Annotated in this window: 50 protein-coding genes and 4 tRNA genes; 30 read left to right on the forward strand and 24 right to left on the reverse strand. The window is 69.8% G+C overall.

The annotated features are described in order from the left end of the window. Positions 1-253: 253 nt before the first annotated feature. Positions 254-1,186, reverse strand: coding sequence for a tyrosine-type recombinase/integrase (locus ABZT49_RS29115; RefSeq protein ID WP_355291358.1), 933 nt, complete (start codon positions 1,184-1,186; stop codon positions 254-256). 293 nt (positions 1,187-1,479) lie between these two features. On the opposite strand from ABZT49_RS29115, the gene ABZT49_RS29120 reads away from it, so the two are divergent. From ABZT49_RS29120 to ABZT49_RS29150, 7 genes are all read left to right on the forward strand, one after another. Further along, entirely contained in the window at positions 1,480-2,193 is a 714-nt protein-coding gene (locus tag ABZT49_RS29120; RefSeq protein ID WP_355291360.1) for a GntR family transcriptional regulator, read from the forward strand. Between the two features lie 55 nt (positions 2,194-2,248). Next, on the forward strand, positions 2,249-3,085 hold the full coding sequence (locus ABZT49_RS29125) for a transporter substrate-binding domain-containing protein (RefSeq protein ID WP_355291361.1): 837 nt from the start codon (positions 2,249-2,251) through the stop codon (positions 3,083-3,085). Positions 3,086-3,110: 25 nt separating this feature from the next. Next, positions 3,111-3,776 carry an amino acid ABC transporter permease gene (locus tag ABZT49_RS29130; protein ID WP_355291363.1) on the forward strand — a complete coding sequence of 222 codons (666 nt, stop codon included), beginning with the start codon at positions 3,111-3,113 and terminating at the stop codon, positions 3,774-3,776. Between the two features lie 11 nt (positions 3,777-3,787). Beyond that, positions 3,788-4,453 (forward strand): amino acid ABC transporter permease, encoded by a 666-nt coding sequence (locus tag ABZT49_RS29135; protein ID WP_355291365.1) that lies wholly within the window; start codon positions 3,788-3,790, stop codon positions 4,451-4,453. Positions 4,454-4,469: 16 nt separating this feature from the next. Next, on the forward strand, positions 4,470-5,243 hold the full coding sequence (locus ABZT49_RS29140; RefSeq protein ID WP_355291367.1) for an amino acid ABC transporter ATP-binding protein: 774 nt from the start codon (positions 4,470-4,472) through the stop codon (positions 5,241-5,243). Between the two features lie 35 nt (positions 5,244-5,278). Further along, a complete protein-coding gene (locus tag ABZT49_RS29145; RefSeq protein WP_355291369.1) occupies positions 5,279-6,202 on the forward strand; it encodes an aminotransferase class IV in 924 nt (307 codons plus the stop codon). 1,109 nt (positions 6,203-7,311) lie between these two features. Continuing rightward, positions 7,312-10,023, forward strand: a complete 2,712-nt coding sequence (locus tag ABZT49_RS29150) for an AbfB domain-containing protein (protein ID WP_355291371.1) — start codon at positions 7,312-7,314, stop codon at positions 10,021-10,023. Positions 10,024-10,241: 218 nt separating this feature from the next. On the opposite strand, the gene panE is transcribed toward ABZT49_RS29150, so the two are convergent. Further along, a complete protein-coding gene (gene panE / locus ABZT49_RS29155; protein WP_355291373.1) occupies positions 10,242-11,180 on the reverse strand; it encodes a 2-dehydropantoate 2-reductase in 939 nt (312 codons plus the stop codon). Positions 11,181-11,270: 90 nt separating this feature from the next. On the opposite strand from panE, the gene ABZT49_RS29160 reads away from it, so the two are divergent. Further along, complete coding sequence (locus ABZT49_RS29160; protein WP_407943594.1) at positions 11,271-12,602, forward strand: chloride channel protein; 1,332 nt, start codon at positions 11,271-11,273, stop codon at positions 12,600-12,602. A 279-nt stretch (positions 12,603-12,881) separates the two neighbouring features. On the opposite strand, the gene ABZT49_RS29165 is transcribed toward ABZT49_RS29160, so the two are convergent. Then, a complete protein-coding gene (locus ABZT49_RS29165; protein WP_355291377.1) occupies positions 12,882-13,025 on the reverse strand; it encodes a hypothetical protein in 144 nt (47 codons plus the stop codon). Positions 13,026-13,232: 207 nt separating this feature from the next. Beyond that, complete coding sequence (locus tag ABZT49_RS29170) at positions 13,233-15,116, reverse strand: Wzz/FepE/Etk N-terminal domain-containing protein (protein ID WP_355291379.1); 1,884 nt, start codon at positions 15,114-15,116, stop codon at positions 13,233-13,235. 481 nt (positions 15,117-15,597) lie between these two features. Here ABZT49_RS29170 and ABZT49_RS29175 point away from each other — a divergent pair, with 481 nt between their 5' ends. Further along, positions 15,598-16,074, forward strand: a complete 477-nt coding sequence (locus ABZT49_RS29175; protein ID WP_355291381.1) for a DapH/DapD/GlmU-related protein — start codon at positions 15,598-15,600, stop codon at positions 16,072-16,074. 69 nt (positions 16,075-16,143) lie between these two features. Here the strand turns inward: ABZT49_RS29175 and aqpZ are convergent, their stop codons facing one another. The 3 genes from aqpZ to mutL form a co-directional block, all read right to left on the reverse strand. After that, on the reverse strand, positions 16,144-16,878 hold the full coding sequence (gene aqpZ, locus ABZT49_RS29180; RefSeq protein ID WP_355291383.1) for an aquaporin Z: 735 nt from the start codon (positions 16,876-16,878) through the stop codon (positions 16,144-16,146). Positions 16,879-17,279: 401 nt separating this feature from the next. Then, a complete protein-coding gene (locus ABZT49_RS29185) occupies positions 17,280-18,110 on the reverse strand; it encodes a Uma2 family endonuclease (RefSeq protein WP_355291384.1) in 831 nt (276 codons plus the stop codon). A gap of 83 nt (positions 18,111-18,193) precedes the next feature. Next, positions 18,194-20,155: a DNA mismatch repair endonuclease MutL gene (gene mutL / locus ABZT49_RS29190; RefSeq protein ID WP_355291386.1), complete on the reverse strand. Its 1,962-nt coding sequence runs from the start codon at positions 20,153-20,155 to the stop codon at positions 18,194-18,196. 75 nt (positions 20,156-20,230) lie between these two features. Here mutL and ABZT49_RS29195 point away from each other — a divergent pair, with 75 nt between their 5' ends. The 3 genes from ABZT49_RS29195 (at position 20,231) to ABZT49_RS29205 (ending at position 24,049) form a co-directional block, all read left to right on the forward strand. Then, positions 20,231-20,827, forward strand: a complete 597-nt coding sequence (locus ABZT49_RS29195; RefSeq protein ID WP_355291388.1) for an N-acetyltransferase family protein — start codon at positions 20,231-20,233, stop codon at positions 20,825-20,827. Positions 20,828-20,937: 110 nt separating this feature from the next. Next, positions 20,938-22,575, forward strand: a complete 1,638-nt coding sequence (locus tag ABZT49_RS29200; protein ID WP_355291390.1) for an outer membrane beta-barrel protein — start codon at positions 20,938-20,940, stop codon at positions 22,573-22,575. 97 nt (positions 22,576-22,672) lie between these two features. After that, positions 22,673-24,049 (forward strand): TAXI family TRAP transporter solute-binding subunit, encoded by a 1,377-nt coding sequence (locus tag ABZT49_RS29205; protein WP_355291392.1) that lies wholly within the window; start codon positions 22,673-22,675, stop codon positions 24,047-24,049. A 5-nt stretch (positions 24,050-24,054) separates the two neighbouring features. Here ABZT49_RS29205 and ABZT49_RS29210 read toward each other — a convergent pair whose 3' ends face one another. From ABZT49_RS29210 to sdhC, 7 genes are all read right to left on the reverse strand, one after another. Continuing rightward, positions 24,055-24,678, reverse strand: a complete 624-nt coding sequence (locus tag ABZT49_RS29210) for an AprI/Inh family metalloprotease inhibitor (RefSeq protein ID WP_355291394.1) — start codon at positions 24,676-24,678, stop codon at positions 24,055-24,057. Between the two features lie 192 nt (positions 24,679-24,870). Continuing rightward, entirely contained in the window at positions 24,871-25,653 is a 783-nt protein-coding gene (locus tag ABZT49_RS29215) for a succinate dehydrogenase iron-sulfur subunit (RefSeq protein ID WP_355291396.1), read from the reverse strand. After that, entirely contained in the window at positions 25,653-26,501 is an 849-nt protein-coding gene (locus ABZT49_RS29220; RefSeq protein ID WP_355291397.1) for a PIN domain-containing protein, read from the reverse strand. Before ABZT49_RS29220 ends, ABZT49_RS29215 begins: the two co-directional genes overlap by 1 nt. Next, the gene (locus ABZT49_RS29225) at positions 26,498-26,740 is read right to left on the reverse strand and encodes a FitA-like ribbon-helix-helix domain-containing protein (RefSeq protein WP_355291399.1); all 243 of its coding nucleotides are present in this window, start codon (positions 26,738-26,740) and stop codon (positions 26,498-26,500) included. The genes ABZT49_RS29220 and ABZT49_RS29225 overlap by 4 nt, the downstream gene beginning before the upstream one ends. 12 nt (positions 26,741-26,752) lie before the next feature. Next, a complete protein-coding gene (gene sdhA / locus ABZT49_RS29230; RefSeq protein WP_355291401.1) occupies positions 26,753-28,579 on the reverse strand; it encodes a succinate dehydrogenase flavoprotein subunit in 1,827 nt (608 codons plus the stop codon). A 37-nt stretch (positions 28,580-28,616) separates the two neighbouring features. Continuing rightward, positions 28,617-29,030, reverse strand: coding sequence for a succinate dehydrogenase, hydrophobic membrane anchor protein (gene sdhD / locus ABZT49_RS29235; protein WP_355291402.1), 414 nt, complete (start codon positions 29,028-29,030; stop codon positions 28,617-28,619). Positions 29,031-29,044: 14 nt separating this feature from the next. Continuing rightward, positions 29,045-29,464 carry a succinate dehydrogenase, cytochrome b556 subunit gene (sdhC, locus tag ABZT49_RS29240; RefSeq protein WP_355291404.1) on the reverse strand — a complete coding sequence of 140 codons (420 nt, stop codon included), beginning with the start codon at positions 29,462-29,464 and terminating at the stop codon, positions 29,045-29,047. A 278-nt stretch (positions 29,465-29,742) separates the two neighbouring features. On the opposite strand from sdhC, the gene ABZT49_RS29245 reads away from it, so the two are divergent. Continuing rightward, positions 29,743-30,633 (forward strand): LysR substrate-binding domain-containing protein, encoded by an 891-nt coding sequence (locus ABZT49_RS29245; protein ID WP_355291406.1) that lies wholly within the window; start codon positions 29,743-29,745, stop codon positions 30,631-30,633. Positions 30,634-30,767: 134 nt separating this feature from the next. Then, on the forward strand, positions 30,768-31,226 hold the full coding sequence (mntR, locus tag ABZT49_RS29250) for a manganese-binding transcriptional regulator MntR (protein ID WP_355291408.1): 459 nt from the start codon (positions 30,768-30,770) through the stop codon (positions 31,224-31,226). Between the two features lie 20 nt (positions 31,227-31,246). Here the strand turns inward: mntR and ABZT49_RS29255 are convergent, their stop codons facing one another. From ABZT49_RS29255 to ABZT49_RS29270, 4 genes are all read right to left on the reverse strand, one after another. Then, positions 31,247-32,533 carry a methyl-accepting chemotaxis protein gene (locus tag ABZT49_RS29255; RefSeq protein WP_355291410.1) on the reverse strand — a complete coding sequence of 429 codons (1,287 nt, stop codon included), beginning with the start codon at positions 32,531-32,533 and terminating at the stop codon, positions 31,247-31,249. A gap of 149 nt (positions 32,534-32,682) precedes the next feature. Next, positions 32,683-33,729, reverse strand: coding sequence for a MaoC family dehydratase (locus tag ABZT49_RS29260; RefSeq protein WP_355291412.1), 1,047 nt, complete (start codon positions 33,727-33,729; stop codon positions 32,683-32,685). 234 nt (positions 33,730-33,963) lie between these two features. Further along, positions 33,964-34,293 carry a DUF167 family protein gene (locus tag ABZT49_RS29265; RefSeq protein WP_355291413.1) on the reverse strand — a complete coding sequence of 110 codons (330 nt, stop codon included), beginning with the start codon at positions 34,291-34,293 and terminating at the stop codon, positions 33,964-33,966. A gap of 4 nt (positions 34,294-34,297) precedes the next feature. Continuing rightward, positions 34,298-34,585 (reverse strand): YggT family protein, encoded by a 288-nt coding sequence (locus ABZT49_RS29270; RefSeq protein WP_355291414.1) that lies wholly within the window; start codon positions 34,583-34,585, stop codon positions 34,298-34,300. 109 nt (positions 34,586-34,694) lie between these two features. Between ABZT49_RS29270 and ABZT49_RS29275 the strand changes: the two genes are divergently transcribed. The 11 genes from ABZT49_RS29275 to ABZT49_RS29325 all read left to right on the forward strand — a co-directional run bounded on the left by ABZT49_RS29275 (position 34,695) and on the right by ABZT49_RS29325 (position 44,234). Beyond that, positions 34,695-34,770, forward strand: a tRNA-Ala gene (locus tag ABZT49_RS29275). Positions 34,771-34,878: 108 nt separating this feature from the next. Then, positions 34,879-34,954 (forward strand) — tRNA-Ala (locus ABZT49_RS29280). 372 nt (positions 34,955-35,326) lie between these two features. Further along, the gene (locus ABZT49_RS29285) at positions 35,327-36,214 is read left to right on the forward strand and encodes a manganese catalase family protein (protein ID WP_355291416.1); all 888 of its coding nucleotides are present in this window, start codon (positions 35,327-35,329) and stop codon (positions 36,212-36,214) included. Between the two features lie 194 nt (positions 36,215-36,408). Further along, positions 36,409-36,720: a metal-sensitive transcriptional regulator gene (locus ABZT49_RS29290; protein WP_048452223.1), complete on the forward strand. Its 312-nt coding sequence runs from the start codon at positions 36,409-36,411 to the stop codon at positions 36,718-36,720. A gap of 124 nt (positions 36,721-36,844) precedes the next feature. Next, a complete protein-coding gene (locus ABZT49_RS29295; protein WP_355291418.1) occupies positions 36,845-38,227 on the forward strand; it encodes an AarF/ABC1/UbiB kinase family protein in 1,383 nt (460 codons plus the stop codon). Positions 38,228-38,474: 247 nt separating this feature from the next. Continuing rightward, positions 38,475-38,768, forward strand: coding sequence for an aa3-type cytochrome c oxidase subunit IV (locus ABZT49_RS29300; RefSeq protein ID WP_093570692.1), 294 nt, complete (start codon positions 38,475-38,477; stop codon positions 38,766-38,768). A gap of 201 nt (positions 38,769-38,969) precedes the next feature. Continuing rightward, positions 38,970-40,112, forward strand: coding sequence for a Re/Si-specific NAD(P)(+) transhydrogenase subunit alpha (locus ABZT49_RS29305; RefSeq protein ID WP_355291421.1), 1,143 nt, complete (start codon positions 38,970-38,972; stop codon positions 40,110-40,112). 30 nt (positions 40,113-40,142) lie between these two features. Beyond that, positions 40,143-40,592, forward strand: coding sequence for a proton-translocating transhydrogenase family protein (locus tag ABZT49_RS29310; protein ID WP_091751684.1), 450 nt, complete (start codon positions 40,143-40,145; stop codon positions 40,590-40,592). 4 nt (positions 40,593-40,596) lie between these two features. Continuing rightward, positions 40,597-42,000: an NAD(P)(+) transhydrogenase (Re/Si-specific) subunit beta gene (locus ABZT49_RS29315; RefSeq protein ID WP_093570694.1), complete on the forward strand. Its 1,404-nt coding sequence runs from the start codon at positions 40,597-40,599 to the stop codon at positions 41,998-42,000. A gap of 169 nt (positions 42,001-42,169) precedes the next feature. Further along, entirely contained in the window at positions 42,170-43,963 is a 1,794-nt protein-coding gene (recJ, locus tag ABZT49_RS29320) for a single-stranded-DNA-specific exonuclease RecJ (RefSeq protein WP_355291424.1), read from the forward strand. Between the two features lie 186 nt (positions 43,964-44,149). After that, positions 44,150-44,234: transfer RNA gene (locus ABZT49_RS29325), tRNA-Tyr, on the forward strand. Between the two features lie 103 nt (positions 44,235-44,337). Here ABZT49_RS29325 and ABZT49_RS29330 read toward each other — a convergent pair. Beyond that, on the reverse strand, positions 44,338-45,795 hold the full coding sequence (locus ABZT49_RS29330; protein ID WP_355291426.1) for a toll/interleukin-1 receptor domain-containing protein: 1,458 nt from the start codon (positions 45,793-45,795) through the stop codon (positions 44,338-44,340). Positions 45,796-46,470: 675 nt separating this feature from the next. Between ABZT49_RS29330 and ABZT49_RS29335 the strand changes: the two genes are divergently transcribed. Beyond that, positions 46,471-47,820: a tetratricopeptide repeat-containing protein gene (locus tag ABZT49_RS29335; protein ID WP_355291428.1), complete on the forward strand. Its 1,350-nt coding sequence runs from the start codon at positions 46,471-46,473 to the stop codon at positions 47,818-47,820. Between the two features lie 134 nt (positions 47,821-47,954). Next, entirely contained in the window at positions 47,955-49,556 is a 1,602-nt protein-coding gene (locus ABZT49_RS29340) for a TRAFs-binding domain-containing protein (RefSeq protein WP_355291430.1), read from the forward strand. Between the two features lie 57 nt (positions 49,557-49,613). On the opposite strand, the gene ABZT49_RS29345 is transcribed toward ABZT49_RS29340, so the two are convergent. Next, positions 49,614-50,270, reverse strand: a complete 657-nt coding sequence (locus tag ABZT49_RS29345) for a hypothetical protein (protein ID WP_355291432.1) — start codon at positions 50,268-50,270, stop codon at positions 49,614-49,616. A gap of 290 nt (positions 50,271-50,560) precedes the next feature. Here ABZT49_RS29345 and ABZT49_RS29350 point away from each other — a divergent pair. After that, positions 50,561-50,645 (forward strand) — tRNA-Tyr (locus ABZT49_RS29350). Between the two features lie 78 nt (positions 50,646-50,723). On the opposite strand, the gene ABZT49_RS29355 is transcribed toward ABZT49_RS29350, so the two are convergent. Further along, on the reverse strand, positions 50,724-51,359 hold the full coding sequence (locus ABZT49_RS29355; protein ID WP_355291433.1) for a sigma-70 family RNA polymerase sigma factor: 636 nt from the start codon (positions 51,357-51,359) through the stop codon (positions 50,724-50,726). Positions 51,360-51,815: 456 nt separating this feature from the next. Here ABZT49_RS29355 and ppk2 point away from each other — a divergent pair, with 456 nt between their 5' ends. Then, a complete protein-coding gene (gene ppk2 / locus ABZT49_RS29360; protein ID WP_355291434.1) occupies positions 51,816-52,736 on the forward strand; it encodes a polyphosphate kinase 2 in 921 nt (306 codons plus the stop codon). 7 nt (positions 52,737-52,743) lie between these two features. Next, positions 52,744-54,228, forward strand: coding sequence for a carbohydrate porin (locus ABZT49_RS29365; RefSeq protein WP_355291436.1), 1,485 nt, complete (start codon positions 52,744-52,746; stop codon positions 54,226-54,228). Between the two features lie 341 nt (positions 54,229-54,569). Here ABZT49_RS29365 and ABZT49_RS29370 read toward each other — a convergent pair whose 3' ends face one another. The 3 genes from ABZT49_RS29370 to ABZT49_RS29380 form a co-directional block, all read right to left on the reverse strand. Further along, on the reverse strand, positions 54,570-55,016 hold the full coding sequence (locus ABZT49_RS29370) for a hypothetical protein (RefSeq protein WP_355291438.1): 447 nt from the start codon (positions 55,014-55,016) through the stop codon (positions 54,570-54,572). 225 nt (positions 55,017-55,241) lie between these two features. Beyond that, entirely contained in the window at positions 55,242-55,730 is a 489-nt protein-coding gene (locus tag ABZT49_RS29375) for a hypothetical protein (RefSeq protein ID WP_355291440.1), read from the reverse strand. Between the two features lie 118 nt (positions 55,731-55,848). Then, complete coding sequence (locus ABZT49_RS29380) at positions 55,849-56,235, reverse strand: hypothetical protein (protein ID WP_355291441.1); 387 nt, start codon at positions 56,233-56,235, stop codon at positions 55,849-55,851. Between the last annotated feature and the right edge of the window lie 58 nt (positions 56,236-56,293).

Here is a 56,293-nt window from a genome sequence, read left to right on the forward strand (position 1 = left end):
GCTGATCGGGCCGGAGCCAGATCTCGTACCCTTAGAGAACAGAAAGCAGCGCCGGGTTGCCCTGGCCCTTGCTTCACTCTCTCTCGGGAAGTCCTGCAGGGCTGGCCGTTCGTCTCGGCGCCCCGTCGGTGAGCGGTCGTTTAAGGGTAGCCGGCTCGCCTGTCAACTCGCCGTGCCTCCCTCGGGCGCCACCGCGGTCGTCCTGCCGTTTTCCGGGACAGGGGTCGTCGGCACCGGCAAGCCCGCGCTGGCTTTACGACGATGCGTCCGACAGCGGGTGGAGGTCGCGGACCATCTTCTGCGCGCGCGCGAGGTTCACCTTGGTGTAGACCTCGGTGGTGCCGAGATCGGCGTGGCCCAGGAGCTCGCCGATCACCCGCAGATCCGCGCCGTTCTGCAGAAGATGAGTCGCGAAGGCGTGGCGCAGCTTGTGCGGCGACCAGCGCGAGGCATTCGGGATCCCGGCCGCGGCCGCCGTCTCCTTGATCTCCTTCAAGGCCGCGTCGATCGTCAGGTGCTGCTCGCCGTTCGAGACCCGGTGAAACAGCCAGACGTCGGACCGCGAGCCGTACCGGCCCGCCAGCTCGCGCCACCAGCCGATCGCCTCGACCGCCCGGTCGTGGAGCGGCACCAGCCGGTCCTTGCCGCCCTTGCCGCGGACATGAATCATCCGGGTTCCGGGCCGCACCGCGTCGGCCGGACGCGTCACCGCCTCGGAGACCCGCATGCCGCTCGCGTAGAGCGTCTCCAGCAACGCCGCGCGCCGCGCATAGCCGGCCTGCCGGTAGAGCCCGACCGATCCGTCCCGGGCCAGGGCGTGGGCGGTCTCGATCAGGCGGTCGACAGCCTCGATGCCCGGCGTGAACGGCAGGCGGTCGGGTCGTTTCATCGGCTGGAGCTCGGCGGCCGGATTGCCGGTCCCAAGACCTTCCGCCACCATGAAGCGGTGGATGCCGTTGGCCACCGAGCGGCGCCGGCTGATCGTCGAATGCGACAGGGCACGCTGGTCGAGATGGGCGAGGTAGGCGACCATGTCCTGCCGGGTCACCTCGGCGAGGCGGCGTTCGCCGAGCCAGCCGAGGTAGCACGCGACGTCGCGGCGATAGGTCGTGAGAGACGAGGCGGCGGTGCCGCGCTCGGCGGCCAGGGCGTCGAGCCACAGCTCGATGATCTCGGCGTTGGTCATGCCCGGAGCATGAGGCCCGCCGGTTAACGGGACATTCTCTGAGAAAAACCGCTTATGCGAACGAAGGCGGTGCCGGTCCCGCGCGCGTGGGTGCGTCGGCGAATTCCCCTCGCCGCGCACGCGTCGCTCTCCCCCGCTGCCGAGCTGCCGTGAGGATCGAGGCATCCGGCCATGCCCGTGCTCGCAGTGCCTCGCCATGTCTGCCAAAGGGGCGACCGTTGCCCACACAACCTGCATGCCGCCTCTTGCATCAGGTCGTCGATTGTTGACAATCGACGACCGACGAGGCCTGCATGACCGCTCGACGCGCGACTTCCCCGACCGACGGCTTTCCCCGCGTGCCGAAGGACACGTTCCGCAGCCGCATCGCCGACAGCCTGCGCAGCGCGATCCTCGGCGGCGACATCGCGCCCGGCTCCCAGCTCGTCGAGACGACGCTCGCCGCGCAGTTCGGCGTCAGCCGCGGCCCGCTGCGCGAAGCGATCCGTCAGCTGGTCGAGGAAGGCATCCTGGAGGCTGTTCCCTATACGGGGACCTACGTCATCGACATCTCGGTGAAGGACGTCGACGAGATCTACTCGATCCGCCGCAACCTCGAGACCTTCGCCTTCGAGCAGCTGTGGGACCGGCGCGACGAGGAATTCCGGACCGAGCTGCGGCGCCGGCACGAGGCCCTGACGGCGACCATCGATGCGGGCGACGACAAGGCGAGCATCCTCGCCGAGCTCAGCTTCCACGGCACGGTCTACGAAGCGACCGGGCATTCCTTCCTGCTGACCATCTGGCACGGCCTGCGCGGCCGGCTGCAGCTCTACTGGGCGGCGCATCACCGGGCCCACGGCCTGCGCGGCCCCCGCCGGGACGGCCACGACGACTACCTGCGCCTCGCTCTCGGCAACGACCTCGCGGCGATGCGCAACGAGATCGAGAGCCACATGCGCCGGGGCGCCGAGCAGACGAAGGCCTTCCTCGACGGGCGCGAGCGCCTGCCCGAGAGGCGCGCGTGACAGCCCACCCCGTATCCCGATCAAATTCCAGGAGCGCCCCGTGCAGGAGAGACCCATGACCCGTCGCCGCGACGTCCTCGCGCTCGCCCTCGCTGCGGCGGCGGCCGCCGCGGGCCCGTCCCCCGTGGCGGCGCTGGGCGAGACCTCGCTCGACCGCATCAAGCGCAGCGGCCGCCTGCGCATCGGCGTCACCTCGGCCGAGCCGTGGTTCTTCAAGGACCCGATGGCCGGAACCTGGAGCGGCGTCGGCATCGACCTCGGCACCGCGCTGGCGGGCGATCTCGGGGTGACGATGGTGCCGGTCGAGACGAGCTGGGCGAACTGCGTCGCGGCGATCCAGGCCGACCAGATCGACGTCATGTTCGTGCTCGACCCGACGGAGGAGCGCCGCAAGGCGATCGACTTCCCGGACAGTCCGCTCTTCTACTACGCCGCCGGCGCCCTCGTCCGGCCGGACCAGACGGCGACCGCCTGGAGCGACCTCGACAAGCCCGGCACCCGCATCGGCGTGACGCTCGGCACCTCGGTCGACCGCATGGTGACTGAGACCCTGAAGACGGCGAGCATCAGCCGCTTCTCCAACAACGACGAGGCGGTGGCCGCCTTCGCGGCCAAGCGCGTCGACGCGGTGGCGCAGTTCCACCCGGCGCTCGTCGTCCAGTATGCCCGGCTCAAGCTCGGCAAGGTCGTCCTGATGAAGCCGGTCACCCCCGTCGCCACCAGCGCCGGCATCCGCCGGGACGCCGACCCGGCCTTCAAGACTTGGCTCGGCGAGCGCTTCGCCGCCCTCTACGCCGCCGGCAAACCGCAGGATTCCTTCGCGGCCTATCTGCGGACCCGCGGCATCGACCCCGCGACCGTCCCGGGCCTCGCGCGGGAGAAGTGGGTCTGACGACCCTCAAACGGGAGGGACGGCCGTGACCTACGCCTGGGACTTCATGCCCGTCCTGCGCCACCTCGACATGCTGGCGCTCGGGCTCGTCAACACCGTCAAGATCGCGGCCATGTCGATCGTGCTCGGCGTCGGCCTCGGGCTCGGCCTCGCGCTGATGCGGCTGTCCCCATCCCGGCTCCTGCGGGCGCCGGCGACGGCGTTCATCGAGTTCTACCGCAACACGCCGCCGATCGTGCACTTCTTCTGGTTCTTCTACGCGCTGCCGGTGCTCGCCGATATCAGCCTCGATCCCCTCGCCGCGGCAATCCTCGCGCTGTCGACCCAGTCCGGGGCATTCTACGCCGAGGTGTTTCGCGGCGGCATCGTGTCGATCGAGAGCGGCCAGTGGGAGGGCGCCAAGGCGGTTGGCATGACCCGGGCGCAGGCGATGCGGCGGGTGATCCTGCCGCAGGCGGTCGGCCGCATGGTGCCGCCCTTCGTCGAGCGCTCCTTCGAGTTGACGAAGACCACGGCGCTCGCCTCCACCCTCGCCTACGGCGAGCTTCTCTACCAGGCGATGCAGGTCAACAGCCAGACCTTCCGGCCGCTCGAGGTCTACACGGTCGTCGCCCTCCTCTACCTCGTGCTGCTGGTCACCTGCGGTGCGCTGGCGCGCGGCGCCGAGCGGCGCCTGACCGCCTACCGCTGAGGTCTCGGGGCATGGATTACGAGTGGGATTTCAGCCTGCTGGCGCAGAACTGGCCGGTGCTGCTGCGCGGCCTCCTCGTCACGGTGCAGCTCTGGGTGCCGGCCATGGCGGCGGGGCTCGTCCTCGGCCTTCTCCTCGGCCTCGCCCGCCTGTCCCGGTCGGGATGGGTCGCCCGGCCGGCTCTCGGCGCCGTCGAGCTCTTCCGGGGCACGCCGGTCCTGATCCAGCTGATCTGGTTCTTCTACGCCTTCCCGATCGTGATCGGCCTGCAGCTGTCGCCGTTCGCCGCGTCCCTGCTCGCGCTCACCCTCAACACGGCGGCCTATTGCGCCGAGATCTTTCGCGGCGGGATCCAGTCCGTGGCGAAGGGCCAGTTCGAGGGGGCGCGGGCCCTCGGCATGACCCGGGCCCAGGTGATGCGGCGGGTGGTCCTGCCGCAGGTCCTGCGACGCATGCTGCCGGCCTTCACCAATCGCGGCATCGAGCTGGCGAAGGTGACCTCACTCGCCTCCGTGATCTCGGTGCACGAGCTGATGTACCAGGGCCGCCTGCTGAGCTCGACCTATTACCGCCCGCTCGAGATCCTGACGACGGTCGCGATCGTCTACTTCGTCCTGATCTATCCGGGCAGCGTCCTCTCCGCCCGCCTCGAGCGGCGGCTGGCCGCCCGCAGCTGAAAGGCCTTCGCCCGCGATGACGATCCCTCTCCTCGACGTCCAAGGCCTCCACAAGTCGTTCGGATCGCATGAGGTCCTGCGCGGCATCGACCTCGCGGTGATGCCGGGCGAGCGCGTCGCGATCATCGGCGGCTCCGGCTCGGGCAAGAGCACGCTCCTGCGCTGCCTGAACTTCATGGAGGTCCCGACCTCCGGGCGGATCGCCCTCGACGGGCGCGTGCTCGGCCGGCCGGGGCGTGACGGCGCCACCATCTATCCGGAGGGCGAGTTGTGCAGCGTGCGCCGGCGCGTCGGCATGGTCTTCCAGCAGTTCAACCTCTTCCCGCACATGAGGGCTGTCGAGAACGTGATGGAGGCCCTCGTCACCGTGAAGGGCGTGCCCCGGCGCCAGGCCCTGGCGCGGGCGGAGGCCGAACTCGGCAAGGTCGGCCTCTCCGACAAGCGCGACGCCTATCCGAGCCGGCTCTCGGGCGGCCAGCAGCAGCGGGTGGCCATCGCCCGGGCGCTCGCGATGGACCCGGAGATCCTGCTCTTCGACGAGCCCACCTCGTCGCTCGATCCCGAACTCGTCGGCGAGGTGCTGCGGGTGATCCGCGGGCTCGCCGAGGAGGGCCGCACCATGCTCCTCGTCACCCACGAGCTCGGCTTCGCCTACCACTTCGCCACGCGGGTCGTCTTCCTGGCCGACGGCCGCTTCTACGAATCCGGGACGCCCGACGAGGTCCTGAAAGCTCCGCGCGGCGAGCGCACCCGCACCTTCCTGGCGCGCCACAGCGAGTTCGCGTTCTGACGCAACCTCCAAAAGATCAACCGAGGAACCATCCCGTGTCCGGCTCACAGACCTCCAGCGCGGCGAGCGCGCAGGGCTACCTCGACGATCCCCGCAACGACGGCGTGCTCGTCTCGATCAACGGCGAGTTCTTTTCCCGCGACCAAGCCTCGGTCTCGGTCTTCGATGCCGGCTTCGTCCTCGGCGACGGGGTGTGGGAGGGCCTGCGCCTCGTCAACGGCAAGCTCCTGGCCATCGACGACCACATGGACCGGCTCTACGAGGGCGCCGGCGCGATCGCCCTCGATATCGGCCTCACCCGCCAGGAGATGGTGGCGGCGATCCGGGCGACGCTCGCGCGCAACGGCATGACCGACGGCGCCCATATCCGCCTGATGGTCACCCGCGGCCGGAAGAAGACGCCGAACCAGGATCCCCGCTTCGCGCTCGGCCGCGCCACCGTGGTCATCATCGCCGAGTACAAGACGCCGCGGCCCGAGGCCAAGGCGGCCGGCCTCACGCTGATGACCTCGACCATCCGCTGCAGCACGCCCGACGTGTTCGACCTCAGGCTCAACTCCCACAGCCGCCTGAACTTCATCCAGGCGCTGATCCAGGCGATCAACTGCGGCGCCGACGAGGCCTTGATGCTCGACCCGTCCGGCTTCGTGGCGAGCTGCAACTCGACCAACTTCTTCATCGTCCGCAAGGGAGAGCTGTGGACCTCGACGGGGCGGTGCAACTTCAAGGGCATCACCCACCGCAAGGTGATGGAGCTGTGGCGCGAGAGCGGCGGCACCGTGCGCGAGCTCGACTTCACCCTGGCGGAGACCTACGCCGCCGACGAGGCCTTCGTGACAGGGACGCTCGGCGGCATCACCCCGGTGACCCGGATCGACGGCCGCCGCATCGGCACCGGCCAGCCGGGCCCGGTCACCGCCGAGGCGAGCCGGCTCTACCAGGCCTATACGCTGGCTTGAGCCTCGCGGGGCGGGGCGGATGCCGGTCTGCCGCGGATTCAGGAGCCGGTCCGACCGATCGGTCACGTCTATCCCACCCACGACCTCATCCTGAGAGCCTGTTTGAGCGGTTTCGCCGAACGATCGGCAAATAGACCGATATCTCTCTACGTCATCCCGGGGCTCGCCGAAGGCGAGAACCCGGGCTCCATAATCGCTGACGGTGCAGGGTGACGCGGAACGCGTTCCGACGTCTTCTGCATCCTCGGCGGTGATGGGTCTCGGGTTCCACTCCGCGGCCCCGGGATGACATCGAGGGTTTCAGTGCGGTCGGCCAACTCAAACAGGCCCTAAGGTGTCGGTCGATCGAAGATCGACTGCCCTCGAGGGAGGTTTCCCGAAGCCACCGAGGCAACTGGAGGCCTCCTTCGAGGTTCCCTTTGGTCGCACCTCAGGATGAGGTCGCAGATGGGAGGAAAATCTCGTCGAGATATTGTCTCCGTTTGTTTAAATGGCTCTCGGCATCGAGATTGCTGTCGCGACGCGATCGGATCGTGCTCCCCGATCCCGTCCGAAGCCCCTCCCCTGGCGTAAATCGCCCGGCGCCATCCGCGAACGACGTCACGCTCTCCGTCCAGGCATCGAGGCCGCGGTCCGGGTCACCGCCCGGCTTCATCCGATAACGACGTTTCTAACAGACATCATCCCGTCTCGTTAAGCCTGATGGCCTTTTACGCAGTGTCCTAGACCAATCTTCCCCAGCGAAGGCGCGCCACTCCGCTGCGGAAATCTGGTCATGATTCGTTATCCGCGGCCGATTACCGGATATAAACATCCTTCCGTCAGGTTCGGCACTGGGACAGCACACAGTCGGACGGGCAGAATCGAGCCATGCGGCCGGGATTCATGGATATGGCGACCCTCGCGGTCGGCCCGCCCCTCTGGGGCATCCCCAGTACCGCGTCGGCCGAGCCGCGAGAGAGCGCAGCGGCACCTGCGCCGGGCGACCGCCTTCTCTCCAGGGGGCGATCTCGCCGACCCGACCCTCGTCGCACAGGGCCTCGACGCGCCGCCCCGGCGCACCGGACCCGCCCCGCACACGCCCTGACCTTCCAGCGAGAGTTCTCCCCATGATCGACGCGACACACGCCGCCGACCGGCGCCGCATGCGGCTGCGCCAGGACGCGCTCCTCTCGGCCCTCCTCTCCGCCACGGTGCTGGCGACCGGTCTCCTCGCCCCGGCGCAGGCGGCGCAGTTCGGGATCGTGGTCAATCAGGTCGCCGACCCGCTGATGTCGGGCCTGCCGCTGCCCGACACCGCGCCGACGGCCGGCCTCTTCTCGGGCGTGAAGGACTGGCCGATGAACGCCATCTCGCTCGCGATGATGCCGAGCGGCCGGATCGTGTCCTACGGCACCGCCGCCGGCAATCCCGGCGTCCAGGACGGCCGGACCTTCACCTTCTGGGATCCGTCGCAGGGTCTCGGCCAGGGCTACACGACCTATGCCGGCGTCGGCGGCGTCAACAGCTTCTGCAGCGCGCAGGCCCTGCGCACCGACGGATCGCTGATGACCTCCGGCGGCATTTTCGACAACGGCAACGACAAGGGCAGCCTCGTCGTCAAGAGCGTCCCGAACGGCGCGAACGGCGCTTTCGCTGTCACGGCCCGGCTCGCCAACGACCGCTACTACTCGACCATGCTGACGCTGCCAAACGGCCAGCAGCTCATCATGGGCGGCTCCTACCCCTACCAGGGCGGCTGGGCCGACACCCAAGGCAGCATCGACAAGGGCCTGATGACCGGGATGACCCCGGAGATCTACGACGGCTCTCAGTGGAAGAGTCTGTTCGGTGCCAAGAGCCGCGACGCGTTCGGGCCCGAGAACAGCCGGTGGTGGTATCCCCGCGCCTGGGTCGCCCCGAACGGCAAGGTGTTCGGCATCACCGCCGACAAGATGTGGTTCCTCGACCCGTCGGGGAACGGCGCGGTCACGGCGATGAACTTCAAGGAGCCGCAGCGCAATGCCAACTCGGCGACCGACGCGCCGAATGTCGGCCCGGTCTCGACCGCGGCGATGTACGAGACCGGCAAGATCCTCCAGGTCGGCGGCAACAGCTACGATAACGGCAACGGCTTCCTGTCGAGCAGCCGCGCCTCGATCATCGACATTAATACCGGCAATCCGGTGGTGACCGACACCAACCCGATGAGCGTCGGGCGCGCCTGGGCCAACGCCACGGTCCTGCCCACGGGCCAGGTCGCGGTGACCGGCGGCAGCAAGTTCAACGACCGGGCCGGCGGCGACACCGTGCTGCAATCGGAGATCTGGGATCCGAAGACCGGCCGCTGGTCAGTCGGCGCCTCGGGCGGGGTCTATCGCGGCTACCATTCGACCGCGATCCTGATGCAGAACGGCGCGCTCCTCATCGCCGGCGGCGGTGCGCCGGGGCCGGTGAACAACCAGAACGCCGAGGTGTTCTACCCGCCCTACCTGTTCACCAGTGCGAACGGGAAGGTGGCGCTCGCCCCGCGGCCGCAGATCGTCAGCCTGAACACGGTGCAACTGCAGCATGGCGGCTCGCTGCAATTCGAGCTGACCGCCTCGAACGGCCTGTCGCAGGTGGTGCTGGTGGGCCTGAGCGCGGTGACACACAGCTTCAATTCGGGCCAGCGCCGCATCGTCGCGGCCTTCAGCCAGAACGGCACCGCCGTGACGATGCAGGCGCCGGGCTCGGCCAACGTCGCCCCCCCCGGCTATTACCAGGTGGTCGCGGTCGACCAGAAGGGCGTCCCCTCGCCGGGTGTGATCATCGCGCTCGGCGCTGGCGTCGCGGCGCCGAGCCAGGTCTCGGCACCGGCGGCGGCCGGTAGGACCACCGGCGGCCAGACCGGCACCGGCACCGGCGGGACGGCCGGCGGCGGCACGGGCGGCGGGACCGGCACCGGCGGCACCGGCGGGACCGGAACGAGCGTCGCCACCGGCGCGGCGGTGAGCCTGCAGGCCAGCAACTACACCACGAGCTACCTCACCAATGTCGGCGGCACTGCCCGCCTCGTCGTGCCGGCCAATGCGAGCGACCGCCAGCAGGCGACCTTCCGGCTGGTGCCGGGTCTCGCCGGCCAGGGCGTCTCGTTCCAGGCCAGCAGCAACGCGAGCCAGTACCTGCGCCACCAGAACTTCCAGATCTTCCAGCATGCCAACGACGGCGGCGACGTCTTCAAGCGCGGCTCGACGTTCACCCCGCGCGCCGGCCTCGCCGGTACCTGCGGTTGCAACACCGGAACCTGCACGTCCTACGAATCGATCGACTGGCCTGGCTACTACCTGCGCCACCAGAACTTCGCCTTCTACATCGCCAAGCCTGATGGCGGTCCGAGCTACAACCAGGACGCCTCGTTCTGCCCGGCCTCGGGCCTCACCCCCACGGGCTCGGTCCTGAAGGCGGCGCATTCGGGTCTGTGCCTGTCGATCGCGGGCGGCGATACCAGTGACGGGGGCGCCGTCACGCAGCAACCCTGCACCGGCTCGACCGAGCAGACCTGGACCGGGACGGCCGGCAACGGCGGCATCGCCTATGTCAACAAGGCGTCCGGCAAGTGCCTCGACGTGAACCTGTCGAAGCCGCCGGCCGGGCCTGGCACGCCGATCAACCAGTGGACCTGCAACGGCGGGACGAACCAGGCCTGGACGTCGCGCGGCCAGACCGGCGGCAACGCCCTCGTCTCGGTCAACAACACCAATCTCTGCCTCGACGTCCTGAATGTTTCGACCCAGGCCGGCGCGGCGACGGCGGTCTGGACCTGCAACGGCGGCGCGAACCAGACCTTCTCGTCGCAGTAAGCCTGAGATCCTCCGCGGCGCCGCGTAAGACACCATCCTTAGAATGCGGGGATGACGGTTCGACCGCCCTCCCCGATCCTCGTCGGGGCGCGCAATACAGATTCCGCTTGATCCGTTCAGGTCAAGATTAAGCGCATCTCCCCTCTCCCGAACGGGAGAGGGGAGATGCGCTCGACTTGCATCGGAACCGATTATGCGGAATTCGTATGATCTGGTGCTCAGCCCTGCTCCCGCGCCCGCCGGGTCTCGTAGGCCTTGAGGTGGGTGTAGGCGGCGGCGAGATGCGGCCAGGTCCCGCTCGGATCCGCCGCCCGGCCCCGGGCCAGGAGGTCGCCGACGATGTGGTCGGCCTCGATCCGGGCGCCCCGCTCGATGTCGCGCAGCATCGAGGCGGTGAAGCGCGAGCCCTCCGCCGTCAGGGTGCCGCGGCTCGTCTCCAGGAACTTGTCCCGCGGCGCGTGGCCGGCCCCGGCCGCGATGCCGCGGCACTCGTCGAGCAGGCCGAGCATCACGTCGCGCCCGCCGGGGGCGGCGACGACGTCGCCGACGGGCGCGCGCATCAGGCAGGTGCCGCAGGCGAGCGTCGCGAGGAAGACCCACTTCTCCCACATCTCGAGCAGGATCTTCTCGCTCAGGCGCGCCGCGAAGCCCGCCCCCTCCATCACCCCGGCGACGCGGGCGATCCGCTCGGAGCGCGTCCCGTCGCGCTCGCCGAAGGTCAGCGCGTGCAGGTCGCTCATCTGCACGATCTCGCCCTCGGGCGAGAGCGTCGCCGCGATGGCGCAGGAGCCGCCGAGCACCCGCTCCGCGCCGAAGCGCGCGTCGAGGGCGTCGAGATGGGCGAGACCGTTGAGGATCGGCAGCACCATCGTGTCCGGCCCGACCGCCGGGGCGACGTCGTCGAGGGCGCTGCCTAGGTCGTAGGCCTTGCAGCTCAGGAGCACGAGGTCGAAGGGCTGGCGAATCGCGCCCGCCGACACGGTGGCGGGTCGCTCGACCCGAAAATCCCCGAGCGGGCTCTTCACCGAGAGGCCGCTCTCGGCCAGCCGCGCCGCCCGGGCCGGCCGGACCAGGAAGGTCACGTCCCGTCCCGCTTGCGCGAGCCGCGCCCCGAAATACCCGCCGGTCGCGCCGGCTCCCACGACCAGCACCCGCATGCCGCGTCCTCCCGCCCGTTCTATGCGGCCCGAGCTTCGCATTTCCGGCGGTTTCGTCCAAGGTGGCCCGTCAAGGTCGAACGACGGGAGTTGCGGCGCGTGCGGGGTTTGCGGGGGCGGCTGTCCGGGTCGCGGGATCTCGCCGGGATCTGGGTCCGGCGCGGGTTGTTCGTGATCGGGGGTGTCGCGGTCGGGGCCGCGGCGGTGCTGATGGCCTACCTGGCCGATGCGGCGCAGGCGGGGTTCCGGGCGGTGCTCGGGATCTCGCCGATGATCGCGCTGCTCCTCACGCCCGTCGGCTTCGGGGTCGCGGCCTTGCTCGCCCGCACGGTCTTCCCGAACTCGCAGGGCAGCGGCATTCCGCAGGTGATCGCCGCCCGCGACATCGAGGACGCCGCCTTGCGCCACCCTCTGGTCTCGCTGCGGACCGCCGCCGGCAAGATCGTCGTGATGACGCTGGGACTGCTCTGCGGGGCCTCGACCGGGCGCGAGGGGCCGACGGTGCAGGTCGGCGCGGCCCTGATGGCGGCGGCCGGGCCGCTCGCGCCGGAGCGCCAGCGCGGCCTCCTGCTCGCCGGGGGCGCCGCCGGGGTGGCGGCGGCCTTCAACACGCCGCTCGCCGGCATCGTGTTCGGCATCGAGGAGCTCAGCCGCGCCTACGAGGCCAAGACTTCGAGCCTGATCCTCGGGGCGATCATCGCGGCGGGCCTGACCTCGCTCGCGCTCGTCGGCAACTACACCTATTTCGGCACCACCGCCGACACCCTGCCGCTGCGCGCCTGGGCCGTGGTGCCGCTCTGCGGCATCCTCGGCGGGCTCGCCGGCGGGCTGTTCAGCCGCATCGTCATCGCGGTCGCCCGCGGGCTGCCCGGCGCGGCGGGGCGGTTCGTGTCGGGGTGGCCGGTGCTGTTCGCGGCCTTGTGCGGCCTCGGCGTCGCCCTGTGCGGGCTCGCGACCGACGGTCACGTCTACGGCACCGGCTACGAGCAGGCGAAGGCGCTGCTGCACGGCACCGCCGACACCCATGCCTGGTTCGGCCCGCTGAAATTCGTCGCCACGACGCTGTCGTCGATCAGCGGCATCCCGGGCGGGCTATTCGCCCCCTCGCTGGCGGTCGGCGCAGGCTTGGGCGCCGAGATCGCCGGCCTGTTCACGGACGTGCCGGTCGGGGCCGTGGTGCTGGTCGGGATGGTGGCCTACCTGACCGGCGTGCTGCAGGCGCCGATCACCTCGTTCGTCATCGTGGCCGAGATGACGGAGAACCACGCCCTGGTGATCCCCCTGATGGTCGCGGCACTCCTCGCCGACGCGGCCTCGAAGCTGGTCTGCCCGGAGGGGCTCTACCACGCGCTCGCCGAACCGATGGTCGAGCGCATCACCGGGCGCCGGGCGCGGGAGGCGGAGGTAAGCGGACCGGCGTGAGGGATGTGGGTGAGCGGGGATTCAACAGGGGACGTGTCCCCTTTCCGGCTCCGCCTCACAGGGTCGTTCCGGGGCCGCGACAGCGGAGCCCGGAATCGAGAGACGCAGGTCGCTCGGAAAAGGTCCGACCGCGTCTCGCCTGGTTCTGCACCATCTGCGGTTCTGGATCCCGGGCTCCGCTTTCGCGGCCCCGGGATGACGCGGAGGGTGTGCGGAGCGTCGATCCGGTCGAGGTTCGTCATGCCGGCGATCGGTAGGAACCTTCCCGGACCACCCGCCTCAGAACGGCAGGATCCCGAACTCGGCGACGCGGCGGTTATGCTCGGCCCAGAGACGCATCATCTTGGCGAACAGGCCCGGCTTCGCGGAAGCCCGGGCGGAAGCGACGGAACGGGTCGCGGTGATCGACGGCGAGGAGGCCATGGGTTCGGCTCCGAGTTGGGAGGCGGGGTGGAACTCTGTGGTTCCTATCCCCGACCATGCCGCCGATGCTGCGTCGCAACAATCATCGATCTCGCAGCTGCGATATGCATTGATCGCATGCAACTGGCGTCATCATGCCGATTTGCCCGTCAATCATGCATGATATGCCTGACTGACGGGCGTTAAGCTTCTCTGAGAGGCTCTATTTCAGCCATCGATTGCGGTCAGGTCGACCTCCGTGGTGATCGTGCCGAGGATCCGGGCGCGGGCGTGTTCCAGGGCCTCGCAGGCCTCGGTCAGGGTCCGCAAGGGAGTCCGGCCCCACTCGGTCATCAGGACCACGCCGTCGAGGAGCGGCGCCAGCGCGACGGTGGCGGCCGAGCGGCCGACCGGCGGCAGGTCGACGATCACCACGTCGTAGGCGTCGGACAGGCTGGTGAGCAGCGCCTCCATGGCGGGCGAGCCGAGCCAGTGCGGCGAGGGCAGCATCTCGTGCGCGAGGGGCAGCACGTCGCACCCGTCGGTCAGCGCCGTGACATGCGCGCGCCAGCTCTCCTTGTGCGGGATCCCGGGGGCCCGGGCGCCGAAGCCGCGGAGATCCGCGACGACCCCCTCGCCCATCCCGGATTCGCGCAGCACCGGGTCGGCGGAATCGGCGTCGATCACCAGGGCGCGCGCGCCCGCGGCGGTGTAGAGACGGGCGAGCTCGATCGCCGCGAGTGCCTTGGTGCGCCCGCAGGTGCGCCCCGCTGCGGTGAGGCCGATGGTGCGCAGGGGCACGGCGTGGTTGGCCGAGGCGAGGGAGAGCCGCGTCCATTGCAGGCCCTCCGCCAGCCCGGCGCAGAGCCGCGCCTCGTCGGTCAGGCCGCGGCGGCGAAGCCCTGCGCGCCCCGCCGGCCGGGCCGGGATCCAGCCGAGGCAGTCCCGCCCGGTCGCGGCCCGGACCTGGCGCCGGGATCGGGCGCGCCCGTCGAGGAGGAGCCCTGCGACCCCGACCATCACGAACAACCCGGCCCCCGCCACCGCGCCCGCCGGCATCGTCAGCCGCAGGCCGGGATTGGAGCGGAACAGCGGCCGGGTCGCCGCGGTGATGACCCGGGAATCGGCCACCGGGGCGCTCTGGCGCTGCACTGCCTCGGCCAGCACCACCAGCAGGCTCTCGTAGACCTTGCGCGAGGTCTCGGCGGCGGATTCGAGTTCCTCGAGCGTGCCGGGCTCGTCGTCCGCCGGCGCCCGGGGCACGATCTGGCTGCCGGCGCTCGCCACCGGCCCGTCGGCATCGTCGCGCCGGCCGCGCCGGATGCGGTAATTGTGGGTGGCGCGGAATTCCTGCACGGCGCGGATCGCCGTGTTCATCTGGTTGCGGAACCGGTCGACCCGCTCGTTGAGCCAGTCGGTGGCGAAGCGCGAGGCCTCGATGCGGGCCTCCATCTTCTCGCGCAGGAACTGCTCGACCACGGCGTTGACGATGTCGGCCGCCTTCTGCGGGTCGCGGGCCGAGAAGGTGATGTCGAGGGCGTAGGCGAGGCCGGCGCGACGCACGTCGAGCCGGGCCGCGAAGGTGTCGAGGAGGCGCCGCTCGGCCTCGAGGCCGCTGTCGACCTCCGCCTCGGCGCGCCCGGTCGCGCCCTTGAAGGATGCGCGGGCCTGCTCGAACAGGGCGACCGCGCGCTCCTGCAAGCCTGCGGCCCAGGCCGGGAGCCTGAGGCTCGCGCCGGCGAATTCCGGATCGCCCCGCAGCCCGAGCTTGTCGATCACCATCTTGGCGACCTTCTCGGAGCGCAGGATCGCCACCTGGTTGGCGATCTGGCCGGTATCGATGGCGAAGCGCGCCTCGCCGCCGGGCTCGGCGAAGAGCGGCGGCATCTTCGAATCGATCACCAGCTGCGCCCGGGCGGTGTAGACCGGGGTCGAGGCCATCGCGAAGAGGGCGCCGAGCGCCGCCCCCGCAAGGGCACAGGCGAGGATGCGGGCGCGGCGGCGGCGGAGGAACGCGAGGATGTCGCGGACCTCGAGGCTGCGCGTCTCCGGCGGGTCGTCCCGAAGGCGGGGGGCGAGGGACGGGTCGGTCCAGATCGGGTTGTTCAGCAAGATCGCGCTCTCTTCGGCTCGACCGCGGCGGGGGATCCGGGATCGGCGGCTCCCCCGCGGGCGCTGGTGGCCGCCGCGGACGGCACCCCGTGATCTCTCGATCCCGAAGCGTCGCCCGTGACCCTCCGAGGTGTACGTCCGGCATGGGCGGCGCCGGAACGCCGCGGAACGGCGTAGGCGCGGCCCGGAGGAGCCCGGGCGGCGGAGGCGGGGCTCCGCCGATCGCCCGTCCCCTACCCCTTTGGTCCGGCCTCGCCGCCCCCGCCTCCTCCCGAAGGCGGCGGTGCCTCCCCGGAGGGTGGAGGACCGGCCCAGCCCACCCGACCCGGCCGGTCGAGGCTGGCCGGGCCCGCCGCCCCCAAAGCCTGTGCTGCCGGGCGGCGCGGCCGCGGCCTAGGCTTCCCCACGATCTTCTTCGAGGCTGAGCCGAACGAGCACGGCTCACCGAAGCCCGCGAACCGACGGACAGGAGCCCGCCCGCATGCCGATCACCGACGTGTCCCTCGAGGAGGGCGCCAGCATCACGCATCCGGACCTCGTCGATCTCGCCGGCTGCCGCATCGGCGCCGGCGCCCGGATCGGGCCCTTCGTGCAGATCCGGGCGGGCAGCCGCATCGGCGCGCGCTGCAAGGTCTCCTCGCACAGCGTGCTCGGCCAATCGGTCGAGCTCGGCGAGGGCGTGTTCGTCGGGCACGGCGTGGTGATCGGCGACGGGGACGGCGCCCGGCCGACCCGGATCGGCCCCGGCGCGTCGCTGGGATCGCGCGCCACGGTGCTGCCCGGACTGGCGATCGGCCGGGGCGCGATGATCGGCGCCGGCGCCGTCGTCGTCGGCGACGTGCCGGATTTCGCCCTGGTGGTCGGCGTGCCCGGCCGGGTCGTGGGCGATGCCCGCGACCGACGCGGCCTCGAACCGCACGACCCGGCCGGGCGCCTCGACGAGGTCGCGGCCGGGTGAAGCGCGATAACGCGATCGGAAGCCCGGCGGAGTTGCACCGGGCAACCCCGCCGGGCCGGTCATGGCCCGTCAGTGCGTCGCCGCGGCGGTCGGGATTCCGGTGACCTGCGCCGCGGGTTCCTCGCTCAGCCAGCGGTACAGGACCCCGCCGAGCGCCCCGCCGATGATCGGCGCGACCCAGAACAGCCAGAGCTGCGCCACCGCCCAGCCGCCGACGACGAGGGCCGGGCCGGTGCTGCGGGCCGGGTTGACCGACAGGTTGGTGATCGGGATGCCGACGAGGTGGACGAGGGTGAGGCAGAGCCCGATCGCCAGCGGCGCGAAGCCGACCGGCGCCTTGCCGTGGGTCGCCCCCATGATGACGAACAGGAACATCATGGTCAGCACCACCTCGGCGAGGAAGCACGCGACGAGGGAGTACTGACCGGGCGAGTGCTCGCCGTAGCCGTTGGCCGCGAAGCCCTTGGCGAGGTCGAAGCCCGGCGCGCCGGAGGCGATCACGTAGAGCAGCCCCGCCGCCGCGACGCCGCCGACCGCTTGCGACACGATGTAGGGCACGATGTCCCGGCCCGGGAAGCGCCGCCCCGCGGCGAGCCCGATCGTCACCGCCGGGTTGAGGTGGCAGCCGGAGACGTGGCCGATGGCGTAGGCCATGGTGACGACGGTGAGGCCGAAGGCGGCCGAGACCCCGAGCAGGCCGATGCCGACCTGCGGGAAGGCCGCCGCGACGACGGCGCTGCCGCAGCCGGCGAAGGTGAGCCAGAAGGTGCCGATCCCCTCGGCGGCGCATTTGCGGATGTCCATGGAGCGTCTCCTCGTGCGGGACGTCGTCCCGGGCGGGATGCCATCCCGTGCGGGCGGTCCGGGGCCGGACTTCGTGCCGGCTCGATCGGGTGCGGGGACGTCGGCCGCGGGTATCCGGCCCGGATGCGACGCCATGCGTCGCCGGGAGCCGATGGAGGAGAGGCTTGCCCAGGTGAGGATGCGAGCTTTGGCGCTCGTTCGGGCTCTCTATACAGGATATTTCCGTTCGTGAAAATCGGGACGGACTGACTCTGTACTAGGTGATGCTGCGACCGATTGCACTGGAGGGGATCGGTCCATACCTAAATTGGGACGAGCGGCGGCCCCTCAGCCGAAACCTGCTCGCGCGGACGTCCGCCCGTAGAATTCCAACAGATCAGACGACTCGCATCTGACCGGCACTATGATATTTCGCGCAGGGCTGCCGCAAGTCTGCAGTGCAGCCGCTCCGGCAAGATATTCTTCCACTGCTCTTTTCTCGGCAGACCCTCTGTCCCGACGAGGCATGCGACCGCCGCCGCGCATTCCTCGGCATCGAGTTCGGCGAGGAGAGCCTCGATGCCGGGGGGGACGGCAAGGCCCTTCAGGCCGGCGATGCGCGCGACCTGCGCCGGCCCGAAGACGGCGAGCGGCGGGCGGGGTTCGCTCTCCGTGGCGAGGGTCGGGACGACGGCATAAATCTCGTCGAGCCGCAGCGTGACCGCGATCGCGTCGAGGCGCAGGACGGCGTCCGGCGTCTGGAGGAGTTCGTAGCGCCAGCCGGCGCCCTCGCGGTGATACGCCTCGATCCGGCGCTGGTCCTGGGCGACGAGGACGAAGTGGCGCAACTCGGGCAGGCGCTGATAGGCGAGCCATTTCCGGCCGCGGTCGTAGCGCTCGGTCGAGGGGGACAGGACTTCCAGGATCACGGCCGCGCCGGCCACGCCCTTCGTGTCCGGATCGGGCACGACGCCGTCGCCGCACGCGACGAAGACATCCGGATAGAACCGCGCCGTGCCGGCCTCGAGCCGCATCGTCTCCCGGAACGAGGCGCAGGGGCCGCCGGGGGCAAGGCGCGCCGCGATGAGCCCATCGAGGCGCCGGGTGAGGGCGTGATGCGCGGTCGAGCCGCCGACCATCATGCGAAAGACTTGGCCGTCGATATATTCGAGCCGCTCCCCGTCCTCGGCCGCCGCGCAGAGACGGTCGTAGCCGTCGAGGTCGACGCGCGCGTCGTGCCGCAGAGCGGGCATGCCGAAACTCCAAGGGTAAACCGGGCGCGATCGTAAGCGAGGGCCGTGCGGCCCGAAAAGCCCTCACCGGGGAGGCATGCGCCTCACCGCCGCCCGAACAACCGCTCCACGTCCGACAGCTTCAGCTCGACATAGGTCGGCCGGCCGTGGTTGCACTGACCGGAGAACGGGGTCGCCTCTATCTCGCGCAGGAGCGCGTTCATCTCCTCCGGCCGCAGGCGGCGGCCGGCGCGGATCGAGCCGTGGCAGCTCATCCGCGACAGGACGGCGTCGAGGCGGCGGGCGAGCGGATCGGCCCCGCCCTCGACGAGCGCGTCGACCACGTCGGTGAGGAGCGCCCGCAAGGATCCGCCGGCGAGGGCGGAGGGCACCTCGCGCACCAGCACCGCGCCGTGACCGAAGGCCTCGAGGACGAGGCCGAGATCCTGAAGGGAGTCCGCCGCGTCGGCGAGCCGGTCGGCCTCGACGGGATCGAGCTCGACCACCTCGGGGATCAGCAGGATCTGCCGGGCGATGCCGCCGCCCGCGCGCTCGCGCTTCAGCCGCTCGTAGACCAGCCGCTCGTGGGCGGCGTGCTGGTCGACGATGACGATGCCGTCCCGGGTCTGGGCGACGATGTAGGTCTCGTGCAGCTGCGCCCGCGCCGCGCCCAAGGGATGCTGCTCGGCGGGTTGGGAGGTCGCCTCGGCTGCGGGCATGCGCTGGTCGGCGCTCGGCAGGGCGAGGTCGCCGGAGAAATGCGCCTGGCGCCCCTCGCCGAAGCCTTCGGCGGGTGGTCCCTCGTAGGCGGCCTGATCCGGCTCGCGGGCTTCCCACGGCGGAGAACCCGGATCGCCACCGATGCCACCGCCGAAATCGCGCTCGAAGTCCTCCGGCCGGCCCGATCCGGTCGGGCGGGACGGCACCGTCTCGTCGCGGCGCGAGAACAGGCTCGCGGGCGGGCGCGAGGGCATGGAGGCCGGCGTCACCGCCGGCCGCAGGCTCTCCAGGGTGCGGGCCGCCACCGTGGAGGAGCTGCGCCCGCCCTCGCGGCGCAGGGCCTCGTGGATGGCGCTGACGATGAGCCCGCGCACCAGGCCAGGATCGCGGAAGCGCACCTCGGTCTTCGCCGGATGGACGTTGACGTCGACGAGGGCCGGGTCGCAGGTCAGCGCCAGGGCCAGGACCGGATGGCGGTCGGAGGCCATCACGTCGGCATAGGCCCCGCGCACCGCCGAGAGCAGCAGCCGGTCGCGCACTGGCCGGCCGTTGACGACGAAGTGGACGTGGGTGGCGGCCGCCCGGTGGAAGGTCGGCAGGCCGACATGGCCGTCGAGGGCGAAGGCCTCGCGCTCCAGGCTCAAGGGAGCCGAGTTCTGGCCGAATTCCGGGCCGAGCACCGCTACCAGCCGGCGCAGCCACGAGCCCGACCCGGTCTCGGCCGGGAAGACGAGGCCCGCGGACGAGGAGCCCTCGCCCGTCAGCGTGAAGCGGATCTGCGGGTGGGCGACCGCGAGGCGTCGCAGGATCTCACCCACCGCCGTGGCCTCGGCCCGGTCGGACTTGAGGAATTTCAGCCGCGCCGGGGTGGCGGCGAACAGGTCCGTCACCTCGATCCGCGTCCCGGGCTGGGCAGCGGCCGGGCGCACCGGCCCCTTCTCGCCGGCATCGACGACGATCACGTGGCCGTTGTCGGTACCCGGCACCCGCGAGGTGATGGCGAGCCGCGCCACCGCACCGATCGACGGCAGCGCCTCGCCGCGAAAGCCGAGGGTGTCGATGCGCTCCAGGTCGCCGTCGGGCAGCTTCGAGGTGGCGTGGCGCTCGACCGCGAGGGCGAGGTCCTCCGCGCTCATGCCGCCGCCGTCGTCGACGACCCGGATCAGCTTGCGCCCGCCGGCCGCGATCGTCACCGCGATGCTGGAGGCCCCGGCATCGACCGCGTTCTCGACCAGCTCCTTGACCGCCGAGGCCGGCCGCTCGACCACTTCGCCGGCGGCGATGCGGTCGACGAGGACCGGGTCGAGGCGGCGGACCGGGGGGCGTCCGGGGGATGGGGTGGACATGACGTGAATATAGGCTTTCGCGGGCGGCGCCAGAAGGTGCAGGATCCGGCGTTTCCACCGGATGGATCGACGCGGATGGCGCAAGGCGACGGGACCCAAGGTGACGGGACCTTCGAGGGCGACGTGCTTCTGCGTCCCTGCGCCGAGGCCGACCTTCCGGCGGTGACGGCGATCTACGCCCACGCGGTTGCCACCGGCCGGGCCTCGTTCGAGCTCGAGCCGCCGGACGAGGCCGAGATGGGGCGGCGCCGGGCCGAGCTCGTCGCTGGCGGCTACCCCTATCTCGTCGCCGAGCGGTCGGGCCTCGTGGTCGCCTACGCCTATGCGGGCCCGTACCGGACCCGGCCGGCCTATCGCGGCACGGTCGAGACCTCCGTCTACGTCCGGCCGGACCAGGCCGGGCGCGGCCTCGGCCGGCGCCTCCTGGAAGCGCTGGTCGCGCAGGCGGAGGCCGCAGGCTTCCGCCAGATGGTGGCGGTGATCGGTGACTCGCACAACGCCGCCTCGATCGCCCTGCACGCCGCCCTCGGCTTCCGGCATGTCGGGGTGCTGCGATCCGTCGGCTGGAAGCATGGCACCTGGCTCGACACGGTGCTGATGCAGCGCCCCCTCGGCCCGGGCGACACGAGCCCGGCCAACAGCCCTGCCGACGGGACACCGCCGGACCGATGAGGGAAAGGTCTGTCGCCGCGTCAGTTACGGGGACTTAACCCTACGGGTTGTAACGCTCTTAACCATGATGGCTCGCCGGACGTGGCGGGACTGAGCGGAGCGGCAGGCCCGTGGCGGACGAGCGGCGAACATCCGGACAGGCCGGTCCCGGCATCCCGGCCCTGATGCTGGCGGCCTCCCTGCTCGGCGCGGGCCCGGTCGCGGCGCAAGGACTCGGCCCGAATGCGGCACCGGGCCAGGACCTCGGCCAGGGGATGAATCTCGGCCAGGGGACGAGCCTCGGTCAGGGGCCGGGGGATCCGTTCCTGGCCGGCCCGCTCCCGGGCGGTCAGGATCCCGGCACCTTCGCGCTCCGGGCCACCAACCCGGCGCTTCAGGGCGGCCTAGCCCGCGGCGTCGGCCGGCCGGGCGCGGGCGCCCGCTCCGGTGCAAGGCCGCGCACCCTACCCCAGCGGCGCACGCGCCCGCCCACCACCGCGATCACCCGCCAGACGACCCAGCAGGGCACGGCGGAGGATGCGCGCCTGCGCCCGACCGTGCAGATCCCGGTCTCGGGACTCCCCGACCTCGCCGGCGCGGTGCCGCTGCTGCGCCGGCGCACCCTCGATCCCCTCGACCCCTACGGGCCGCTCGGCATCCGGGTCGGCAGCCTCACCCTGTTCCCGGCCCTGCAGCAGAGCGTCGGCTATGATTCGAACCCCGACCGCTCGATCTATCGCCGCGGCTCGATGGCGCTGCGCAGCCAGGGCGAACTGCGCGTCGAGAGCGACTGGTCGTCCCACTCGCTCACCGGCGAGGCGCGCTTCGGCTACTTCAACTATCCGGACAACCGCAACGCCAACCGGCCGGACGGCGACGGGGCGATGCGGCTGCGCCTCGACGTCGCCCGCGACACCAAGGTCGACGTCGAGGGCCGCTACGCGATCTCGACCCAGCGCGCCGGCAGCCCGGACCTGAACGCCCAGGTCCGCGACCGGCCCCTCGTCGCCGCCTATGGCGGTACCGTCGGGGTCACGCAGAACTTCAACCGGCTGCAGGTGACGGTGGCGGGCCTGATCGACCGCCAGACCTTCGAGAACGCCCAGCTCGCCGACGGGACCTTCCTGCGCCAGGACGACCGCAACGCCAACCAGCTCGGCCTGCGCCTGCGCACCGGCTACGAGATCCGCCCCGGCTTCACCCCCTTCGTCGACACCCTGGTCGACACCAGGATCCACGATTTCGCGGTCGACCAGTCAGGCCTGCGGCGCGATTCCGACGGCGTGACTGTGCGCGCCGGGTCGAGCTTCGAGTTCAGCCGGCTGCTCGCCGGCGAGGTCTCCGCCGGCTACCTGTCGCGTCACTACGCCGACAGCCGCCTGCGCGACGTGACCGGCCCGGTGATCGACGGCTCGGTGACCTGGGCGGCGACCGCCCTCACCTCGCTGCGGGTCGGCGCCTCGACCGGCGTGCTCGAGACCATCGTGCCGGGGGCGAGCGGGATCCTCACCCGCACCGCCGTCGCCGAGATCACCCACGACCTGCGCCGCAACTTGCGCTTGACGCTGACCGGCACCCTGATCAGCAACGACTACCAGGGCACCAGCATCCGCGAGCAGGGCTACAGCGCCGGTGTCCGGCTCGATTACCGCCTCAACCGCTGGCTCGGCATCCGGGCGAGCTACGCCCGGGAGTTGCTGCGCAGCACGGCGATCGGGTCGAGCTATCATTCGGACACGTATCTGGTCGGGGTGCGGGTCAACCCGTAACCGACCTCTCCCTGCGACACGCGCGCCGCGCAACCCGGACCACCCTCCCCCGGTTCTATCCGGAGGCCTCGACCCGGAGGGAGGACGTGTCCGCGCGATGACGAGAGCGTTCCGGCCCGAGCGCATCTTCCTGGTCACCAGCCTGGTGCTGACCATCGCGGCGGCGGTGGCGCTCTACGTGCTGCAGGCGACCACGCTCACCATCGCGGTGGCGCCCCGGGACGGGACCGAGCCGGCGCTGATCCGCGCCTATGCGGAGGCCCTGAAGAGCACCCAGAAGGGGGTGCGCCTGCGCATTCTGCCCTTCGACGACGTGCGCGAGAGCGCCAAGGCGCTCGAACAAGGCAAGGCCGATCTCGCCGTGGTGCGTCCGGATGTCGACCTGCCGGCGAACGGCCTGACCCTCGCGATCCTGCGCGATCAGGCGATGCTGATCGCCTCGCCGGCGCCGTCGGGCATCACCACCTTCCCGGACCTCGCCCGCAAGCGCCTCGGCATCGTGGCTCACCGCGACGCCGATCTGTGGCTGTTGAAGAGCCTGATGGGCTATTACGGCCTCACCTTGCAGGAGGGCGGGTCCGGCCCGATTCCGGCCGGTCAGGTGCGGCTGGTGCCTCTGGCGGAAGAAGACCTCGCCGGCGCCTTCGCGGAGAAGCGCATCGACGCGGTGGTGGCGGTGATCGCGCCGGCCGCCCCGATGGCGTTGCGCCTCGTCGCCACGGTCCAGGCGGCGAGCCGGACCCGCAAGGTCGCGTTCGTCGGCGTCGAGGACGGACCGGCGATCATCGAGCGGCTGCCCCGGCTCCAGGCGGTGACGGTGCCGGCCGGCCTGTTCGGCGGCAGCCCGAAGGTGCCGGAGGAGGAGGTGAAGACGGTCGGCGCCTCGTACCGGCTGATGGCCCGGGCCACGATGAGCCGCACCGTGGCGGCGGACGTGACCCAGCACCTGTTCGAATTGCGCTCGCGGCTCTCCGACGCGACGCCGGCGGCCGATTACGTCGCCGCCCCGGCCTACGAGACCACCGCCGAGGCGACGAGCGCGCGGCTGCCGATCCATCCCGGCGCGATCGACTATTACGAGCGCGAGCAGCAGGGCTTCATCGAGCGCTACGGCGACTGGATCTACCTGCTGGCGGTGCTCGGCGGCGGTTTCGGCTCGGCGCTCGCCTGGCTGCGCCAGCGCCTGCGCCGCCTGCGGCGCGAGCGGATCGACGTGGTGATGGACCGCCTGCTCGAGATCCTGGCCGAGGCCCGCCGGGCCGATCCGGCCGGGCTCGACGCCCTGACCGGCGAGGTCGACACCCTGGCGGCGGACGTGGTCCGCTACACCCGCGAGCGCGAGACCGACACCCGCACCATGGCGGCGGTCATGATCGCGATCGAGACCGCCCGCTCCACCATCGCCGATTGCCGCCGCATGGCCGGCCAAGCGGTGCCGCCGCGGCCCGCCTTCCGGCTCAGCGCGGCGGAGTAGGTCCCTTACCGCACCATCGCGAGGGGGGCGCCGGATTTCGACAGCGCGCCGTCCATGGCGCCGCCGGCCGGGCGCAGGCGCGCCGCGACCGTGCCGCCGGGCTGGTAGAGGTAGACCTCGCCGTCGCGATAGTCCCAGGCGGTGACCTTGGCGAGGTCCTTGTTGGCGCAGCCGGTGGACGAGGCCTTGTAGAGGTCGAGGGCCGGGGTGCTGGCGAGGTTGACCCGGCAGCTCGCGCCGGTGGCGTCCTTGGCGGTCCAGCCGCCGACGACGCCCGAGCGCCCGCCGCTCGACACCACGGGAGGCGGCGGCGGGGAAGCGATGGCGGCCTGCTGCTGCACCGGCGGGGGGCTCGCCTCCGCCACGATCGGACCGCCGGGATTGGCGACGACCGGGCCGGGAGGCGCGGCCGCGGCGCCGGGCGGCGGGGCCAGGGGCGCCGAGGTCACCGGGCCCGAGGACAGGCCGGGGCCGAGATCCGGCTCCTCCGGCGGCAGCGGCCGGGCCGCCCGCGGCGCCGGGCGCGCGGAGGCGCCGATTCCCCCGGTGTCGAAGCGCGACGAGGAGCAGGCGCCGGCGCTCGCGGCGAGAGCCAGGGCGGCGACGGTGCAGAGAATCTGACGCGGCATCGAGGGGTCCTGCGGCAATCCGGGTCTGGCCGGCGGCGGCCGTTCTTCGGGGATCGGTTGTGCCCGGCAAATACGATCCCGGGAGGGCACGTGCAGGGGTTTCCCCAACGACAAAAGCGCCCGAAGGCGCCTTTTCGAGAGGGTGTGGCCGACAGGACCCAGTCGGCCGCACCGGATGCATGCTGGGTCCGGTCAGACCTCGCGCGCCACCATCATCTTCTTGATCTCGGCGATGGCCTTGGCCGGGTTCAGGCCCTTCGGGCAGGTATTGGCGCAATTCATGATAGTGTGGCAGCGATAGAGCCGGAACGGGTCGTGCAGCCCGTCGAGGCGCTCGCCGGTATTCTCGTCGCGGCTGTCGATCAGCCAGCGATAGGCCTGGAGCAGGGCCGCCGGGCCGAGGAAGCGGTCGCCGTTCCACCAGTAGCTCGGGCACGAGGTGGTGCAGCAGGCGCACAGGATGCACTCGTAGAGCCCGTCGAGCCGCGCGCGGTCCTCGGGGGTCTGGCGCCACTCCTTCTCGGGCGACGGGGTCTCGGTCTGCAACCAGGGCTCAATCGCAGCGTGCTGGGCGAAGAACGAGGTCAGGTCGGGGACCAGATCCTTCAGCACCGGCATGTGCGGTAGCGGATAGATCTTGACTTGGCTCGACTTGCAGTCGTCGATGCCGAGCGTACAGGCCAGCGTGTTCTGCCCCATGATGTTCATGGCGCAGGAGCCGCAGATGCCTTCGCGGCAGGAACGCCGGAAGGTCAGGGTCGCGTCGACCTTGTTCTTGATCCACAGCAGCGCGTCGAGGACCATCGGGCCGCAATCGTCGCGGTCGACGTAGTAGGTGTCGATCCGCGGGTTGGCGCCGTCGTCCTGGTTCCAGCGGTAGATCCGGAACTCCTGGACGTTCTTGGCCCCGGCCGGCTTCGGCCAGGTCTTGCCCTCGGTGTACTGGGAGCCTTTGGGGAGGTTGAATTGGGCCATCAGAGTTCTCGATTTTTCGAGTGAAGTTGTATGTCGTCTTTCAGGCGGTGCAGCCCTGAGCGCAGATCCGACAGCAGGGAGATGATGTAGGGACGGTGGTCGGTGGACGAGGCGCCGAGCATCGTTTCGGCTCGGGCCTGAAGTCCCGGCCAATCCGTTCCTTCGTGCCCGCGCCCGAGCCAGCAGAGCGCAACGAGGTCCCGCATCTGATCACGCGAGAGCGTACCGATTGCTCTCATGAGGCGAACATATACCGGCGATTCGAATGCTGACGCGTAAACCTCAGATGGTACGAACCGAAATGCCGTCGATGGTGGGACGGCTTGTTCCTGGATGAACGCGAAGGTCCGGCTGAGACGATCGTGCAGAGCCATCATCGCTACGGCTTGGGAGTCGGATATTGCAGTTTGCGGCCTATCCTCGGCAAGGCGGAGGGTATCATCCAGACTGATGACGAGGTGAGACAAACCTCGGCTCTCTACCCGCTGCATCATCTTTTCGTCGGCGGTCACGAGCCGCACGCCATTCTGCTCCGCACAGGCAAGGAAGACGCAGTCATAGACCGGGTGATTGATCTCGACCGAAATCTGCAAAGCCCGTTCGAACAGCAGGAGCGCCGGGATCACGGACGAGAGGAAGCCGGGCAGTTGCCTGCAAGCCGCTTCGGCCTGTTCGATCGACGCCTCTCCCGCCTTGATCTTCTTGCGAAGGACGTTCGCGAACTCGGCGAACAGTAGATCGGGCGCGAGAAACTCGGCATCCGAGTCCAAGAGGTCGAGTGCGACTTGATGCCCGACCTCAGGCGAGACCCACTTGATCGCGACCGACGTATCGACGACCAACCTCATCGGTCGCGGTCTTCCCGAACCAGCAGTGCGCTATCAGTCTGGTTGACGCCGCGCGGTGCGAGCGCGGCGATCTGCCGAGCCGCTTCTGCGCGGCTGCGTGGCCGCGCTGCGGTGGTGCTGAGTGCTTCACGCAGCAGCATCAACACCTCGTGCTCGACCGAATGGCCATGCCTTTGCGCCAGCGACGCGATCTGCTCCACAGTCTCGTCGTCGACGTTCCTGATCGTCAGATCGCGCATCGCTTCAGCTCCTCAGTACACGCGCGCCTTCGGCTCGATATACGCGATGTCGTTCGACATCGTGTAGGTGTGGACCGGCCGGTAATCGATCGCGACCTTGCGGGCGTCGGGGTCGAGCCAGGCGAGCGTGTGCTTCATCCACTGCTTGTCGTCGCGGTCCGGGAAGTCCTCGCGGGCGTGCGCCCCGCGCGACTCGGTCCGGTTGGCGGCGGATTCCATGGTGACGACGGCCTGGCCGATCAGGTTGTCGAATTCCAGGGTCTCCAGCAGGTCGGTGTTCCAGACCAGCGAGCGGTCGGTCACCTTCACGTCCTCGGCGCCGGCCCAGACCTTGTGGATCAGGCCCTTGCCCTCCTCCAGCACCTCGCCGGTGCGGAACACGGCGCAGTTGTTCTGCATCGTCTTCTGCATTTCGAGGCGCAGCTCCGCCGTCGGCGTGCCGCCATTGGCGTAGCGGAAGCGGTCGAGGCGGGAGAGCGCCTTATCGGCGGAATCCTTCGGCAGCTCCGGCAGGCGGCCGCCCTTCTCTACCGTCTCGGCGCAGCGCAGGCCGGCGGCGCGGCCGAACACCACGAGGTCGATGAGCGAGTTCGAGCCCAGCCGGTTAGCGCCGTGGACGGAGACGCAGGCCGCCTCGCCGATCGCCATCAGGCCCGGCACCACGTGGTCGGGGTTGCCGTCCTTCAGGGTCAGCACCTCGCCGTGGAAGTTCGTCGGGATGCCGCCCATGTTGTAGTGGACGGTCGGGATGACCGGGATCGGCTCCTTGGTCACGTCGACGCCGGCGAAGATCTTCGCGCTCTCCGAGATGCCGGGCAGGCGCTCGTGCAGGATCTTCGGGTCGAGGTGGTCGAGGTGGAGGAAGATGTGGTCCTTGTTCTTGCCGACGCCGCGGCCGGCGCGGATCTCCATGGTCATGGAGCGCGAGACCACGTCGCGCGAGGCGAGGTCCTTGGCCGAGGGGGCGTAGCGCTCCATGAAGCGCTCACCCTCGGAATTCGTCAGGTAGCCGCCCTCGCCGCGCGAGCCCTCGGTGATGAGGCAGCCGGCGCCGTAGATGCCGGTCGGGTGGAACTGGACGAACTCCATGTCCTCAAGCGCGAGGCCCGCCCGCAGCACCATCGCGTTGCCGTCACCGGTGCAGGTATGGGCCGAGGTCGCCGAGAAATAGGCGCGGCCGTAGCCGCCGGTGGCGAGCACCGTCGTGGCGGCGCGGAAGCGGTGGATCTCGCCGGTCGCCTGGTCGATGGCGATCACGCCGCGGCAGCGCCCCTCCTCGTCCATGATCAGGTCGAGGGCGAAGTACTCGATGAAGAAGTTGGTCTGCGCCTTCACGGCCTGGCCGTAGAGGGTGTGCAGCATGGCGTGGCCGGTGCGGTCGGCCGCCGCGCAGGTGCGCTGGGCGGTGCCCTTGCCGTAATCGGTGGTCATGCCGCCGAACGGGCGCTGGTAGATCTTGCCCTCGGCGGTGCGCGAGAACGGCACGCCCCAATGCTCGAGCTCGTAGACCGCGGCCGGCGCGTTGCGCACGAGGTACTCGATCGCGTCCTGGTCGCCGAGCCAGTCCGACCCCTTCACGGTGTCGTACATGTGCCAGCGCCAGTCGTCCGGGCCCATGTTGCCGAGCGAGGCCGAGATGCCGCCCTGCGCCGCCACGGTGTGCGAGCGGGTCGGGAAGACCTTGGTGATGCAGGCGGTGCGAAGCCCGGCCTGCGAGCAGCCGACGGTGGCGCGCAGGCCGGCGCCGCCGGCGCCGACGATGACGACGTCGAAGCTGTGGTCGATGATGGTGTACGCCTTGCCGTTCTGGGCCGGCGCGGCGGAAGCGGTGGAGGCCATGGGCGAGGTTCCCGTTCTGGCGTTACGCAGTCTGTCGTTACGCGAAGGCCCGCAGGCTCACGCGCACGATGGCGTAGAGGCAGGCGACCGCGACGACGACGCAGTAGAAGTTGTTGGCGATCACCGCGGCGATGCGCAGACCCTTGTCGTGGACGTAGTCCTCGATGACGATCTGCAAGCCCATCCGCATGTGGTTGGTGACCGAGAGGACGCCAAGGATCAGCAGGATCGCCACCAGCGGGTGCGACACCAGGGCGGCCGCCTCCGGATAAGGCCGGCCGGCCATCAGGGCGACGATCACCACGAAGGCGAGGACGAGGGGCACGTTGGAGACCGCGGTGACGCGGTGCATCCACCACTCGCGGGTGCCGTGATGGGCGGCACCGAGGCCGCTGACGCGGGCGCGCGGCGTGCGGATCGAGGGACGGATCTCGGGGCGGTTGTCGGCCATGTGTCGTCCTCTCCTCAGCGCGCCACGAGGGCGACGATCCAGATCAGCACCGTCAGGGCGGTCGAGCCGATCAGGGTGAAGCGGGCCATCGCGATGCGGGTGCCGGGCTCCATGCCACGGCCGAAGTCCCAAACGAGGTGGCGGATGCCGCCGAGCATGTGGTGCAGCAGGATCCAGGTATAGACGAACAGGATCAGCCGCCCGAGGATCGAGCCGAAGAACCACGCCACCGGGCCGTAGGCGCCGGGACCAGCAGCGAGCGCGACCAGCCAGAGGGCGAGCAGCGCGGTGCCGCCGTAGAGCGCGACGCCGGTGATGCGGTGGGCCACCGACATCGCCATGGTCCAGGTCCAGCGGTAGATCTGGAGATGGGGCGAGAGCGGTCGCACGACCGGTCTGCCGGCGGGGTTCGTAGGCCTTGCGGTGTCCGCCATCGTGATCCTCGAGAAGTCCTGGTCTGTACCGGCTCTAAAGTGGGTCACCTACCGGCTCCGCCGCGCGAGCGCAACGTGGCCGCAAGGCGGGCCGGGTGACAGATCCATCCGCCTGTCTCCCTGGAACGCGTCCAATTCGCAATGCGGTTCTCGTTGACCCAGGCTTCGTCGTCCGCGAAGGCTGGACGCGCCCCTGGTCATCGTGGGCCGGCGCGATCTACCTTCGCGGCCGGCGAAACGATCGCCCGGGGACGGGCCGTCGCCCGGGAGGCGCCGCCATGCATTTCGATCTCGTCGACCTCAGCCTGTTCCGCCACGTCGTCGAGGCGGGCTCGATCACCCACGGGGCGAACCGCGCCAACCTGGCGCTCGCCGCGGCGAGCCACCGCATCCGCAGCATGGAGGCCTCGCTCGGCGCCGCCCTCCTCACGCGGGCGCGGCTCGGCGTCACGCCGACCCCGGCCGGGCGCACGCTGCTCGCGCATGCCCGCCAGATCCTCGGCAATGTCGAGCGGCTGCAGGGGGATCTCGCCGCCTTCGCGGGCGGCGCGGCGGGGCAGATCCGGGTCTTATCGAACACCAATGCGCTGACCGAATTCCTGCCCGAGGTGCTCTCGGCCTATCTCGCCCTGCATCCGGGGGTGAGCGTCGACATCGAGGAGCGGCTGTCGGACGAGATCGTCGGCCTCGTCGCCGAGGGCGCGGCGGATCTCGGCCTCGTCGCCGGCACGGTCGAGACCGGCAGCCTCGAGACCCACCCGTTTCGCCGCGACCGTTTCGTGCTGGTGGTGGCGGAGGGCCATCCCCTCGCCGGGCGGGCCTCGGTCCCCTTCGCCGAGGTGCTGGGCCACGACCTCGTCGGGCTCGACCGGGCGAGCGCCCTCACCCGCTTCCTCGCCGGCAAGGCCGGGCGCAGCGGCCAGCCCCTGCGCCTGCGGGTGCAGCTGCGCGGCTTCGACGCGGTGTGCCGCCTCGTCGAGTGCGGCGTCGGCCTCGGCATCGTGCCGGAGACGACCGCGCGCCGGGCCGCCCGCACCATGGGCATCGCCATCGTGGCCCTGGAGGACCCTTGGGCGGTGCGCGACCTGACGATCTGCCTGCGCGACCTCGCCGCCCTGCCCCCCTTTGCCCAGGACTTCGTCGCCCATCTGCGGGCGCCGCAGGAGTGAGAGCGCGCGGGGCCGGGAATGCGTGTGGGAACGCGATCCTCGAGGACCTGCACACCCGGCCCTTCCTCGGGTAAGACTGCCTCGGGTAAGACGGTGTCATCCGACGGCGACAGACGAGGCGACGACCCCACCCCATGCAGGATTCCGATCACCCGCGCGAGCCCGCCGCCCTGGTCGATGCCGAGGCGCATTCCGCCGGCTTCCGGCAGGTGCGCGAGGCGCGCCGGCTCGAACTGGTGGAGGATTACGTCGAGCTGATCGCCGACCTCATCGGCGACGGCGGCGAGGCGCGCCAGGTCGACATCGCGGCCCGCCTCGGCGTGGCCCAGCCGACGGTGGCCAAGATGCTCAAGCGACTGGCCGAGGACGGCCTGGTGCAGCAGCGCCCCTATCGCGGCGTCTTCCTCACCGAGGCCGGCCGGGCGCTGGCCGCGGAGGCGCGGGAGCGCCACCGCATCGTCGAATCGTTCCTGCTCGCCCTCGGCGTCAGCCCCGACGTGGCGCGCTGCGACGCCGAGGGCATCGAGCACCATGTCAGCCGCGAGACGCTGGAGGCGTTCCGCCGCTTCACCGCCGCCCGGACCGACGCCTGAGCGCGGCTCTCCGGCGTCGGTCAGGCCGCCCGGACGCTCCTGAGGAAGGCGTCGGTCTGCGCGCTCAGCTCGCGGGAGCGGTCCGAGACCTCGGACGAGGCGCCGATCACCCGCGCGGCGTTGTGGCCGGTCTCCTCGGCGGAGGCCGAGACGCTCGCGGTGCCGCTCATCACGTCGCCGGCCCCGGTCGCGGCCTGGGAGACGTTGCGGACGATCTCCTGGGTCGCGGCGTTCTGCTCCTCGACCGCGGCGGCGATCGCCGTCGTCACGGAGCTGATCTCGCGGATCCGCGCGCCGAAGCCGCCGATCGCCGAGACCGCCTGGGCGGTCGAGTCCTGGATCCGGGCGATCTGCGAGGAGATCTCGTCGGTGGCCTTGGCGGTCTGGTTGGCGAGTTCCTTGACCTCCGCGGCGACGACCGCGAAGCCCCGTCCCGCCTCGCCGGCGCGCGCCGCCTCGATCGTGGCGTTGAGCGCGAGCAGGTTGGTCTGCCCGGCGATCGACGAGATCAGGCTCACGACGTCGCCGATCTTGCTCACCGCGCCGCTCAGCTCCTGCACCAGGCGCTGGGTCGCGTCGGCCTCGACCACCGCGGCTTCCGCGAGGCCGGCCGAGCCCTGGACCTGGCGGCCGATCTCGTGGACCGAGCTGCCGAGCTCCTCGGAGGCCGCCGCGACGGTGCCGATATTGGCCGAGGTCTGCCGGGCGGAGCCCGCCACCTCGCTCGAGCGGGCGCTGGTCTGGTCGGCGGTGCCGGCCATCGCGGCGGCGGCCGACTGCATCTCCGTGGCGGCGCCGGTCAGGCGCGAGAACAAGGCCGAAGAATCCTGGGCGAAGGCCGCGACCAGCGCCTCGAACCGCTGGGTGCGCGCCTCGTCGGCGGCCCTGGCCTCCATCTCGGCGTGGATGTCGACGAGCGAGCCGCAGATCCGCAGCGGGACGCCGTGCGCGTCGTAGGACGCGCCGCCGGTGGCGCGGAACCAGCGCGGCGTCCCGTCCGGCATCACGATCCGGTACTTGACGTCGTAGGCGCCCTGGTTCGCCACGTCCTTGATCGCCGCCGCGAAGGCCGACATGATCCGGTCGACGTCATCGCGAAAAATCCGGCTCGACCACGATTCCAGCTTGTCCGGATAGGCCTCGACCGAGGGGTAGCCGACGATGCGGCGGAATTCCGGCGTCCAGGTCACCTGGGTCTTCGGATGCGCGAGGTCACCCCGATACGGGACGACCTCCCACAAGCCCACCCCGGCGCGCGTCGCGAGCAGGTTGAGAAAGCCGTCTTTGCGTGCGAAGCGCTTCAGCATCGGGAAATCAGTCCGGTTCGTCCTCCGCTGTCAGTACAAGCGAGCCGTGAATTAAGTCTTACGCAACGGCGACCGCGAGCCGGAGACGGCCATCGGCGCAAGGTCTTGCGCCGATGGCGAGCCAGGAGGCGCCCGGCCGGCGCCGATCCTCAGCGCGGCATCAGCACCCAGTAATCGAGGTCGAGGATCACCGCCGGGTCGGTCGCCTCGCCGGCCTTGTCGGGATGGGCGGTGCAGGGCTGGTTCTTGGTCGCGATCGTGCGCAGGCGAAGCGCCCCGACATCCCGGCGCCCGGGCAGCTCGGCGGTCGCCAGAACCTCGCTCCAGGCATAGACCGTGTCGCCGGCGAACAGCGGTGCGACGTGGCGCCCGGCATTGATGCCGGCGATCGAGAAAGCGTTGCCGAGCCCGTTGAAGCTGAGAGCCCGGGCGAGCGAAATGACGTGGCCGCCATAGATCAGCCGCTTGCCGAAGCGGGTGTCCTTGGCGGCGTAGCCGTCGAAATGGACCTTCGCTGTGTTCTGGAACAACCGGGTGGCGATCTGGTGCTCGGCCTCCTCGACGGTCATGCCGTCGACGTGGTCGATGCGCTCGCCCACCTCATAATCACCGAAGCGGTGCGGGCTGCCGGCGAGGCCGAGATCGTAGGCGTCCGGCTTCAGGGACGGCAGGGCGGCGGCCAGGTCCTCGGGCGCCACCGCCTTGGCGAGGCTCGGCACCGCCTCTTCGGCGATCTTCGCCTCGGGGTCGCGCTTGCGCACCAGCACCCACCGGCAATAGCTCAGCACCGCCTCGCCCTGTGCGTCGTATCCGGTGGAGCGGACATAGACCACGCCGGTCTGGCGGTTCGAGCTCTCCTTGAGGCCGATCACCTCCGAGACCGCGTTCAGGGTCTCGCCCGGATAGACCGGGCGCAGGAAGCGTCCCTCCGCGTAGCCGAGATTGGCGACCGCGTTGAGCGAGATGTCCGGCACCGTCTTGCCGAACACGACGTGGAACACCAGCAGGTCGTCGAGGGGCGCCCGGGCGTAGCCGAAGGCCGCCGCGAAGGCGTCGGAGGATTGCACCGCGAAGCGCGGGCCGTAGAGCGCGGTGTAGAGCGCCACGTCGCCGGTGGTGACCGTCCGCGGCGTGGCATGGCGGATGGTCTCCCCGAGGCGGAAATCCTCGAAGAAACGGCCCGGATTGGTCTTCATCGTCGCCCCTTGCGAGAGTCCGGAGCACTACCCGATCGCGTTGCAATCGGGCAGTGCTCTAGGTCATTGATTTTGCCGCATTTTCTTCGACGAACCGGTATCCACTTCGTCGGAAAATGCTCTATCTCGTGCGAGAGCCTGCCGGGCGTGGGGCCCGGCAGGCTCTGGGTGGTTTCGGGCCGCTCGGACAGGCGGGCCTCTCCCGGCGATTTGAGGGTCAGGCCCGCCCTATGGTCAAGCCCCGCCGGTCAGGCTCTGCAGCCGCTCCGCCAGGGCCGGCCCGTCGCCGGCGACGCGAAACAGCTTGATGCGCGCGGTGGCCCCGGTGGCGAGGGTCACCGCGGAGGCCGGCAGGCCGAGGGCGCGCCGCAGCACGTCCCGGATCGCCGCGTTGGCGGCGCCGTCCTCCGGCGCCGCCCGTACCCGGACCTTCAGCACCGCGGTGCCGTCGTCCCGGGTCTCGACGCCGTCGAGGGCGTCGCGCCCGCCCCGCGGGGTGGCCCGGATCCGGACCTCGATCCCCTCCGGGGTGACCCGCCAGGGCGGGGGCCGGCTTGGGAGCACGGTCTCAGACCATGCCGGAGAGGAGCTCGAACATCAGGTTGCGCAGGAAGAACAGGCCGAGGACCAGGATGATCGGAGAGATGTCGATGCCGCCGAGATTCGGCAGGATCCGCCGGATCGGCCGCAGGGCCGGCTCGGTCACGCGGAACAGGAACTCCCCGATCTGCGACACGATCGGGTTGCGCACGTTGACCACGTTGAAGGCCACGAGCCAGCTCAGCACGGCGCTGGCGATGAGCAGGTACACGTAGAGCGTGATGATGTTGTCGATGAGCCAGAGAATCGAGCGCATGCGCGGTCCGTGCGAGCCCGGGGCACCCGCGCGCAATCGCATCGCGGCGGGCCCACCAAGGGAATTGACAGGCTGAGAAGGGCCGGCCTACAAGGCACCCGCCTCGGACGGGGCTGTAGCTCAGATGGGAGAGCGCCGCAATCGCACTGCGGAGGTCAGGGGTTCGAATCCCCTCAGCTCCACCAGGCCTGCCCTTCGTGATTAACGCAGGGTTGGCAAGGTGGCAGGCAGGTGGTACGGAGCCACCGGGTAGTGACATCGCCTCGGCGATACGACATATACCCGCTTACGGCGGGGCTGTAGCTCAGATGGGAGAGCGCCGCAATCGCACTGCGGAGGTCAGGGGTTCGAATCCCCTCAGCTCCACCAAACCTCTGTTTGGTTGGATGTCTTCGATGAAGGCGTGAGACCGGGATCGGCGGTGGCCGGTGCCCGGTTTTGCCGCGTCTCGTACGCGTCGAGCGTGTCGTTCGACATCTGGACCAGATGCGGCTGCGGTCCGCACAATTTTCCGGTGAGCGGACGAGGGCGGATATTCCCCGGACAGCCCTGCCCCCGCGAAGAGCGGGACGGAGGCGATTACCCCTCCCCCACGAAAAAACCCGCCCGCCACGCTCGAACCACCGCACCGGCGAGGCGTTGGTCGGCGATTCCAATACCCATACTGAGTATGATCATCTCAGGTGGCGTCAGCGGCGTACCGCGCCCGGGATCACCCCGACGAACGGTCAGGAGACCCCGATGTACTACCACGACAAGCGTCTGCAATATCCGGTGAAGGTGGAGAAGCCCGATCCCCTGTTCGCCCGCCAGCTCCAGCAGGCGATCGGCGGCATCGAGGGCGAGATCCGCGTCTGCCTGCAGTACTTCTTCCAGGCCTGGGGCGCCCGCGGGCCGAGCACGAAGTACCGCGACGTGCTGCTCAACACCGCCACGGAGGAGATCAGCCACATCGAGATGCTGTCGACGGCGGTGGCCCTCAACCTCGAGGACGCGCCGGCGACGCTTCAGGAGACCTCCGCCCAGGCCAACCCGATCGTCGGCGCGGTGATGGGCGGCGAGCGCCCGCGCCACGTCGTCGAGGGCATGCTCCAGCGCCATCTGCTCTCCACCGGCATGGCGGCCCTGCCGGTCGATTGCGACGGCGCCCCGTTCGACTGCTCGCACGTCTATGCCAGCGGCAACCTCGTCGGCGACATGTTCTGCAACGTGGCGGCGGAGGCGACCGGCCGGATCCTGGCGGTGCGGCTCTACAACTCCACCCACGACAAGGGCATGCAGGACATGCTCAGCTTCCTGATCGCCCGCGATACGATGCACCAGCAGCAATGGCTGGCAATCATCGAGGACATGGGCGGCCTGAAGGAGGGGCTGCCGGTGCCCAACAGCTTCGACCAGTCGAAGGAGGCGCAGGAGTTCAGCTACATGTTCATGGGCACCGAGCGCAACGGGACCCCGGTTCCGCCGGGCCGGTACTCGGAGGGCCCGTCGATCGACGGCAAGGGCCAGTTCTACTTCCGGGCCTTCGAGCCCCTCGGCGAGGAACCGGTGCTCGGGCCGGCCCGGCCGGATTCCGCCGCGCAGAAGGAGCAGATGACCTCGGCTCCGGTCACCAACAGCAAGACCTAAGCACGCAAGACCTAGGCCATCAGGCGCGAGGGCGCGCGGGCCGGGCGCCAAGATTGAGCTTGACCTGTGCGCCCATGATGTAAGATCGGTTGCCGTTCCTCAGGGACAGGGCGGCAATCGATCACCAGACCCGACGTCGCCCGGGCCGCCCGCGCCCCCGGACGAGGCGGACCCACGGTCGGGGAAGGCACATCATGGATTACCAGTACGTCGACGGGCGCCTCCAGATCCGCCGCACCGAGGAGGAGAAAAAGCCTATCCTCCAGCGCCTCAAGCGCATCGAGGGCCAGGTGCGCGGCCTCCAGGCCATGGTGCAGGAGGACCGCTACTGCCTCGACGAGGTGCAGCAGATGAACGCCATCACGGCGGCGGTGCGCGAGGCGGTGCTCCAGCTCATCAGCACCCACCTCGACGCCTCGGTCGACTACGCGGTCCGCGCCCAGGACCAGGACGGCGCCATCGAGGAGATGGTACGGGTCCTGCGCGCCGCGCTGCGACAGACCTGAGGTCCGGCGGGGCCGACCCGCGCTGTCCGGTCGCCCTGGCGGCCCGGGAGCCCGGGCTTATCTAAGGCTCGAATTCCGGCGCGTGAGACCGTTGCGCGCGAACTCGAAACGAGCCTCATCCCGCATGTCCGCCTCCGACAGCGAAGCCAATCGCTTCTCCGCCCGCGCCGCCCGCTACGCGAAGGTCGGCGCCAATGTGGGCGGCGTCGCCGCCCGGATGGCCGGCGCGCGTCTCCTCGGCCGCAAGGGCGAGGACGTGACGAGCGCCGCCGCCCTCGCCCAGGCGCTGGGCGGCCTGAAAGGGCCGATCATGAAGGTGGCGCAGCTGCTCGCCACCGTGCCGGACCTGCTGCCGCCCGAATACGCCGCGGAGCTGCAGAAGCTGCAATCCGAGGCGCCGCCGATGGGCGCGGCCTTCGTCAAGCGCCGCATGGCGGCCGAGCTCGGGCCCCAGTGGCAGAGCCGCTTCGGCCAGTTCTCGCTGCGCCCGGCAGCCGCCGCCTCCCTCGGCCAGGTCCACCGGGCCGAGAGCCTGGACGGCACGGCGCTCGCCTGCAAGCTGCAGTATCCGGACATGCAATCCGCCGTCGAGGCGGACCTGAAGCAGCTCGAACTCGCCTTCGCGCTGCACCGGCGCATCAGCTCGGTCATCGACACCCGCGAGATCGGCAAGGAGATCGGCGACCGGGTGCGCGAGGAGCTCGACTACACCCGCGAGGCCAAGCACGCCGCCCTCTACGCCGACGTGCTCAAGGGCATCGAGACGGTGCGGGTCCCGGTCGTGTATCCCGACCTCTCGACCAAGCGCCTGCTCACCCAGGGCTGGCTCGAGGGCGAGAAGATCCTGACCTTCACCGACGGCCCGCTGGAGGTGCGCAACCGTCTGGCGCACGCGATGTTCCAGGCCTGGTGGCACCCCTTCAGCAGCGCCGCGGTGATCCACGGCGATCCCCATCTCGGCAACTACACGGTGTTCTCCGAGGGCGGCGAGCCCAAGGGGCACGAACCCATGGGAATCAACCTGCTCGATTACGGCTGCATCCGCATCTTCCATCCCCGGTTCGTCGGCGGCGTGGTCGACCTCTACAAGGGGCTGCTGCACGGCGACGAGGCCCGCATCGTCCACGCCTACGAGAGCTGGGGTTTTCGCAACCTCACCCGGGAGCTCGTCGACATCCTCAACATCTGGGCCCGCTTCATCTACGGGCCGCTGCTCGAGGACCGGGTCCGCACGGTGGCGGACGGCGTCAAGCCGGGCGAGTACGGCCGGCGCCAGGCCTTCGAGGTCCACCGCGCCCTCAAGGAGCGCGGTCCGGTGACGGTGCCGCGGGAATTCGTGTTCATGGACCGGGCGGCGGTGGGCCTCGGCGCGGTGTTCCTGCACCTGCGTTCGGAGTTGAACTACCACCGCCTGTTCGAGGCCCAGATCGACCGCTTCTCCCTCGACGACCTCGCCGCCCGCCAGCACGCGGCGCTGGAGAAGGCCGGCCTGCCGCAACCGGCCTGATCGGCGGGGCACCGGGCCGGCGGTTCGCGACTTTAGACCTGGAAAAAGGTGCGGAATCGCACCGGGACCTTCGGCGAGGACAGGCCTGCGGGCCCGTCTCGGTGCCGAAGACCCGAATATCCACAAGGATTTGCAGCTTGGCCGGCGGGGCCCGCGAGGTTCCGCCGGTCTTGCTGCGGCTGATTGCCGGAGCCTTGAGCATGCGCTAAAGCCCGGCCAACGAGCACAAGACGGGGTCTACCGCATCATGGCCGACATCACACACGCCACCGACTCCGCCTACAGCCCGGAGATGGACGGCCCCTCCCACGAGGCCACCTATCGCGGCTTCGTCACCTTCGTCGAGATCGCCACCGGCGTCGTGATCTGCTGGGTCCTGTCGCTCGCCGTCGGCGGCGTGCGTGAGGCCTGGATCTCGGCCATCGTCGGCGTGGTTTTGGGCGGCGTCGCCGGGGCCATCGGCGCCCTCTCGCCCTCGATCGGCTGGCGCGCCCCCGCCGTGGTGGCTCTGCTGCTCGCCCTGATGCTGGCGTTCTACTGAGGGCGCGGGCGGCCCGTCCGCCCCCTCCCCACCCGCGCGCGATAAATTGCGCGTAACTTAATCGTTAAAAATTCGTAACGGAAGCCGTTCCCTCGGGTGAGGGAACGGCTTTACAGTTGTGGGGCAGGCGTGGCCTTGTACATGCCGCCCTGGAGGGGGGAACGGCGCGCCCGCGCCGTGTATCGACCAAAGGAAGCCTGAATGCGGATCGCGGTCCTATCCGAGACCGATCCGGCGGAGCCGCGGGTCGCGGCAGTCCCGGAAACGGTGAAGAAGTACAAGGCTCTCGGGGCCGAGGTGACGGTGCAGTCCGGGGCGGGGCTCAAAGCCGGCGTGCCGGACGCCGAGTACGAGGCCGCCGGCGCCTCGATCGCAGCCGACGCCAAGGCCGCCGCCGACGGGGCAGATATCGTCCTCAAGGTGCGCCGCCCCGCCGAGGACGAGTTGCCCGCCCTCAAGCGCGGCGCGATCGTGATCGCGATCATGGACCCCTACGGCCACGAGGCCGAGGTCAAGGCGATGGCCGATGCCGGCGTCTCGGCGATCGCCATGGAGCTGATGCCCCGCATCACCCGCGCCCAGGTGATGGACGTGCTCTCGAGCCAGGCCAACCTCGCGGGCTACCGCGCGGTGGTCGATGGCGCCGCCGTCTACGGCCGCGCCCTGCCGATGATGATGACCGCGGCCGGCACCGTGCCGGCGGCCCGCATCTTCGTGATGGGCGCCGGCGTCGCCGGGCTGCAGGCCATCGCGACCGCCCGCCGCCTCGGCGCGGTGGTGACCGCCACCGACGTGCGGCCCGCCGCCAAGGAGCAGGTCGAGTCGCTCGGCGCCAAGTTCGTCGCTGTCGAGGACGACGAGTTCAAGCAGGCCGAGACCGCCGGCGGCTACGCCAAGGAGATGTCGGCCGAGTACAAGAAGAAGCAGGCCGAACTGGTGGCGAGCCACATCGCCAAGCAGGACATCGTGGTCACGACCGCGCTGATCCCCGGGCGGCCGGCGCCCAAGCTCGTCACCGCCGACATGGTCTCGGCGATGCGGCCGGGCTCGGTCCTCGTCGATCTCGCGGTCGAGCGCGGCGGCAACGTCGAGGGCGTCAAGGCCGACGAGGTCGTCGAGACGCAGAACGGCGTGAAGATCGTCGGCTACGCCAACGTCCCGGGGCGGCTCGCCGCCACCTCGTCGAGCCTCTACGCCCGCAACCTCTACGCCTTCGTCGAGACGCTCGTCGACAAGGGCTCGAAGGCACTGGCGGTGAAGTGGGACGACGAACTCGTCAAGGCGACCTGCCTGACCCGCGACGGCGCCGTCGTCCACCCGAACTTCCAGCCCAAGGCGGCCTAAGGCCGCTCGCCCCGCAATCGGAGGAGACTCATGGCTACCCTTCCCCCCGACCAGGCGGCCGAGCAGGCACGCGCCGCCGCGGCCGCCGCCCGCAACGCCGCCGACATCGCCGCCCGCGCCGCCGACCAGGCGGCGATCATCGCCGACAGCGTCGGCCACGGCGTCGCCGCCGCGACTCACGGTGCGATCGATCCGACCGTGTTCCGCCTCGCGATCTTCGTGCTGGCGATCTTCGTCGGCTACTACGTGGTCTGGTCGGTGACCCCGGCCCTCCACACCCCGCTGATGTCCGTGACCAACGCGATCTCCTCGGTGATCGTCGTCGGCGCCATCCTGGCCGTCGGCGTCCCGCTGATCGAGAAGGGCACCGGCTGGGCCCGCTTCTTCGGGTTCATCGGCCTGGTCTTCGCCAGCGTGAACATCTTCGGCGGCTTCCTCGTCACCCAGCGCATGCTCAGCATGTACAAGAAGAAGGCCTGAGGCGATGTCGGAGAACGTCTCCTCGCTCCTCTACCTCGTCTCGGGCGTCCTGTTCATCCTGGCGCTGCGGGGCCTGTCCCACCCGACCACCTCCCGGCAGGGCAACCTGTACGGCATGATCGGCATGGGCATCGCCATCCTGACGACGCTGATCGGCCACGCGCCGTCCGGCGTCGGGGCGTGGTTCCTGGTGCTGCTCGGCCTCGGCATCGGCGGCGGCGCCGGCGCGGTGATCGCCAAGCGCGTGCCGATGACCGCGATGCCGCAGCTCGTGGCGGCCTTCCACTCCCTCGTCGGCCTCGCCGCCGTCGCGGTGGCGGCGGGCGCGCTCTACGCGCCGCAGGCCTTCGGCATCATCGAGAACGGCGCCATCCACAAGCAGTCGCTGTTCGAGATGGGGCTCGGTGTGGCCATCGGCGCCATCACCTTCACCGGCTCGGTGATCGCGTTCCTCAAGCTCGACGGCCGCATGTCGGGCAAGCCGATCATGCTGCCGCAGCGCCACGTCATCAACATCGTGCTGGCCGTGGTGCTGGTCGCGCTGCTGATCGGCTTCATCGGCGGCGGCAGCAAGGTGCTGTTCTGGCTGATCGTGATCCTGTCCTTCGTGCTCGGCGGCCTGCTGATCATCCCGATCGGCGGCGCGGACATGCCGGTCGTGGTCTCGATGCTCAACTCCTACTCGGGCTGGGCGGCCGCGGGCATCGGCTTCACGCTGGGCAACCTCGCGCTGATCATCACCGGCGCGCTGGTCGGCTCCTCGGGCGCGATCCTGTCCTACATCATGTGCCACGCGATGAACCGCTCGTTCATCTCGGTGATCCTCGGCGGCTTCGGTGGCGACGCCGCGGCGGCCGGCGCCGGCGGCGGGCAGGTCGAGACCCGGCCGGTCAAGCAGGGCTCGGCCGACGACGCGGCCTTCATCATGAAGAACGCCGAGAAGGTCATCATCGTGCCGGGCTACGGCATGGCGGTGGCGCAGGCGCAGCACTCGCTCCGCGAGATGGCCGACCAGCTCAAGAAGGCCGGCGTCGACGTTAAGTACGCCATCCACCCGGTGGCGGGCCGCATGCCGGGCCACATGAACGTGCTGCTCGCCGAGGCCAACGTGCCCTACGACGAGGTGCACGAACTGGAGGACATCAACGGCGAGTTCCCGCAGGCCGACGTGGCCTTCGTGATCGGCGCCAACGACGTCACCAACCCGGCCGCCAAGACCGATCCGCAATCGCCGATCTACGGCATGCCGATCCTCGACGTCGAGCGGGCCAAGACCGTGCTGTTCATCAAGCGCGGCATGGGCTCGGGCTATGCCGGCGTCGAGAACGAGGTGTTCTTCCGCGACAACACCATGATGCTGTTCGGCGACGCCAAGAAGGTCGTCGACGAGATCGTCAAGAACTTCTGACGCGTCGGCCCGCGAGGGCTGTGGCAGAGCCGGGGCACTCGCCTCGAATCGGAAAGCGGGGCCTCGTGCCCCGCTTTTCGCGTTTCGGCGACACCCGCTCGTGAACTCACGACCCACTGTCGCCCGGCTGCGGCAGCGCATCCGCGCGAAACCCGCTACACTCCGCTCCGTGTCCACGCTCCTCGACCTGCCCCGCCCCCTCCTCGACGTCCATCGCTCGGCCCTCGGACGGCCCTGGCACGAGCGCTGCGCCTCCGCGCAGGCGCAGGGGCTGGCGGTCGCCATCGCCCAGGGGCACGGCCTGCCCGAGGTGCTGGCCCGCGTGCTCGCCGGGCGCGGCGTCGAGCTCCACGCCGTGCCGGGCTTCCTCGAGCCGCGCCTGCGCGACCTGATGCCCGACCCCGCCGTGCTGGTCGACATGGAGGCGGCGGCCGACCGGCTTGCCGCCGCGATCGCGCGGCGCGAGAAGGTCGCGATCTTCGGCGATTACGACGTCGACGGCGCGGCGAGCGCCGCCCTGCTCGCGAGCGCGCTGCGCGACCTCGGCGTGCCCTACCGCCTCCACATCCCCGACCGGATCACCGAGGGCTACGGCCCGAACGTCGCGGCGGTGCGCATGCTGGCGCAGGAGGGCGCGACGCTCCTCGTCACGGTCGATTGCGGCACCGCCGGGCACGAGCCCCTCGCCGAGGCCGCCCGCCTCGGCATGGACGTGGTGGTGCTCGACCATCACGGCGCGCCGGAAGTGCTCCCGCCGGTCCGCGCGCTCGTCAACCCGAACCGCCTCGACGACCTGTCGGGCCTCGGCCATCTCTGCGCCGCGGGGGTGGTCTTCCTGACGCTGGTGGCGCTCAACCGGCGCCTGCGCCGGGACGGGCTCGCCATCCCCGACCTGATGGCCGGGCTCGACCTCGTGGCGCTCGCCACCGTGGCCGACGTGGTGCCCCTGCACGGCCTCAACCGCGCCTTCGTGCGGCAGGGCCTGGCGGTGATGCGCGGCCGTGGCCGGCGCGGGCTCGCCGCCCTCCTCGACGCGGCCGGCCTCGGCGAGGCGCCGCAGGCCTGGCATCTCGGATTCCTGCTCGGCCCCCGCATCAATGCCGGCGGGCGCATCGGCGACTCGACTTTGGGCGCGCGCCTGCTCCTGTCCGAGGACCCGATCGAGGCCGCCGGCATTGCGGCACAGCTCGACGCGCTCAACCGCGAGCGCCAGGCGATCGAGGCCGCCGCCGTCGCCGAGGCCGAGGCCGCAATGGGGATGCGCCTGGAGCGTGACCCCGACCAGCCGGTCCTCGTCGCCGGCAGCCCGGACTGGCATCCGGGCGTGGTCGGGCTGATCGCGGCGCGGCTGAAGGAGCGCTTCGGCCGCCCGGCCTTCGCCTTCGCGCTGCGCGAGGACGGCACCGCCACCGGATCGGGCCGCTCGATTCCCGGCGCCGATCTCGGCCGGGCGGTGCGGGCCTGCGTCGAGGCGGGCCTCGCGGCGAAGGGCGGCGGCCACGCCATGGCGGCGGGCGTGACGCTCGCCGCCCTCGACCTCGACCGCTTCCGCGAGGCCCTGGCCGGCGACCTCGCCGCCTCGGTGGCCGAGGCGCGCCTCGGCGAAGCCCTGCTCGTCGACGGCCTCGTCTCCGCCGGCGGCGTGCAGCCGGACCTCGCGGATGCCGTCGAGCGGGCGGGCCCCTTCGGCCAGGGCGCGCCGGAACCCGTCTTCGCCCTCGCGCGCCACCGCATCGCCGATGCCCGCGTTGTCGGCACCGGCCACGTCAAGGCGCAGTTGCGCGGCCGGGACGGCGTCGCGGTCGGCGCCATCGCGTTCCGGGCGGCGGAATCGCCGGTCGGGCGCCTGCTCCTGTCCCGCATCGGCCGCGACATCCACGCTGCCGGCACCCTCTCCCGCGACCGCTGGCGCGGCAGCGACCGGGTCGAGCTGCGCCTGAGCGACGTCGCCGAGGCCGATTGAGTGCGCCTCACAAAAACTCCCGCCGCGCTGTCGCTGCCACAGCAAGCCGCGACGGTGATCGGGAGTTTTGTGAGAGACACTGAGCCGGCCAAAGATCCGGTCCGGTATCCGGCTTGACACCCCCCGGCCACCCCACCATAAGGGCCCCGTCGCCGACAGGGCGGCCCCTGCCGGTGACGGCAGCGTGGGGGAATGTCCCGAGCGGCAAAGGGGGCGGACTGTAAATCCGCTGGCTATGCCTTCGTAGGTTCGAGTCCTACTTCCCCCACCACTCTTCTTCGATCCTCTCATCGCCCCACCCGCTCAGCCGAGTGTGGCTATCACCTCGCGCGACGATGCCGAATGCGCCGACCTGTCGACGACGGGCGGGTGGATCACGAAATTCCTTCGCGCGTGTCGATCAGCCTCTGGTAGGTCCGCAGGCAGAGCGACATGAATTTGTGATTCACCGTGTCGCTCACATCCAGGAAGGTGTTGTGCGCTCTGATCAGAGCCGCCCGCGTCTCGGCGCCCGGCTCCATGCTGAACGCCGTCGCGGCGTCCTCCAGCGTGTTCAGCGGCGGCCACCAGCGGGCGAACAACGCCTTCACGGCCTCGCTCTCCCCCAGGAGCGTGACCAGAGCGGATACGTCGTTGAAGCCTTCCTCGGCCGCGTCGAAATTGATGCGCTGCAGGTCCTTCAGCATCTGCTTGATCTGCAGGATCAGGTCCTCCTCGCCCATGTCGTCGAAGCGGCCGCGTCCGTAGCGCGCGTCCTTCTCCAGGAACACCGACCGGTACTGCGACGCGAGCATGATCGCCGCCGTCAGCATCGTGGACTTCTGGTCGCCGCCGCCGACCGGCTTCAGCGTCTCGATCAGGTTGAAGATGAAGTCGCGCCGGCCATTGCCGTAGAGCTGATGCTTCACTAGCACGACCCGGTAGCGTTTCTGGTTGGGGGCCAGGAACACGAGATCGTTCTGCGGGTCGGAAGCGAAGGGCAGGACCGATCCGACGATCTCGCTCAGGATCCGCGGCAGGTGCTCGCCGCCGCTCTGGCGCACGACGAGCCTGCAGAAGTCCGGCCAGGACCGTTTGACGAAATCTCCCGAACCAGACGGAAAGCCGAGATTGAGGACGGAATAGGCGGCGTTGCCGATCACGACGCAGGCATCGTCCGGTATCTCTGACAGCTCTTCTGGCCGGTTGGGAATTTGAATTTCGAGCCGCTTCTGCGGGTACCACACTTCGGCGACGCGGGTCTGGAGGCACTTGAAATAGGCCTCCGTGACGGCGACGGCTGATTTCTTCTGCCAGTCCAGCGCCCGGTTGAAGAATTCCCCAGCGTCGCGCGCGGGAAACATCTTGTTGAACTGATTGCTCAGGTTCTTGAAGAAATTCGTCAACGGGGCCTGATCGACCGCAAAGACGTCGGTCGAGAATTCCGTCGTGTGCTTCGGCGACAGCGAGACGAGCTTCACATTCCTGTAGGGATGGAAGACATCCGGGACCTCGTCATGAAACAGGCAGACGACGGAGGGCGAGGAATGTCTCTCGATCGCGAGGAAGTACCCGAGTTCGAGCCCGCACCAGGCGTAGGGCCCGCGTGTCGCGTCGGTGCCGACCCCGATGAAGAACGATGCGCCGGTCAGCGCATCGGTGATCGTCGGGGTGATCTGCTTGCCTTCGGCAATATGGCTCTGATCGAGGAACACGTCGATCAAGCCCCTGTCGAGTTCAAGTATCGCCTCCCTCAACGCCGCCGCGACATCCAGATCTTCGTGGGGATGGCTGATAAAAATTTTCATTTTGTCGGAAGCGCGCGTGGCTTCCAGAGGGCTTCCCATCGACATGGCGGGCTCCCCAGATCATATCTTCCTTTATCATGAACGTTATCAGATTTTTTTGCAACGAGCCTGCACCCGTCGTCTGATTTATGAGGCAACGGGATCGTGGCATTGCGTTCGCGGCCATGATGAGATTGTTGACCCGTTTGTTGCTCGACAGTCTCGATCGGGATCCTGTCAGGTGGATGCACCGGGAGCGATGTCATGGAACATCGTCCCCACCGGCGGAGGACGGATTGGAACGGAATTGCGCCGCATTGCCGCTCCCGCATCCGGAGCAGGGTCGCGTGCCGACGGGCGCCGGGATGACCCCGGACCGACGGATCTTGCTGGCCGGCTCTGAATCGGGTAGCCATGACTGCGCGTCGCCCAAAGGAGAGAGAGGCTGGATCGTTCACGATCCGGGGCACTGGCGGGTCGATCCGAAGACAATTCGCAATCATGCGCTGCGACAAGCCAAGTGCCTGATTTGGCTTATTGGGATTTCCGTTCCAGCTTGGGTTCGGGAAGCACCCAGTAGCGGTTTGATCGACATCAACCCACAATCCGGCCGGCCGTACGACCGGCGGGCGCGAATAACCTCTTCGACGATCTTGCGAGGATCTCGCCATGTCTGTTGGCCAAGCCGGAAACACCCGGCAAGTGACACGGTGTCGCTGTTTCGTGGTCATGGGTTTCGGCTTGAAGACGGACTTCGCCACCGGCCGAAAGCTCGATCTCGACAAATCCTACAAGAACCTGATCAAGCCCGTCGTCGAAGCCAAGTCGCTGGAATGCATCCGTGCGGACGAGATCCGACATTCTGGAACCATCGACGTTCCCATGTACGAGCAACTCCTGACTGCCGACGTCGTGATCGCCGATCTGTCGACGGCCAACCCCAACGCCCTCTACGAGCTCGGCATCCGGCACGCGCTGCGCCCGCACACCACAATCGTGGTGTCAGAGAACAAGCTGCCGTATCCGTTCGATCTCAACCACGTGCTGATCTCCAGCTACACGCATCTCGGCGAGGATATCGGCTTCGACGAGGTGATGCGCTTTCGCGAGGCGCTCGGTCAGACCCTGGACGCGGTGCTTAAAGAGCCGAAGATCGACAGCCCGATCTATACATTCCTCCACGGGCTCAACCCGCCTCTGCGCAAGAATACTAAAAAGGTGATTCAGCGGGCCACCGGGGTAGCCGCTCAGGCGTCAAGGATCGCCGCGCAGGCGGCAGGGGCCGCGGCATCAGCAGTGAAACCCACGGATCCCACGCTATCGACGCTGATCGCGAAGGGCGAACAGGCGATCAAGGACAGCCGGTTCGCCGATGCGAAGTCCCTCTTCGCCGCGGCCCTGCAGATCGGCGGAGGTGAGAGCCGCGCGACCGGGGCGGCCCTGCTGCACGACCCCTACCTGCAGCAGCGCCTCGTTCTCGCGACCTACAAGGCGAAGCAGCCCGACGAGGCCGCGGCCCTCGACGAGGCCCTTCGCCTGCTCGCTCCGCTCCAGCCCGGGATCTCGAACGATCCCGAAACGGTGGGTCTCGCCGGCGCCATCGAGAAGCGCCTCTTCGACCAGGGGCGCGGGATAGAGCATCTCGATCGCGCCATCCGCTATTACGGGCGCGGCTACTACCTGCGCGACGACTGGTACAACGGGATCAACCTCGCCTATCTCCTGACCCTGCGGGCCGACAAGGCACCGGACGCGAGCGACAACGAGCGCATCGCCGATCTCGTCTGGGCGAACCGGATTCGCCGGGAGGTCCTCGCCCTGGCGACATGCGACCTCGATGCGATCCGGGAGCGCCGCAAGCAATCGCCGCCAGCGGCCGGGTCCGGTGCAAGCGGTCTCGAACAGGAGTTCTGGTGCCTTGCCACGAAGGCCGAGGCGCATTTCGGCCTGCGGGAGATCCCGCAATTCGAGAAATTGAAGGCTGACCTCAAGACAATGAAACCGCCTGGATGGATGTCGGACAGCTTCGAATCGCAGATCGGGAGACTGGCCGAGCTGCTCGGTCGCCGTCAGCACCTGATCGCGGGTTGACGGCATCCCGGCCGCGAGCAGGCGGTCATCCAGGACGCCGCGTTCGCGGAGGCACCTGATCCCGTTCGGCCGGCACGGCGCCGCGCCGACTTTGAGTTGCGCCCGATGCCCAGCCCGTTGGGGAGGTCTCGCCGATGAATTCCACGACCGACGGCAACGAGCTAAGGAAGCAGGCCCGCGACGCGCTCGGCCGGCTCACAGGGCTTGCCGGTCCGGACGACCTGGCGCGCTCCAAGGCCCTCGTCGAGGCGTTGCGGAATGCCCGCGAATACGGTGCAATGGGCGATCTCGCCGAAGCGGTGAGCCGGTGGGACCCGACGGACCCGAAGAACCGTCGGCTCTACGCCCAGTCCCTGATCGACACCGGCAGGGCGACGGCCGCGATCGACGTCCTCGAGGCCGTGACCCGGCGCCTGCCCTCGACCCATCCCGAGCACGCCGAAGCCACGGGGCTCCTCGGCCGGGTCTACAAGCAGATCTTCGTCGATGCCGGCGACAAGACGAGCCCGGGTGCCCGCGAGGCGCTCCGGCAGGCGGTCGCCGCCTACCGCACGCCCTGGGAGGCGGCGCCGGAGCGGAATACCTGGCACGGCGTGAACCTCGTCGCCCTCCTGGCCCGGGCCCGGCGGCTCGGCCTGGACGTGGCCCCCGACCTCGATCCGAGAACGATCGCCGCGACGATCGTGCGCACGCTCGAGGCGCCCCCGTCCGGGACGCCCGACCCGTGGCGTCTCCCCACGCTCGCCGAGGCCAGCCTCGCCCTGGGCGATTGGGACGCGGTCGAGCGGCACATCCGGGCCTACGCCGCTGACGCGGACGCCGACGCCTTCCTGATCGCCGGGACGCGGCGACAGTTCACGGAGATCTGGGACCTCGAGACGATCGATGAACGGGGCCGTGGCCTCGTCTCGATCCTGCGCGCGCGGCTCCTCGAACTCTCGGGGAGTGGTCTCGAGCTGAAGCCGGCGGAGGTCAAGCACCTCCACGACCTGCCGGATCCCGAGATCGGGCAACTCGAGGCGGTTCTGGGCAAGAACGGCCCCCAGACGTTTCGCTGGTGGAAGACCGGCCTCGGGCGCGCGCTCGCAGTGGCGGCGATCCGCCGGAAGCTGGGCAGCCGCTTCGCCACCGGGTTCCTGGTGCGGGCGTCGGATCTCGGCCGGGAGCCCGGCGACGAGCTGCTCGTGCTCACCAATTTCCACGTCATCAACGCCCAGGGCGTCAGTCCCGGCGTCCGGCCCGAGAGGGCCGAGGTGGTGTTCGAGGCGGTCGACCCGGACAAGGCCTACGCGATCAAGGAGATCCTGTGGAGCTCGCCGGTCGGGCAGCACGACGTGGCGCTCCTGCGCCTCGCCGAGCCGGTGACCGGTGTCGCGCCCCTGCCGATCGCCGGCGTCCTGCCGGATCTCGGCGAGACGGCCCGGGTCTACGTCATCGGCCATCCGGGCGGCCGCGACCTCGCCTTCTCGTTCCAGGACAACGAGCTCCTGGACCACGAGGGACCGCCCGCCGGACAGCCGGCAATCCCCGGCGTGTGCCGGGTGCATTACGGCGCGCCGACCGAGGGCGGCAGCTCGGGCAGTCCGGTCTTCGACGCGACCGCGTGGGAGGTCGTGGCGCTGCACCACAAGGGCGGCAGGACCGGCATGCCGAAGCTCAACGGAGTGGCGGGCACCTATGCCGCCAACGAGGGCATCAGCCTTCAGAGCATCAAGGCGGCGATGGCACCGAAGTGAGGTCGGGCGCCACACGAAGAGCCGGTCCGGGTCCCGTGCCCATGGTGCGAAGGGCCGTCAGAGCGGCGTCCTCGCGGCCTTCGGCGCCTTGATGATCTCGTACGTGCAGCTGAACGCGTCGCGCGCGACGCGGTAGGTGTCGTTCGCATCATGGGGATCGCGCACGATCGCGTCGCCCGGCCGGGCGACCATCGGCTCTCCCCACGGTGCGGTGAAGGTGAAACGCCCGTCGGCCTCGCGGACGATGACGTATAGCATGTCGACACCGCGCGGCCGGTAGGGCGTCCAGCCCTCCGCTCCCACCGCACCGAGCGGTCCCTCGTACCGCTGCGCGAAGCTCCCGGCCTTGACCAGGTACTGCTCGTGGCCCGTGACCTCGCAGCGGTTGCGCACCACCATGTCCCCGGCCTCGGCGGGTTTGCTCCGGGTCTCCTCGCCCTCGCCCGCGATGACGCTAACGACGATCTCGCCCGGCGTTGCCGGACGGGCATCGATCAGCTTCGACTTGCGGGCGAGCCCGACGCGGCCCTCGCGCTGCGCCGTCGCGAACAACGATGGGACATCCATGGTCTCTGCTCCGATCGCGGGCACGCTCAGGGAGGCCGGAGCGCAGAGCAGGGCGACGGCGACACTCAGGATCGTCCTGTTCATTCCACGCTCCCGAAAGCCGGACGGCTCGGGCTGCGACGGCAACCAGCCAACCGGCACGCCCATCTTGCACGCGGTCCCGCATTTCAGCGAATGTCGGTTCGGGGGAACACCCATACCACGCCGGTCGCGACGGGATCGGCGCCGTCCCGGACGGGTGCGGTTCTCCGGACGCAAGGGCGCCCGACCGGCGTGCAAGCGCTTCGTCCGCCTGTGCAATCCGGCTGCCGCCGCGATCTCCGGACATCACTGATACCGGGCCGTCGCGGCCGGGGACAGTCACCTTGACAGGGGCAGGCCGCCCTCGCATAAGGACGCGCCGCCGATACGGCGGCCCCTGCCGGCGACGGCAGCGTGGGGGAATGTCCCGAGCGGCAAAGGGGGCGGACTGTAAATCCGCTGGCTATGCCTTCGTAGGTTCGAGTCCTACTTCCCCCACCATCCTCCCCTGCTCTCTCCGGACAATCAGCAGATGGTTCGTGCGGCAGCCTCGATCGGGCGCCGCCCGATGAGGGGGGATCAGCGATCCACCACCTCGCCGAGCGCCGCCAGCAGCGACGAGCGCGCCCGGCTCACCCGGCTCTTCACCGTGCCGACCTGGCAGCCCAGCCGCAGGGCGGCCTCCTCGTAGGTGTAGCCCTCGGCGCCGATCAGCAGCAGCGCCTGGCGCTGGGCCTCGGGCAGGGCCTCCATCCGCTCCCGGACCACCCGCAGGGTGCTGGCATGGTCCTGGTCGGCCGGCGCGGCCAGTTGACCGGCGAGGATCCCGTCGCCATCCTCGACCTCCCGGCGGCCCTTCCGCAGATCCGTGTAGAACTGGTTGCGCATGATCGTGAACAACCAGGCGGTGAAATTCGTCCCGGCCTGGAACCGATGCTGGTTCGCCCAGGCCCGGGCACAGGTTTCCTGAACCAGGTCGTCGGCCCGCACCACGTCGTGCGACAACGAGAGACCGAAGGTGCGCAATGCCGGCAAAGCCGCCATCAGGGCGTTACGGAAGTCGAAGCTGATCGCTTCGCCGCGCGCCGCGAGGGCGGCCTCGAACCGGGCCAGCAGCTCGGCGAGGCGGGTCGGCAGCTCGGCCTGCGCGATCGGGCTGAAGTATTGTTGCAGAGGTGTTCTGAGGTAATCTTGAATCACGTGGGAGGGAGGCATGTCGGCGGGCGGCGATGGCGCGGTCGGATCGATCTTCATTGTCGAGAGAAGGCCCCTGGTCCCATGAGATGCCCTCTTTTTAACGGTTCGAATTTTGATAGCAATAGAAGCTTGACCGCCGCTCGATGAAGCCGGGGGCCTCCACCCTGACCTTCCATCTTCGGCAGCCGCAGGAGGCGGGTCTCGTCGATTCGCGCCGCCGGGGCGCCGCGATGATCGACTCCGCGCGTCCCTCACCGAAGCCTGCTGCGGCGATGCGGCCCCTCGGCAACCCGGACCGGCGGCGAACGACGCCGCCCACGCGCCCGGCCGGCCCTCGCCGGCCGGGCCGCCGGGTCCTCGTCGGTCGCCTCCCCGTCACCTTCTTCCACACGCCGTCCCCTCCTCTTCTCACCAGTGTCATGGGCCGCTGCTGTAAGGCGCCATCGCCGGGACGAGGATGAGGGACGAAGGCCCATGAGCGAGTTCGAGGCACCGCAGCAGGCGGCCACCATCGAGGCGCTGCGGCGCGAGATCGCGGAGGCCTACGACGAGGAACTGGAGCTCGAGATCGAGGAGGAGCGCCTTGCCGGGCTGGTGCCGCCGCCCGAGGGCACCGCCCTGGACCTCGACCGCCGGCTCTACTTCCGCGAGCTCCTGCGCCTGCAGCACGAGCTGGTTCGGCTCCAGGACTGGGTCCAGACCGAGAAGCTCAAGGTGGTGGTCCTGTTCGAGGGCCGCGACTCCGCCGGCAAGGGCGGCGTCATCAAGCGCATCACCCAGCGCCTCAACCCGCGGGTCTGCCGTGTCGCCGCCCTCCCCGCCCCGAGCGAGCGCGAGCGCGGACAGTGGTATTTCCAGCGCTACGTCAGCCACCTGCCGACCGGCGGCGAGATGGTGCTGTTCGACCGCTCCTGGTACAACCGCGCCGGCGTCGAGCGCGTCATGGGCTTCTGCTCGGAGGCCGACGTGGAGGAGTTCTTCCGCTCGGTGCCCGAGTTCGAGCGCATGCTGGTTCGCTCGGGGATCGTCCTGGTGAAGTACTGGTTCTCGATCACCGATGCCGAGCAGGCCCACCGCTTCGAGATGCGCATCCGCGATCCGCTCAAGCAGTGGAAGCTCAGCCCGATGGACGTCGAGTCGCGCCGGCGCTGGGAGAGCTACACCCGGGCCAAGGAGGACATGCTGGCCCGCACCCATATCGACGAGGCCCCGTGGTGGGTGGTCGACGCGGTCGACAAGCGGCGCGCCCGCCTCAACTGCATCAGCCACCTCCTGGAGCAGGTGCCCTACGGCACCGTGGAGCACCCGCCCGTCCACCTGCCCGAACGGGTGCGCAACCCCGACTACGTCCGCGGCCCGGTCCCGGCCGAGATGTACGTGCCGGCGCGGTACTGAGCGGGGCATGGGCGGGCTCGCGCGCGCGGCGGCGCTCGCCGTCGTCGTCGTTGGCGTCGTCCTGGCCTCGGCCGGGGCGCGTGCGCAGCCCGCCCCCCGCCTCACGGTCGTTCCGCCGGCCTGGCCCCTCACCGGCGCCGGGGGCGACCCGCAGACCGCCATCGCGCAGTCGCGCACCTCGGACCAGGTCTCGGTGACGATCGGCGGCTCGATCCAGTCGTCGCTCGGTCCCTACGGCGACCCGTTCGGGTTCCGGGCGTTCCTGGCCGGGCGCGGCATCACCTACACGGTCACCTATATCGGCGAGGGGCTGGCCAACCTGCGCGGGGGCCTGCGCCGCGGCGTCACCTATGGCGGGCGACTCGACACCTCCCTCGACGTCGATCTCGACCGGCTCGCCGGCTGGACCGGGATGAGGTTCCACACCGACTTCTTCCAGATCCACGGCCACGGGATGTCGCGCTCCTACGTCAACAACCTGACGACGGTGAGCGGCATCGAGGCCCTGCCGGCGACGCGGCTGTTCGAATTGTGGCTGGAGCAGAGCCTCTTCGACGACACGCTCTCGATCAAGGTCGGCCAGGTCTCGGCCGATACCGAGTTCGCCATCGCCCAGTCGGCGGTGGTGTTCTTCAATGCCGGCTTCGGCTGGCCCAATATCGGCGCCGTCGTGCTGCCGAGCGGCGGGCCGATCTATCCCCTCGCCACCCCGGCCGTCCGGGTGAAGGTCGTTCCCGATCCGCGCCTGTCGTTCCAGGCCGCGATCTTCAACGGCGACCCCGCGGGCGCGCGGCGAGGCGACGACACCGATCCGCAGCGGATCAACCGCAGTGGCACCAGCTTCCGGGTCAGCGACCCGCCCCTCTTCATCGGCGAGGTCGCCTACGCCTACACGCTCGATCTATGGGGCGAGAACCTGCACGGCACCGCGACGTTGGGCGGCTGGCAGCATCTCGGCAGCTTCGACAGCCCGCGCCTCGACAGCGTCGCCGGCCGGTTCCTCGCCGATCCGGGAGCGAGCGGCATCGCCCGGCGCTTCCGCGGCGACCGCGGCCTCTATGGCATCATCGACCAGACGCTCTACCGCGAGCCCGGCACCGAGGACGAGGGCGCCAGCGCCTTCCTGCGGCTGTCGACGGTGCCGGGCGACCGCAACCTGATCGACCTCTACCTCGACGGCGGCATCGCCTATAAAGGCCTGCTGCCCGGCCGGCCCAACGACACCGCGGCGCTCGGGGTGATCTACTCGCGCATCAGCCCGGCCGCCCGCGCCTTCGACCGCGACAGCATCCGGTTCGGCCAGAGCGCCGGCCCGATCCGCAGCAGCGAGGTGGTGATCGAGGCGACCTACCAGGCCGAGGTGCTGCCCGGCTTCACCCTGCAGCCGGACCTGCAAGTCGTCATGCGCCCGGGCGGCGGGCTCGCCGGCGACGACGGCCGCCGGCTGAAGAACGCGACCGTGATGGGGTTGCGGGCGACGATCAACTACTAGAGCATTTTCCGACGAAGTGGACGCCGGTTCGTCGAAGAAAATGTGGCACAATCAAAGACCTAGAGAGCTTCGCGATTGCAGCGCGATCGTGAAGTGCTCTAGTATGGAAAATTTGGACGGGCCGACGATATTTCCATTCTCCGCGTCATCCCGGGGCCGCGACAGCGGAACCCGGGATCCATAACCGCCGAGGCTGGGAGAAAGCGGCGGATCTTGTTCCGCTTCATCCTGAACCGTCAGCGGTTATGGATCCCGGGTTCTCGCCTGCGGCGAGCCCCAGGATGACGTTGGGGAAAGACAAAGCCCCTGTACCCGATTGATTCCACCGGTCGAGCCGGCCCTCACTGGACGATACCGTTCCCGTTGCCGTTGCCGGAGAATCCGTTCCCGAGCCCGTTTCCGACATTGCCGTTGCCGTTGTTGTTGCCGGTGTTGTTGTTCCCGTTGCCGTTGCCCATGTTGCCGTTGCCATTCCCGTTGCCCGATCCGGCAGCGAGGCCGGGAGGCACGGCACCCGCCAGGCCGGGAGGTTCGGGCGCGGCTGCGGCATCTCCGGTGGAGCCGGTATTGAGATCCATGGAGCGGTATCTCGGCCGGTGCGGCCGTCCTTGCCAGCCTCCTCCATGCCAGTTCCCTCCCTGCCATCCCTGGCCATGCCAGTGCTGGAAGAAGCCGCGGAACTCGGCACGGCTGACGCCGTCGGGCGGCGACCAGCGATGCGTCTGGGCTGCGGCCGGACCGGCGAGGCCGAGTCCGGTCAACGCGAGGGCGATCAGGGTCACGCGCATTGTCGTCTCCTTCCGGCTGCCGTCTCGCCAGATCCTGGTGGTGGGGAGGCGGCTCTGCCGAGTGGAAAGGAAGATCTCGTCCGATCGTATTTGGGTCCCGGCCGAGATGCCCTCTCGACTGGCAGACCCTCTGTTGTGGAGCACCGTCCGGACGACACGATCGACCCCGCCGGTCCGGGCCCGTCCCGGGACATCCGGCCGGCAGGAAGTCGGGCCCGCGGCCGCTCAGCGCCGGTTGCCATTCCCGTTCAGGTTCCCGTTGACGGCGCCGATATTGCCATTCCCATTGTAACTGCCGCCGTTCAAGTTGCCGTTGAACGCACCGACGTTGTTGTTTCCGTTATAGGCACCTGTGTTGAAATTGCCGTTGAACGCGCCGACGTTGTAATTTCCACTCGTCGAACTACTGTTGTTGTTGCCGTTGAACGCGCCAACGTTGCCGGTGCCCGAGTTGAACGCGCCGACATTGCCGGTTCCGGTGTTGAAGGCACCGATGTTGCCGCCGGTCTGCGGCGCACCGTTGCCGTTTCCATTGCCGTTGCCGTTGCCGGACCCGGTATTGTAATTCCCGTTCGAATTGCCGTTACCGATCCCGATATTGCCGTTTCCGTTTCCGTTTCCGTTGCCGATCGACACCGACATGGTCATCGAGAGACCTCGCGCGGCGGCGGGGTAGGCGGTGCCGAGCAGCGCCGCGGCGAGCAGGTAGGGCACTAGTTTCATCGGAGCCTCCCTTGCGGCGCGAGGGCCACTTGCAGTCGGGGACCTTGCATCGAGAGAGCGGAGCGGCCGGGACCGCTCCGCCGATCGCAATCTGCAGCCGAGGCGACGTTCAGCGGTTGGCGTTGCCGTTGTTGTTGCCGTTGTACTTGCCCCAGTTGAGGTTGCCGTTGCCGTTGCCGTTCAGCAGGCCGTAATTGTAGTTGCCGTTGTTGTTGCCGTTGCCGACACCCCAGTTGTAATTGCCGTTCAGGTTGCCGTTACCGGCGCCGGTATTGGCGTTGCCGTTGCCGTTGCCGTTGCCGAAGCCGGTATTGCCGTTGCCGTTCAGGTTGCCGTTGAAGGCGCCGGTATTCCCGTTGCCGTTGCCGTTGCCGTTGCCGACGCCGATGTTGCCGTTGCCGTTGCCGTTGCCGCTGCCGATCGACAGGGCGTAACCGGTCGAGGGGAGCCCGGTGAGCGCGAGCACGGTCACGGCCGAGAGCAGGATCTTTTTCATCGGGTGCCTCCTTGAGTGAACCAGGCGACGGTTGCGCCGCACGAGATGGTGCTTCGGT

Source organism: Methylobacterium sp. EM32, assembly GCF_040593685.1.
Classification (GTDB): domain Bacteria; phylum Pseudomonadota; class Alphaproteobacteria; order Rhizobiales; family Beijerinckiaceae; genus Methylobacterium.

Bases quoted from the DNA above. Each gene is read 5' to 3' on its own strand.
- ABZT49_RS29150 (WP_355291371.1), top strand. From the start codon at position 7,312: ATGATCGACGCGACACACGCCGCCGACCGGCGCCGCATGCGGCTGCGC.
- ABZT49_RS29370 (WP_355291438.1), bottom strand. From the start codon at position 55,016: ATGCGCGTGACCCTGATCGCCCTCGCGTTGACCGGACTCGGCCTCGCC.
- ABZT49_RS29315 (WP_093570694.1), top strand. From the start codon at position 40,597: ATGTCGGAGAACGTCTCCTCGCTCCTCTACCTCGTCTCGGGCGTCCTG.
- ABZT49_RS29380 (WP_355291441.1), bottom strand. From the start codon at position 56,235: ATGAAAAAGATCCTGCTCTCGGCCGTGACCGTGCTCGCGCTCACCGGG.
- ppk2 (WP_355291434.1), top strand. From the start codon at position 51,816: ATGAGCGAGTTCGAGGCACCGCAGCAGGCGGCCACCATCGAGGCGCTG.
- ABZT49_RS29340 (WP_355291430.1), top strand. From the start codon at position 47,955: ATGAATTCCACGACCGACGGCAACGAGCTAAGGAAGCAGGCCCGCGAC.
- ABZT49_RS29195 (WP_355291388.1), top strand. From the start codon at position 20,231: ATGGCGCAAGGCGACGGGACCCAAGGTGACGGGACCTTCGAGGGCGAC.
- ABZT49_RS29215 (WP_355291396.1), bottom strand. From the start codon at position 25,653: ATGGCCCAATTCAACCTCCCCAAAGGCTCCCAGTACACCGAGGGCAAG.
- ABZT49_RS29120 (WP_355291360.1), top strand. From the start codon at position 1,480: ATGACCGCTCGACGCGCGACTTCCCCGACCGACGGCTTTCCCCGCGTG.
- ABZT49_RS29245 (WP_355291406.1), top strand. From the start codon at position 29,743: ATGCATTTCGATCTCGTCGACCTCAGCCTGTTCCGCCACGTCGTCGAG.
- ABZT49_RS29300 (WP_093570692.1), top strand. From the start codon at position 38,475: ATGGCCGACATCACACACGCCACCGACTCCGCCTACAGCCCGGAGATG.
- ABZT49_RS29305 (WP_355291421.1), top strand. From the start codon at position 38,970: ATGCGGATCGCGGTCCTATCCGAGACCGATCCGGCGGAGCCGCGGGTC.
- ABZT49_RS29125 (WP_355291361.1), top strand. From the start codon at position 2,249: ATGACCCGTCGCCGCGACGTCCTCGCGCTCGCCCTCGCTGCGGCGGCG.
- ABZT49_RS29285 (WP_355291416.1), top strand. From the start codon at position 35,327: ATGTACTACCACGACAAGCGTCTGCAATATCCGGTGAAGGTGGAGAAG.
- ABZT49_RS29310 (WP_091751684.1), top strand. From the start codon at position 40,143: ATGGCTACCCTTCCCCCCGACCAGGCGGCCGAGCAGGCACGCGCCGCC.
- ABZT49_RS29225 (WP_355291399.1), bottom strand. From the start codon at position 26,740: ATGCGCGATCTGACGATCAGGAACGTCGACGACGAGACTGTGGAGCAG.
- ABZT49_RS29165 (WP_355291377.1), bottom strand. From the start codon at position 13,025: ATGGCCTCCTCGCCGTCGATCACCGCGACCCGTTCCGTCGCTTCCGCC.
- ABZT49_RS29210 (WP_355291394.1), bottom strand. From the start codon at position 24,678: ATGCCGCGTCAGATTCTCTGCACCGTCGCCGCCCTGGCTCTCGCCGCG.
- ABZT49_RS29290 (WP_048452223.1), top strand. From the start codon at position 36,409: ATGGATTACCAGTACGTCGACGGGCGCCTCCAGATCCGCCGCACCGAG.
- panE (WP_355291373.1), bottom strand. From the start codon at position 11,180: ATGCGGGTGCTGGTCGTGGGAGCCGGCGCGACCGGCGGGTATTTCGGG.
- aqpZ (WP_355291383.1), bottom strand. From the start codon at position 16,878: ATGGACATCCGCAAATGCGCCGCCGAGGGGATCGGCACCTTCTGGCTC.
- ABZT49_RS29220 (WP_355291397.1), bottom strand. From the start codon at position 26,501: ATGAGGTTGGTCGTCGATACGTCGGTCGCGATCAAGTGGGTCTCGCCT.
- ABZT49_RS29175 (WP_355291381.1), top strand. From the start codon at position 15,598: ATGCCGATCACCGACGTGTCCCTCGAGGAGGGCGCCAGCATCACGCAT.
- ABZT49_RS29345 (WP_355291432.1), bottom strand. From the start codon at position 50,270: ATGGGCGTGCCGGTTGGCTGGTTGCCGTCGCAGCCCGAGCCGTCCGGC.
- ABZT49_RS29365 (WP_355291436.1), top strand. From the start codon at position 52,744: ATGGGCGGGCTCGCGCGCGCGGCGGCGCTCGCCGTCGTCGTCGTTGGC.
- ABZT49_RS29260 (WP_355291412.1), bottom strand. From the start codon at position 33,729: ATGAAGACCAATCCGGGCCGTTTCTTCGAGGATTTCCGCCTCGGGGAG.
- ABZT49_RS29330 (WP_355291426.1), bottom strand. From the start codon at position 45,795: ATGTCGATGGGAAGCCCTCTGGAAGCCACGCGCGCTTCCGACAAAATG.
- mntR (WP_355291408.1), top strand. From the start codon at position 30,768: ATGCAGGATTCCGATCACCCGCGCGAGCCCGCCGCCCTGGTCGATGCC.
- ABZT49_RS29355 (WP_355291433.1), bottom strand. From the start codon at position 51,359: ATGCCTCCCTCCCACGTGATTCAAGATTACCTCAGAACACCTCTGCAA.
- ABZT49_RS29205 (WP_355291392.1), top strand. From the start codon at position 22,673: ATGACGAGAGCGTTCCGGCCCGAGCGCATCTTCCTGGTCACCAGCCTG.
- ABZT49_RS29270 (WP_355291414.1), bottom strand. From the start codon at position 34,585: ATGCGCTCGATTCTCTGGCTCATCGACAACATCATCACGCTCTACGTG.
- mutL (WP_355291386.1), bottom strand. From the start codon at position 20,155: ATGTCCACCCCATCCCCCGGACGCCCCCCGGTCCGCCGCCTCGACCCG.
- ABZT49_RS29185 (WP_355291384.1), bottom strand. From the start codon at position 18,110: ATGCCCGCTCTGCGGCACGACGCGCGCGTCGACCTCGACGGCTACGAC.
- ABZT49_RS29255 (WP_355291410.1), bottom strand. From the start codon at position 32,533: ATGCTGAAGCGCTTCGCACGCAAAGACGGCTTTCTCAACCTGCTCGCG.
- ABZT49_RS29140 (WP_355291367.1), top strand. From the start codon at position 4,470: ATGACGATCCCTCTCCTCGACGTCCAAGGCCTCCACAAGTCGTTCGGA.
- ABZT49_RS29135 (WP_355291365.1), top strand. From the start codon at position 3,788: ATGGATTACGAGTGGGATTTCAGCCTGCTGGCGCAGAACTGGCCGGTG.
- sdhC (WP_355291404.1), bottom strand. From the start codon at position 29,464: ATGGCGGACACCGCAAGGCCTACGAACCCCGCCGGCAGACCGGTCGTG.
- ABZT49_RS29295 (WP_355291418.1), top strand. From the start codon at position 36,845: ATGTCCGCCTCCGACAGCGAAGCCAATCGCTTCTCCGCCCGCGCCGCC.
- sdhA (WP_355291401.1), bottom strand. From the start codon at position 28,579: ATGGCCTCCACCGCTTCCGCCGCGCCGGCCCAGAACGGCAAGGCGTAC.
- sdhD (WP_355291402.1), bottom strand. From the start codon at position 29,030: ATGGCCGACAACCGCCCCGAGATCCGTCCCTCGATCCGCACGCCGCGC.
- ABZT49_RS29115 (WP_355291358.1), bottom strand. From the start codon at position 1,186: ATGACCAACGCCGAGATCATCGAGCTGTGGCTCGACGCCCTGGCCGCC.